This window comes from Streptomyces sp. NPDC096339 (assembly GCF_044762985.1).
Classification (GTDB): Bacteria; Actinomycetota; Actinomycetes; order Streptomycetales; family Streptomycetaceae; genus Streptomyces.
Genome location: NZ_JBIWFI010000008.1, coordinates 1 through 54,147, shown reverse-complemented (window position 1 = coordinate 54,147; position 54,147 = coordinate 1). Strand labels below are relative to the sequence as shown.

Here is a 54,147-nt window from a genome sequence, read left to right as displayed (position 1 = left end):
GCCGGCGAGCCGCACTCCCCGTGCGTGGCGGCCAGGACCAGCGGTACGTAGCGCATCCGCCCGGCCGGGCCGCACGGATCGGCGCCCGCGTCGAGCAGGACCCGGGCGACGGCCGTGTGCCCGTTCATCGCCGCCAGGGCCATCGGCGTCGCCTCGTCGTACGGGCCCGCATCGCGCCCGGGGTCGGCGCCGGCCTCGACGAGCTGCCGCACGACCTCGGCCCACCCCGCGCACACGGCCAGGTCGAGGGCCCTGCGCCCGCCGGGGACCCAGGCGTCGGCCTCGGCTCCCCCGGCGAGGAGGCGTTCCACCATGGCCGCGTCGCCGGCCTCGGCCGCCCGCCCCAGCGCGTTCGCCAGTGGGTTGTACTCCTCCGACCGGCCCTCCGCCGACCACTCCCCCACCACCGGCTCCGGCATCAGTCGTTGGCCGGCACCCGTGCCGTCGACTGGGCGGGGACCCCGGCCTCGGCCGCGGCCGCCGCGGCCGCCTTCTTCATCCGGCTGCGCACCACCAGCGTCACCGCGAGCCCGAACAGCACCGCGAGCGCGAGGGCCGCCCAGGAGAACCGCTTCAGCCACGGCTCGGCGACGATGCCGACCGAGTAGATGACGGCCGTGGTCCCGCCGGCCCAGAGGATCCCGCCGAGGATGTTCGCGATCAGGAACCGCCAGTACGGCATGTGCAGCACGCCCGCCAGCGGCCCGGCGAAGATGCGCAGCAGTGCCACGAACCGCCCGAAGAAGACGGCCCACATGCCCCACTTCTCGAAGGAGCGTTCCGCCACGGCCACGTGCTCGGGCCCGAAGTGCTTGGGGAAGCGCCGGCCCAGTTTCTCCAGCAGCGGCTTGCCGCCGCGGCGTCCGATCGCGTAGCCGATCGAGTCGCCGACGATCGCGCCCGTGGTCGCGCAGACGCCCAGCACCACGGGGTTGATGTCCCCGTGCTGGGAGGCCAGCAGCGCCGAGCTGACCAGGATGATCTCTCCGGGCAGCGGGATGCCGAGGCTCTCCAGCCCGATGACCAGACCCACCAGGAGATAGATGCTGACCGCCGGAATCGTCTCCAGCCATTCCTGGATGTGCACCGGTACGTCCTCCCGTGTCGTCCCCGGCGCGCCCCCTGTGACACGCCGAACGGGCAGCCTATCGGCTCCTCACCACAGCCTTCGCCCTCAGTGGCAGTTCACGGGAGGAACGGCCCGCGAACACCTCACGACGGCCGGAACCGAGTACCCAGGCCCGCCGCTCCGGATCCCAGGACGACAGGGTGCGGGCGTCCACGTCGACGGTGACCCGCTGCTCCGCTCCCGGCGCGAGGGTGAGCCGCCGGTACCCGGCCAGCACGCGCACGGGCTGGTCGAGCTTCAGGTCCGGGGAGGGGCCGACGTACACCTGGGCCACCTCGGTGCCCTTGCGGCGGCCGGTGTTGCGGACGGTGAACTCCACGCGCAGGCCTCCCCGCTCGGGACGGACGGCCAGCTTCTCGTACTGCCAGGTGGTGTACGAGAGCCCGTGCCCGAAGGGGAACAGCGGGGCCACCTGCTGTGCGTCGTACCAGCGGTGGCCGACGTGGACGCCCTCGGTGTACTCCTGCCGGCCGCCGACCCCCGGGTAGCGGACCGGGTCCCCACCGACCGGGGTGGCCCGTTCGTCGGCCGGGAAGGTCTGGGTGAGCCGGCCGCCCGGGTCCACGTCCCCGAAGAGGACGTCGGCGGTGGCGGCGGCGCCCTCCTGGCCCGGGTAGTACATCTGGAGGACGGCCCCGGTGTGCGGGAGCCACGGCATGGTCGTACTGGACGAGGTGTTGAGCACGACGGCGGTGCGCGGGTTCGCGGCGGCGACGGCTTCGATCAGGGCGGCCTGTCCGCCCGGGAGGGCCAGGGAGGTGCGGTCGGTGCCCTCGGTGGCGTCCTCGTAGGCGAACAGGACCACGCTGCGGGCGCCCTTCGCCGCCCGTACCGCCTCGGCGAGATCGGCGGCCCGGGTGGCCTTCGTGGTGTGCCTGAGCCGGAAGCGCCGGCCCTTCGGCCCGCCCGGGGCCGTGACGGCGAGCCGGTGGGTGCCCGCCTTGAGGGCGAGGGTGCGGCGGCGCACGCTCATCCCGTCGGGTGCGGAGCCGAGCAGTCCGCCCGCGAACCGCTCGGCCGCGCCCTGGCGCACCGGGAACAGCTCCTCGCCGTCGAGGCGTACGCCCGGCCGCTGTCCGGTGTAGTGGACGACCAGGGTCCACTCGTCGTCCTCGGCCAGGCGGAACTCGCCCTCGTGGCTCCAGCTCTGCCCGGCCTCCACGCTCCGGTCGTCCAGGTCGGCGGCCGGGGTGAGCAGTTTCGGCGGGAGCGGGCGCCCGTACAGGTCCTCGCCGAGTGCGTGGCGGACGGCGGCGCCGCTGCCGGCGCGCTGCCTGATGGCGGCGAGCGGGGAGGCGGCCCGGTCGGGCACCACGTGCGAGCTGCCGCCGCCACCGACGAAGGGGACCTGGCCGGTGGGGCCGATCACCGCGATGGACCGGGCGGCGGCGCCGGTCAGCGGCAGGGTGCCGTGTTCGTTGCGCAGCAGCACGGCGCCCGCGGTCGCCACCTTGCGGGCCAGCCGGGCCCCGGCGGCGGCGTCGCGGGCGGGCCGGGCCTTGGGGCGGTCGGCGAGCAGCCCGAAGCGGTCCATGGTGGTGAGGATCCGGTGCACGGCGAGGTCCACGAAGGCCTCCGGCACGGAGCCGCCGCGCACGGCCTGCCTCAGCGGGCCGCCGAAGTGGGTGCCGCCCGGCATCTCCATGTCGAGCCCGGCGCCGATGGCGGCGACGGTGCTGCGGGTGGCGTCCCGGTCGGACATCACCCAGCCGTCGAACCCCCAGGTGTCGCGGAGCAGTTCGTCGAGCAGCGGTTTGCTCTCGCCGGCGTGGACCCCGTTGACCTTGTTGTACGCGGCCATCACGGCGCCCGCGCCGGCGGCCACGGCGGCCTCGAAGCCGCGCAGTTCGGTCTCGTGCAGGGTCCGGTCCGCGGCGATCATGTCGATGGTGTCGCGGCCGCGCTCCTGGTTCCCCAGGGCGAAGTGCTTGACGGTGGCGACGAGTCCCTCGTCCTGGATCCCGCGGACCAGCTCGCCGACCAGGTCCGCGGTCAGCCGGGGATCCTCGGCGAGGGTCTCGAAGTTCCGGCCGGCGTAGGGGGTGCGGATGAGGTTGACCATGGGCGCGAGCAGGACGTCCTGGCCGAGTGCCCGGCCCTCCCGGCCGAGGACCCTGCCGTACTCGCGGGCCAGCGCCGGGTCGAAGGCGGAGGCCAGCATCACCGGCGCCGGCAGGGCGGTGGCGGGCTTGGCGACCCGTACGCCGGCGGGGCCGTCGGCCAGGCGCAGCGCGGGGATGCGCAGGCGCGGTACGCCGGGCACGTAGCCGGCCTGGCCCAGTGGGGCGGGGTCCCGGGCGCCGTGCAGCAGGGTGGTCTTCTCTTCGAGGGTGAGCTGCTCCAGCAGGGCGTCGATCCTGGCGGCGGCGCCCTTTCCCGGGGCGGCGGGGGCGGGTGAGGGCGAGGCCCCGCGCGCGCCCGCGCCCGGCGGCACGGTGGCCGCGCAGCCGACCGCCCCGAGTGCGGCGCCGGCCGCGCCCGCCGCTCCGAGCAGCCGCATCGCCGTACGTCTGGACACGGCCTCGCTCATGGGCGCTCCCTGCAGGCTGGGGGCACCCCCGGACGGAGTCTGGGGGAGGGTCGGCGGGAGCGGCCCGCGCCGGACCGCTCCCCCGCCCACTGTGCGCCGGTCGCCGGCGGGGCCGGGCGAGACGCGCCACCGGGGGCGCCGGGTTTCAGCCCTGCGGCGGCGGGGGCAGGCTGTCGACGTCCCGCCGGGCCTCGTCCTGGAGCTGCACCCGGGCCTCGGTGCGGTGCCCGCGCGCGATGTAGTCCCGTACGACGGCCTCCACGGCGTCCTGCGGCGACCCGACCCCGGCGAGGACCATCACCTCCACCACGAGTTCTGCGTCGAGGCTGATGCTGACCTTTGCCACGGGCACTCCCTCCGTCGTCGTGCGAGGGACTCTAGCGGCAGCGGGCGCGCTACGCCGGGGTGTTGGGGCGCAGGGTCCAGACGACGATCATCTCGCCCGTCACGGCCTCGTCCTCGCGCTGGATGGCGATGGTGACGGGGAACTCGGGGCGGCCGCCCGCGTCGAGTTCGGCGACGACCTCCGCGGCGGGGCGGCCGAGGGTGGCGGTGGCGGTGACGACGCCCTTGGCGAGCTTCTTGTAGCCGATCTCGGCCTTCACCGCGAGGGGCACGGCGCGCGAGAGCTGGTCGCCGAAGGCCGCCAGGACGATGGCGCCGCTCGCCGACTCGGCGAGGGTGAACATGGCGCCGGCGTGCGGGCCGCCGACGTGGTTGTGGTAGTCGGGCTGGTCCGGGAGCCGGACGACCGCGCGCTCGGGGGTGGTCTCCAGGAACTGGAGGTTCAGGGTCCGGGCCATCGGCACCGTCGCGGCGAGCAGTTCGCCCACGTTCATCTGATCTGCGCTCATGAAAGGCGATGTTACCCACGAGTAGACACGATTGGCCAGACCCGGCACAGGGGGCGGCCGTGACCCGTGGAGGCCGCTCCCACTATCGTTACCGGCCATGTGGCCAGGACAGCAGCAGCCGCCCGGGGGCGATCAGAACCCTCAAGGCGCACAACAGAACCCGTACGCCCAGCAGCCGGGGCAGCCGAACCCCTATCAGCAGCAGCCCGGTTACGGATATCCGCAGCAGCCGGGGTACCCCCAGCCCCCGACCGTGGTCCCCGGCCAGCAGTGGGGACAGCCCCAGCAGCCCCCGCAGGCCCCCCAGGCGCCGCAGGGCCCGGGCGGCGGCGGGAGCCGCTACCAGACCAAGACCGTGGCGATCGTCGCGGCGGCCGCTGTCATCGTGGCGGCCGCCGCCACCGGAGCGTTCGTCCTCACACGGGACGACAAGAAGACGGACGAGGCCGACAACAAGCCCGTCGCGACCTCCTCCGCACCCGCTTCCAGCGAGCCCGCCCCGGCCGGCAGCAGCGCGAACCCGCGAGCCGACGGCGATGCCAAGCCGGTGATCCCGGGCTGGAAGGTCGTCGTCAACCCGACCCACGGCACCGCCTTCGACGTCCCGCCCGAGTGGAACGTGCTCGGCTCCGGCACCTCCATCGCCTTCGAGGACAAGGCGAAGGCGGACGGCTCCCCCTTCGTCGTGATGTCCGCACCGGCCTTGCTCAAGGAGGACTGGTGCAAGGTCGACTCCAACAAGGACGGCCGCGAGGAGACCACGTCGCTGGCCGGCACCGGCACCAAGGGCGGTCAGGGCGCGAAGGACACCGCTCAGCTCTCGCGCAACGCGGCCGGCAGCTGGGCGTACGCCGCGTACGGGCAGCCGAAGCCCCAGGAGGTCGTCAAGATCTCCGAGTCGAAGGAGTACACCACTCTTTCGGGACTCAAGGGCCACGTGGCCACGGCGACCGTGAGCGGCCTGCCGAAGGCGACCAAGTGCGACTCCGACGGCAAGAGCATCGCCTTCAGCTTCAGGAACGCCAAGGGTGACTTCGCCAGCTGGGTCCTCTACGGCGCCGCCGGCGTACCCGGCGAGGTCTCCCAGGAGACCTACGAGAAGATCCTGAGCTCGGTCCGCCTCAGCGGGAGCTGATCTTCCGTTCCCCGCCCCCGGGCCGACAATCCGTTTGGATTCCCGGCCCGGGGCGGACATAGTCCCGTGGTGAGCCCTTCCCGTACCGCCTCCTCCCGTACGCCCGCACGCCGCCGCCGGCCCGAGTGGGCGGGCCGCAACTACGCGCTGCTGACGAGCGCGGCGGTGGTCACGAACCTCGGCAGTCACGGAGCGCTCATCGCGGCCGCGTACGCGGTGATCGAGGCCGGCGGATCCACCGGGGACGTCGGCCTCGTCGCCGCCGCCCGTACGCTGCCGCTCGTCCTCTTCCTGCTCATCGGCGGCGCGATCGCCGACCGGCTGCCGCGCCACCGCGTGATGGTCGCGGCCAACGCCCTGAACGGCGTCTCGCAGGCCGTCTTCGCCTTCCTCGTCCTCACCGGGGAACCCCGGCTGTGGCAGATGATGCTGCTGACCGCCCTGTGCGGCACGGGCACCGCCTTCTTCAACCCGGCGGCCGAGGGCATGCTGCTGTCCACCGTCTCCGGCGAACACGCCAACCGCGCCTTCGCACTGTTCCGCATGGCGATGAACGGCGCGGGCATCGGTGGCGCGGCCCTCGGCGGGGCGATGATCGCCGCGCTCGGACCGGGCTGGGTCCTGGCGGTCGACGCGGTCGCCTTCGCCATCGCGGGCGCTCTGCGCGCCTTCCTGGACGTCGCGCCCAAGCCGGACCGGGCCCCCGGCGGCGGCATGCTGGCCGATCTGCGCGAGGGCTGGGTGGAGGTCCGCACCCGCCCCTGGCTGTGGAGCATCGTGCTCCAGTTCTCCGTGGTCGTGGCCGTCGTGGGCGCCGCGGAGGCGGTCTACGGTCCCCTGGTCGCCCGGGACCGGCTCGGCGGCCCGGCGCCGTGGGGCCTGGCACTGGCCTTGTTCGGGGTGGGGACCATCGCCGGGGCGGTCCTGATGATGACGTGGAAGCCGCGCAGGCTGCTGCTGACCGGCACCCTGTGCGTGTTCCCGCTGGCGCTGCCGTCGGCCGGGCTGGCCGTACCGCTGCCGGTGTGGGGGCTGTGCGCGGTGATGTTCGTGAGCGGCGCGGCCATCGAGGTGTTCGGCGTGAACTGGATGACGAGCCTGCACCAGGAGATCCCGGAGGAGAAGTTCTCCCGGGTCTCCGCCTACGACTGGTTCGGCTCGGTGTCGATGGTCCCGCTGGCCACCGCGCTCGCGGGCCCGGCCGAATCGGCCTTCGGCCGCACCCAGGCCCTGTGGGGCTGCGCGACCCTGGTCGTCCTGGCCACCGCCCTGGTCCTCCTGATCCCGGACGTCCGCCGGCTGACGCGCCGCCCGGCCCCACCCATCACGTCCCCGCCCCCATCGGCCGAACCCAGCCCGTCCGCGAACGACCCCGCCGCCGCCAACTCCAGCCCCGCCGGCGTTTGATGCGCGGGGGTCCGGGGGCAGCGGCGCGGCAGCCGCCCCCTCACCCCAGGCTGAACGCACCCTCCGGCGGCTGCGGCGAAGCCACCGCCTCCGCATCGGCCACCGGAACCGCCCCGCGCAGCAGGCGGGCCAGCCCGTCCCCGAACTCCACCCTGGCGGGAAACGCGTCGCCCGCGCACAGCCGCGCCACCGGGGCGATCGGAAGCTCCCCGTCCGAGGCCAACAGCACCGCGTTCCCGAACCGCCGCCCCCGCAGCACCGCCGGCTCCGCGATCAGCGCCAGTTCCGCGAAGGCCTCCCCGAAGTTGGCCAGTTGGGCCCGCAGGAAGTCGAACGGCGCCCCGTCCGCCAGGTTCGCCACGTACAGCCCCCCGGGCCTCAGCACCCGCGCCGCCTCCCGCGCGTACTCCACGGAGGTCAGCTGCGCGGGCACCCGCGAGCCGCCGAACACGTCGGCCACCACCACGTCCGCGCTCCGTGCCGGCGCGGCCTCCAGCCAGGCCCGGGCGTCGGCGGCGTGGACCGTGATCCCGGCCCCCTCCGGCAGCGGCAGGTGCTCCGCGACCAGGTCCACCAGGCCCTCGTCGAACTCGACGACCGTCTGCCGGGAGCCCGCCCGGGTGGCCGCCGCGTAGCGCGGCAGGGTCATCGCGCCGCCGCCGAGGTGCAGGAGGTCCAGCCCCTGCCCCGGCACCGCCGCGCAGTCCAGGACGTGCGCGAGGCGACGGACGTACTCGAATTCCAGGTGCAGCGGGTCGTCGAGGTCCACGTACGACTGCGGCGCCCCATCGACGGTCAGCAGCCAGGCCCGCTCCCGGTCCACGTCCGGCATCAGCTTGGCGGTGCCCTGGCCCACTTCCCGGATCACCGGGATCTGTTCGTCGCTCACCCCACCATTGTCGGGCCGGGCTCAGCCCGACCAGACCGCGGCGGCTTCGTCGACGTGCTCCGCGGCCTGCGCCAGCCCGGCCCGGGCCGCCGGGTCCCGACGGGCGGGGTCCAGTACGTTGCGCCCGAAGGTCTTGCGGGCCGCCGCCGACGGGGTGATGACCAGCACCCGAGCACCCGCCTTCCGCAGCCGCCCGGCCTGCGCCGCGGGCGAGGGGACGAGCCCGGAGCCGAGCGCGATCGGCGCGACGATCACCACGCGCGCGTAGCCGGCCGCGAGGTCGGCGTTGGTGGCGGAGCGGACGCCGCCGTCGATGAACCGGCGTCCGCCGACCGTCACCGGCGGCCACACCCCGGGCACGGCGCAGCTCGCCGAGACGGCGTCGACGAGCCCGGCTCCGCTCGCCCGGTCGAAGTCGGCCGGCTCCCCGGTGTGCGCGTCCACTGCGGTGACCACGAACCGCCGCTCGGGCCATTCGTGGGAGACCAGCCGGGCGGCGAGTACCTTGCGCCGCTCGGCCTCCGCCTCCGTGGCGGCGGCCAGGGCCATCGCGCCGATCCGCTGCCGGTAGGCCGTGGAGTCGCGCGAGCGCACCATGGCGAGGGCGAACCGCGCCAGCACGCCCGCCCCGAGCTTCGCGGCCCGCTCCCCGTCGGCGTCGCCGAGCTGGCGCTCGTACAACTCCTGCGCGGAGAGGAGTCCGGAGGTGAGCTGGGCTCCGACCACCGAACCCGCCGAGGTGCCCACGACGAGGTCGGCGGTGGTGAGGTCGACGCCCGCACGGGCGAGCCCGTAGAGGATGCCGCACTCCCATCCGATGCCGGTCAGTCCGCCGCCGCCCAGCACCAGTGCCGTGTCGCCGCCCATCGCCGCCCGTCCCTCCGCTCATGCCTGTGGTGACGGCAGTCTGACGCAGCAGGTCCGCCGTCACCACACAAGGGTCCGGTTCGGCCGGACCCGGTCAGCCGGGCAGGGTCACCCGAGCACGGCCGTCACGGTGCCCGCGCCGACCGTCCGCCCGCCCTCGCGGATCGCGAAGCCGAGCCCGGACTCCAGCGGGACGTCCCGCCCGAGCTCGACGGTCATCGTGACCGTCTCCCCCGGCCGGGCGAGGCCCGCCTCGCCCAGGTCCACGTTCCCCACCACGTCGGCGGTGCGGATGTAGAACTGCGGCCGGTAGCCGGTGGCGACCGGCGTCGTACGGCCTCCCTCGCGCCCGGAGAGCACGTACACCCGCGCGGTGAAGCGGCGCTTCGGCGTCACGCTGCCGGGAGCCGCCACCACGTGCCCGCGGCGCACCCCGTCGCGGTGCACCCCGCGCAGCAGCAGCGCGACGTTGTCGCCGGCCTCGGCGGACTCCATCGGCTTGCCGAAGGTCTCCAGGCCGGTGACCACCGTCTCCACCGGCTCGCCGTCGCCGCCGAGCACGCTCACCCGGTCGCCGGTCCGTACGGTCCCCCGCTCGACGGCGCCGGTCACGACGGTGCCGCGCCCGGTGATCGTCAGCACGTTCTCCACCGGCAGCAGGAACGGCGCCTCCGTGTAGCGCACCGGCGTCGGCACGTACGTGTCCACCGCGTCCAGCAGCGCCTGGATCGCCCCGGTCCAGTGCGGGTCGCCCTCCAGTGCCCCGAGCCCGGAGACCCGTACGACCGGGGTGCCGTCGCCGCCGTAGCCGTGCGCGGTGAGCAGCTCCCGGACCTCCAGCTCGACCAGGTCGGTCAGCTCGGGGTCCCCCGCGTCGGCCTTGTTGAGGGCCACCACGATGTGGTCGACGCCGACCTGTCGGGCCAGGAGCACGTGCTCGGCGGTTTGCGGCATGACCCCGTCGAGGGCGGAGACGACGAGGATCGCCCCGTCGAGCTGGGCGGCGCCCGTCACCATGTTCTTGATGTAGTCGGCGTGCCCGGGCATGTCGACGTGGGCGTAGTGACGGGTGTCGGTCTCGTACTCGACGTGGGTGAGGTTGATGGTGATCCCTCGCCGGGCCTCCTCCGGGGCCCGGTCGATGCGGTCGAAGGGCACGAAGGACGCGCCCCCGCGCTCGGCGAGGACCTTGGTGATGGCGGCGGTGAGGGTGGTCTTGCCGTGGTCGACGTGACCCATGGTGCCGATGTTGAGGTGCGGCTTGGTCCGCACGAAGGCCGTCTTGGCCATGATGTCTTCCCGTGCTCGAAGCTGGAACGGGACCCCTGAACCGAGCCGACCCTCCCCCTGCGGGGTCCGCCGGACGATCCGGGAAGGGTCAGCTTCGTGCGCCGTCGAATGCGGCGAAGGGAAATGCCTCTGCGGGAACGGCAGCCTTCGGCGCGTCCGCGACTGCGGACGGTGCGTTGAGGAAGGCGTACCGGGACATGCCCCAGATCCTGCCGGACGGACTGCCGCCCGTCGAATGAATTAACGGCACGATCTCCGGCGAAGTGCCGTGCGCTCAGAGGTTCTTCAGTGCCTCGCGCACGGACAGCGGTGACAGGGAGCCGCGTTCGGCCTCGACGAAGGCGCGCACCGCGGCGGGATCCGTCTTGGCGTACTCGCGCAGGGCCCAGCCGATCGCCTTGCGCAGGAAGAAGTCGGGGTGCCCGGCCCGGCGGCGGCAGTAGGCGAAGAGCCGTTCGGCGTCGGTGGCGTCCTTGTGGCGGAGCTGGTGCAGGAGGGCGGTGCGGGCGAGCCAGATGTCCTCGTCCCCGATCCACTCGTCCATGACGGCCGCGAGCGACGGGTCGGCGGCGACCAGCGGGCCGACGGTGTGCGCTGCCAGCAGGTCGACGGTGTCCCACCAGGGGACGGTGACGATCAGGTGCCGGACCACGGGCAGGAAGCCGGAGGAGCAGCGGGAGACGTTGCGGCGCAGGTAGTCGACGGCGAAGTAGTGGTACTCGCGCTCCGGGAGGCGCCAGCAGCCGAGGGCGAGCGCCGCGCAGTCGGACTCCGACGGCCCCGGGGTGCCCTTGGTCACCGCTTTCGACAGTTCGCGGCGCAGCGGGGTGGGGATGCCGAGGAAGGGCGCGACGTCCTTCATGTACGCCGTCATGGTCGCGGCCCGCACGGGGTCGGCGGCCTGCGCGTAGGCGCCGGTCAGCCGTTCCAGGAGGGTGTCCGCGAGGGCGCTGCGGGGAACCCTCGGAGGTCGCCGGTCGTTCGACAGCATGAGGCACAGATTACGGCGCGGCGCCCGGGTGGTCGGTTAGTCTCCCGGAATGTCCCTCCTCCTCACGCCGTGGGCCCGGCTGTCGCTGCTCGTCGTGCTGCTCGTGGCGGCCGGCGTGTGCGTGCTGCTGTACGAGCCTCAGCGCCTGCTCTCGGAGGGCTGGCCGCCGGGTCTCCCCGTGGCCACGGGGGTGGCGCTCTTCGCGGCCGCGTACGGGGTGTGCGCGGCGGCCTTCGTCCCGCGTCCCCTGCTGAACCTCGCCGCCGGAGCCGTCTTCGGCACCCAGGCGGGCCTGGTCGCGGCGGTCGCCGGCACGGTCCTCGGCGCGGGCATCGCCTTCGGCCTCGGCCGGGTGCTGGGCCAGGAGGCGCTGCGTCCGCTGCTGCGCGGGCGCTGGCTGCGGACGGCCGACGGCCAGCTCAGCCGGCACGGCTTCCGCTCGATGCTCGCCGTCCGGCTCTTCCCCGGGGTGCCCTTCGCGGTGGCCAACTACTGCGCGGCGGTCTCCCGCTGCGGCTGGACCCCGTTCCTCCTCGCAACGACGCTCGGGGTCGTCCCCAACACCGCGGCGTACGTGATCGCGGGCGCCAGCGCCTCCTCGCCCGGATCGCCCGCCTTCCTCGTCTCGTTCGGCTTCATCGTGGTCTCCGTGGTGGCCGCCGGAGCGGTCGCCTGGCGCAAGCGGCACCGTCTGGCACCGCCCCTGAGCGAGGGTGCGGCGTACGAGCCGGCGCCCCAGCACCCCCCAGTGGTCATGACCGCTCCACACGGGCCCTAGCATCGGGGGCGAACTGCCCGACGATCACAAGGACGAGCGCACCCCGACATGAGCTGGTTCGAATCACTAATCCTCGGTCTCGTCCAGGGGCTTACGGAGTTTCTCCCGATCTCCTCCAGCGCCCACCTGCGGCTGACCGCGGCGTTCGCCGGCTGGCACGACCCGGGAGCGGCCTTCACCGCCATCACGCAGATCGGCACCGAGGCCGCCGTACTGATCTACTTCCGCAAGGACATCGCGCGGATCGTCTCCACCTGGTTCCGCTCGCTCTACACCAAGTCGCTGCGCTCCGAGCAGGACGCCAAGATGGGCTGGCTGGTGATCGTCGGATCGATCCCGATCGGTGTCCTCGGCCTCGCCTTCAAGGACCAGATCGAGGGCCCGTTCCGCGACCTGCGGCTGACCGCCACCACCCTGATCGTGATGGGCATCGTCCTCGGCGTCGCGGACCGGCTGGCCGCGCGTGACGAGGAGGGCGGGCGGCACCGCGCCATCCGCGAGCGCAAGACGCTGCGGGAGCTCGGCGTCAAGGACGGCCTGATCTTCGGCCTCTGCCAGGCGATGGCCCTGATCCCGGGCGTCTCCCGCTCCGGTGCCACGCTCTCCGGCGGTCTGTTCCTGGGCTTCACCCGCGAGGCGGCGGCCCGTTACTCCTTCCTCCTCGCCATCCCGGCCGTGCTGGCCTCCGGTCTCTTCGAGATCAAGGACGTGATCGAGACCCCGGGCCACATCACCTGGGGCCCGACGATCTTCGCCACGGTCATCGCCTTCTTCGTCGGCTACGCGGTCATCGCATGGTTCATGAAGTTCATCTCGAACAAGAGCTTCATGCCCTTCGTGATCTACCGGGTCCTGCTGGGCATCGTCCTGTTCATCCTGGTCTGGGCCGGTGTACTGAGCCCGCACGCCGGCGAGTCCGCCGGATAGTCGTACCGGCAGGGGTGCCGCCGCGCACCCCGCCTCACCGCTTCGCGTGAACCGCAGGCCGCTCGGGAACGTTCCCGGGCGGCCTGCGCGTCGTTGTGCCTGGAGAGGCTCGAAGGCAAGCAGCAGGGGGTGTCCCATGGGTCGAGTGGTGCTGGAGCGGTTCCCGGCCGGAAGTCCGCGGGGGAGCTGGCCCGCGGAGGAGTACGCGGCGCAGCGCCTGCGGGAGGGGGTGCAGGCCGAGGTGGTGATGGACCTGGACAGCGATGCCTTCCTCGTCGTGGTCCGCCAGCGGGAGGCGCATTCCGGTCACTGATCGCCCGTCGCGGAGATCCCGTCGGCGCACGACCCTTGGCCTTGCGGCCCGCCGCCCCCACACTGTCCCGATGACTCAGCGTGTGGACCTCGCGACGGTGATGGACCGGTTGGCGATCGACGAGGTGGTCTCGGGGTACGCGGTGGCCGTCGACGACGGCGACTGGGAGGGGTACCGGGCCCTGTTCGCCCCGGCCGGGCGGGCGGACTACAGCTCGGCGGGCGGGATGGAGGGGCCTGCCGGGGAGGTGGCCGACTGGCTCGCGGAGACGATGAAGCTCTTCCCCGTGCGCCAGCACCTCATCGTGAACCGGCTGATCCGGCTGGAGGACTCGGGCGGTTCGCCCGGCGACAGCGCCGAGGTGCGCGCGGACTTCCTCAATCCGATGCGGCTCGCCGGGGAGGAGTTCGACGGGACGGTGACCGCGCCGAACTTCGTCGCCGCCGGGCGCTACACCTTCGCTCTCGCCCGCACCCACGACGGCTGGCGGCTGACCCGGGTCACCGTGCACGAGAAGTGGCGGCACATCTCCGCCTGACTGCCACACTGGAAGCGGAGGCGCCCCATGATCTCGGCACGGAACGGGTGGTCCCCCCGGTCTCTCCCCCGGTCGTTTCCGCGGTGGTCCTCCGGGTGGCGCGCGGCGGCCGCGGTCGGCGCCGGTGCGCTGCCCGCCCTCGCCTTCCCCGCCCCCGCGCTCTGGTGGTTCGCGTACGTCGCCCTGGTGCCCTGGATGCTGCTGCTGAGGTCGGCCCCCACCGGCCGGCGGGCGGCGCTGGAGGGCTGGTTCGGCGGCGCCGGGTTCATCGTGGCCGTCCACCACTGGCTGCTGCCCAGCCTGCACGTCTTCCTGGTGTTGATCGCGGTGCTGCTGGGCGTCCTGTGGATCCCCTGGGCGCTGCTGGTGCGGGAGTTGTTCGGCGGGCAGCCCGCGGCTGGGCGTGCGGCCGCGGGGCTGGTCCTCGTACCGGCCGGGTGGCTGCTGTCGGAGCTGGTCCGGTCCTGGCAGGGGCTGGGCGGGCCGTGGGGGCTGCTGGGGGCGAGCCAGTGGCAGGTGCCGCCCGCGCTGCGGTTGGCCTCGGTGGGCGGGGTGTGGCTGGTGAGCCTGCTGGTGGTGGCGGTGAACTGCGCGCTGGTGTTGCTGATCGCGGTGCCGGGGGCCCGGATCCCGGCGGTGGCCGGGGTGGCGGGGTGCGCGGTGCTGACGGGGGCGGTGTGGCTGTGGGTGCCGCGGCCCGAGGTGTCGGGCCGGCTGCGCGTGGCCGTCGTACAGCCCGGGCTGGTCCCGGACGGGCCGGACAGCGCCGAGCGGCGGTTCGCGGCCGGGGAGCGGCTCACGCGGACGACGGCCGGGCAGCGGCCGGACCTGGTGGTGTGGGGCGAGAGCAGCGTCGGCGCGGACCTGGCGGCCCGGCCCGACCTGGCCCGGCGGCTCGCGGCCCTCTCGGCGCAGGTCGGGGCTCCGCTGCTGGTCAATGTGGACGCGCGCGGGCAGGACCGGCCCGGCATCTACAAGTCCTCGGTGCTCGTGGGGCCCGAGGGGCCGACGGGCGCCCGCTACGACAAGATGCGGCTGGTCCCCTTCGGGGAGTACGTGCCCGCCCGCTCGCTGCTCGGCTGGGCCACCTCGGTGGGCCGGGCCGCCGGGGAGGACCGGATGCGCGGCCGGGCACCGGTGGTCATGGACCTTCCCGGGGGCGTCCGCGTCGGGCCGCTGGTGTGCTTCGAATCGGCCTTCCCCGACATGAGCCGGCGCCTCACCCTGGACGGGGCGTCCCTGCTCGTCGCCCAGTCGTCGACCTCCACCTTCCAGAACAGCTGGGCCCCGGCGCAGCACGCCTCGCTCGCCGCGCTGCGGGCCGCGGAGGACGGCCGCCCGATGGTGCACGCCACCCTCACCGGCATCAGCGTGGTCCACGGCCCCTCCGGTGAGCGGATCGGCCCGGCGCTGCCCACCTCGGCGAGCACGGCGCGGGTGTACGAGGTCCCGCTGGCCACGGGCACGACCCTGTACGTCCGCTTCGGGGACTGGGCGGTGTACGCGGCCGTCGCGGCGCTCGCGGCGTACTGCGCGGTGCTGGTCGCGCGTGCGTTCAGGAGGCCTGCTCCAGAGCCGAGTTCACCACCCGCTCGCACAGCTCGTGGGTGAGGAGCGCGTCGCGCGCGCTGAGCGTCCTCCCGGTCTCCACGGCCTCCAGGAAGTGGTCCACCACCTGCTCGATGCCGCGCTGGCGGGCGACGGACACCCAGTCCCCGCGGCGCCGGACGGTCGGCTGGCCCTTGTGGTCGATGACCTCCGCGAGGTTGACGACCTGGCGCTTGGTGTCCTGCCCCGACACTTCGAGGATCTCCTCGGTGGAACCGGAGAGCCGGTTCATGATCCCGAGCGCGGTGAACCCGGCGCCGGACATCTGGAGGACCACCTGGGACATCAGCCCCTCGCGCACCACGGCCCTGACGTCGACCCGGTCGGCCTCGCCGGGCAGCAGGAAGCGCAGGGTGTCGACGACGTGGATGAAGTCGTCCAGCACCATCGTGCGCGGGTCCTCGGGCAGCCCGACCCGGTTCTTCTGCATGACGATCAGATCGCGCGCGTGCTCGGCGCACAGGACGTAGCCGGGCGCGTGACGGCGGTTGAAGCCGACGGCCAGGGACACCCCGCGCTCCTCGGCCAGTTCCACGAGCCGTGCCGAATCGGCGAGTTCATAGGCGAGCGGCTTGTCGACGTAGGTCGCGACGCCCGCCTCCAGAAGGCGCTCGACGATCTCGGGGTGCGCGGTGGTCGGCGCGTGCACGAACGCCGCGTCGAGGCCCTCGGCGAGCAGCGCGTCGATGTCGGAGTGCCGGTGCGCGGCCGGGACGTGGTGGATCGCGCCGACCCGCTCCAGGGTCTCGGGGGTGCGCGTCTGCAGGTGCAGTTCGATTCCCGGGCGGGTGGTGAGCACGGGCAGGTACGCCTTCTGCGCGATGTCGCCGAGTCCGATGCAGCCGACCTTCACCGGGCGCCTCCTGGTGTGTTCCTTGTGGGATGCCTGCAGCTTAGGGCCTGCCCCGCGGGCCGGATGGGCCCGGGAGGAGGCGGGCCGGGAGAAGACGGGCCCGGATCCCTGGTGGCGGCGGGCCCGTTCACCGAGGATGTCCCCCATGCCGATCACCTCCGGATCCCATCGCGAAGAGCCCTCCACGACCGCCGACGAGCGGGAGACGCTGGACGGCTGGCTCGACTACCAGCGCTCCACCCTCGCCTGGAAGTGCGAGGGGCTCGACGAGGAGCAGTTGCGCAGTACTCCGCTCGCCCCGTCCGGACTGAGCCTGCTGGGTCTCGTACGGCATCTGGCCGAGGTGGAGCGGTACTGGTTCCGGGAGATCATGCTGGGCGAGGACCTCCCCGAGCTGTACGTCACCGAGGAGGACGCGGACGGCGACTTCCACTTCACCGGCGCGGACACCTGGGCCGAGGCCGAGCGGGTGTGGCGGACGGAGATCGGGCTGGCCCGAAAGGCCGCCGCGGGCCGCTCGCTCGACCTGCGCTCGCGGCCGGAGAGCCACCACCGCGGCGAGGTGTTCAGCCTGCGCTGGGTGTACACCCACATGATCGAGGAGTACGCGCGCCACAACGGCCACGCGGATCTGCTGCGCGAGCACATCGACGGCGCCACGGGCGAGTAGGCGCCTGCCGGCGGACCGGGGTCGGTTGGCCCGTGCCCCGTCACCCGTGCGGGGTGAATATGGCCTCCGGGTTTCCCAACACGGTGCCCGCCCGAGCAGAGTTGCGCGAGTGCATCCAACCCGAACCACGACAACGCTGCTGCTCGGAGTCGCCTGCGCCGTCTCGGCCGTCTCCGGCTGTGTGAAGGTGGGCCCCGCGCCCGTGACCCCGGCCGTCGGCCCCTCCGCGGGTCCGGCGCCGCACCACGAGCCGCGCGGCGGGCCCGGAGCCTCCCCGGTGGTCGTCCAGGCGCCCGCGCTGGAGGCGCTCAAGGCGGCCCCCGGGCCTGCCGCGCCGTCTGCGGCTTCCGCACCCGCCGGCGCCCCGGCGGCTCCGCAGCGGAGCGCCCAGGCGCCGCCGCCGGTCCCGGACATCCCCGAGCCGCGCAAGCCCGCCGAGGCCGCACGGGGGGACGGACACGGGGGCGGCGGGCACCCGGGGCCCGCGCGGTCCGACGCGAAGGCGGAACGGGAGCTGATGCGGGAACTGCCGGTGCGGCCGGCCGACGTGTGCGCGCTCGGCCGCCGGCACGGTCACTGGCGCCCGGACAGCCCGGAGTCCCGCATCTGCGAGGGCGTCCACGGCGGCTGAGGGCCCTGCGAGGAGGACTGGTCCACGGGGACGGTTCGGCGGGGACTGTTCGGTGGGGACTGTTCTACGGGGACTGTTCGGGGAACGGCCGGGGCCCTGCTCCCGGCTCCGCGGCCAGGCGCCGCTCCAGCCGGAGGATGGCGCCCCGTACGCCGTTCCCGTACCCGTCGTCGGGCAGCGCGGCGGCCGCCGCCCGGGCCCGGGCCAGGTGCACCCTGGCCGCCTCGGGCCGCCCGAGCTTCACGTAGTCGTCGGCGAGGCTCAGGTGCAGGGACGGGTAGAACCCCCGGGGCATCAGCGGCCCGTCCCCCAGCGCCTCGGCGGCGGACAGTGCCCTGAGGTCCCAGGCAAGCTCGTCCTCGGGATCGTCCTGGGCGTCGGCCATGTAGTGCGCGAGGGTGCACCGGTGGAGGGAATCGCCCTCGGCCCCGAGCTCGGCCCAGATGTCGCCGAGCCGGTTGCGGGCCTCCTCGCGGTCCCCGGCGTGCAGCAGGATGACCGCTTGGCCGATCCTCGTCATGACGGCGTCCTCCGACGCCTCCTGCTGCTCCGTCACCGCGGCCTCCGGCTCGCTCCGCCAGACCTGCTCCGGTCTGATCATCAAGAAGCTAGCCGGAGGCACCGGCAATGGCGCCGAGGCGCGGTGTGGCGTCAGCCGAGGTCCGGGATCCGCCAGTCGATCGGCTCATGGCCCTGGGCGGCGACGGCCTCGTTGATCTGCGTGAAGGGGCGGGATCCGAAGAACTTCTTCGCCGACAGCGGGGACGGGTGGGCCCCCTTGACGATCACGTGGCGCTCCTCGTCGATCAGCGGGATCTTCTTCTGGGCGTAGGCACCCCACAGCACGAAGACGGCCGGGTCCGGACGGTCCGACACCGCGCGGATCACCGCGTCGGTGAACTTCTCCCAACCCTTGCCCTTGTGCGAATTGGGCTCGGCCTCGCGGACCGTGAGCACCGCGTTGAGGAGCAGGACGCCCTGAGCGGCCCACGGCATGAGGTAACCGTTGTCGGGGACGGGGAGGCCGAGCTCCTCCTTCATCTCCTTGTAGATGTTGCGCAGCGAGGGCGGGGTCTTCACGCCGGGCTGCACGGAGAAGCACAGGCCGTGGCCCTGGCCGGCGCCGTGGTACGGGTCCTGGCCGAGGACCAGCACCTTCACCTGGTCGAAGGGGGTGGCGTCCAGGGCCGCGAGCACCTGCTCACGGGGCGGGTAGACCGGCCCGTTCGCCCGCTCCTTCTCGACGAACTCGGTGAGCTCTTTGAAGTAGGGCTGGTCCAGCTCCCCGCCGAGGACGGGAAGCCAGGACTCGGGCAGCATCTGGGTCACGGCACAACCTCCGGTACAAGTTCTTGCGACTGATCAAGAACCTACCGGGAGCCACTGACAACGCGTCGGCCGCCTCCCGGCGGCCGACGCGTGCGGCCTCGCTACCAGCTGGTCTTGCGGTAGAACTCCCACATCTGCATGACGGTCTGCGGGTCCAGGGCCCGCTCGGCGCCCGCGATGTCCTCGCGCGCGGCGACGTACAGCTTGCCCTGCCACAGGGGCAGCAGCCGGACGTCGTCGGCGAAGACCTGCTGCGCGAGTTCGAACTCGCGGACTCCGGCGGAGCGGTCGCCCTCGCGGCGGGACTTGGGCAGGAGTTCGTTCAGGATCTGGGCGGGCTCGTACGGGGTACCGACCGCGTTCTCCTTGCCGACGAACGGCGCGATGAAGTTGTCCGGGTCCGGGAAGTCGGGGAACCAGCCACGACCGAAGACGGGGTACTCCTGGTTCTTGTAGCCCGCCTGGAAGGCCTTCCAGGGCGCGCTGCGCAGGGTGACCCTGAAGAGCTGGCTCTCGTCCAGCTGGCGCTTGAGCTCGGTGAACTCGTCGGCGGTGGAGGAGCCGTAGCGGTCGGTGGTGTACCAGAAGGTCAGATCGACGGCCTGGGTGATCCCGGCGTCCCTGAGGATCTTCCTGGCCTTGTTCACGTCCGGCTGGCCGAACTTGTCGTAGAAGGGCGTCTTGTGGCCCACGACCCCCTTGGGGACCATCGAGTACAGCGGCTCGGCGGTGCCCTGGTAGACCTTGCCGACGAGCGCGCCGCGGTCGATCACCTGGGCGATGGCCTGGCGGACCGGGAGCTTGGCGATCGACGGGTCCTTGGGGTTGAAGACGAGGTAGCGGATCTCGGCGCCGACGTTCTCGACGACTCCCACGCCCTGCCCGTGCGAGGCGGGGCTCTGGAGGTCCAGGATCTCCGGGGCCGACAGGCCTCGGTAGATCACGTCGATCTCCTTCTCCTTGAGGGCGGAGATCATCTTCGGGGAGTCGGCGAAGTAGCGGATGGTCACGCCGGAGTTCTTGCGGTTGGCGAAGCCGTTGTAGTTCTCGTTGCCGTTGAGGACGGCCTCGCCGCCCTCCTTGTACGAGTCGAGCACGTACGGGCCGGAGCCGACGACCTTGCCGTCGTTGCGGACCTTGTCCGCGGGGTACTCCTTGGGCGCGACCAGCGACGCGGCGGGCGAGCCGAGGACGAACGGGAACGTGGCGTCCGAGGTGTTCAGGTGGAAGACGACCGTCAGCGGGTCCGGGGTCTCGATCTTGTCGAGCGTGCCGAAGAGGTCCTTGGGGCCGACGTCGGACGCGATGGTCCTGATCCGGTCCAGGGAGTACTTGACCGCCTTGGAGTCGAGCGGCTCGCCGTTGGAGAACTTCAGGCCCTTGCGCAGGGTGCACCGGTACGCCTGGTTGGCCGCGTCCGTGAACTCGCAGCCCTGGGCGGCGTCCGGCTGGGGCTTCGTGGAGCCCGTCGGGAAGGCCACCAGGGTCTGGTAGACGTTCCGGTAGAGCTCCCAGGAGCCGTCCCACGCCGCGGCGGGATCGAGGGTGCTGGGGGCGCTGGTAGTGCCGACGACGATGCGCTTGGCGTCGTCGCCCTTGTCGTCCGAGAGCAGGCCGCATCCGGCGAGCAGGGATATGGACGCAAGGGCCGCAGTGATCTGCAGACATCTGGTCCGGATGAACACGTGCACGCTCCTCGATCAGCCAGGGGTGCGGCAGACCCTACCGCAGTGCCCCACGATTCCAATGGACAGGTTTCGTGGGGCACATGACCGGTTCCGTGCGTATTCGTGACACATTCACCTCCCTTAAGGAAGGCCATGTGTCCGATTATCGATCAATGCACTCCGGCATTCAGGAACATTCCTCCATCCACGACGAGAGTTTGTCCCGTGATCCATTCCGCTTGTGCAGATGTAAGAAAGGCCGCGGCCCCTCCGATGTCCTCCGGAACCCCGAGCCGGCCCAGCGGATAGGCGGCCGCGGCCTCCTGCTCGCGGCCTTCGTAGAGCGCCTGCGCGAACTTGGTCTTGACCACGGCCGGCGCGATCGCGTTGACCCGGACCCCGGGGGCCATCTCGTGGGCGAGCTGGAGGGTCAGGTTGATCATCGCCGCCTTGCTCATCCCGTACGCCCCGATGAAGGGCGAGGCCGAGACGCCGGCGATGGAGGCGATGTTCACGATCGCCCCGCCGTTGTCCTTCTGCCAGGCGTGCCAGGTCCGCTGGGCGAAACCGAGCGCCGAGATCACGTTGGTCTCGAAGACCTTGCGCGCGACCCCGAGGTCCAGGTCCGCGATCGGGCCGAAGACCGGATTGGTGCCGGCGTTGTTGATCAGGAAGTCGACCCGGCCGAACGCCTCCATCGTCCGCTCGACGGCGAGGGCCTGGTGCTCCTCGTCGTGCGCCTTGCCCGCGACCCCGATGACCCGGTCGGCGCCGAGCCGCTCGACGGCCTCCTTGAGCGCGTCCTCGTTGCGCCCGGTGATGCACAGCCGGTCCCCGCGGGCCACCAGCGCCTCGGCGACGCCGTAGCCGATGCCCCGGCTCGCCCCGGTGATCAGCGCGACCTTGCCGCTGTCCGTTCCTTCGTACGTCATGTCGTACGCCCCTGCCTCTCGTCGACCGGTCAGTTGAGCGGGCCGCCGGCCACGTACAGGACCTGGCCGGAGACGAAGCCGGCCGCCTCGCCCGTGAAGAAGGCGATGGCGTTGGCGATGTCGTCGGGGGTGCCGACGCGCTGGACGGGGATCTGGGTGGCGGCCGCGGCCTTGAAGTCCTCGAAGCCCATGCCGACGCGGGCGGCGGTCTGCGCGGTCATCTCGGTGGCGATGAACCCGGGGGCGACGGCGTTGGCGGTGACGCCGAACTTGCCGAGCTCGATGGCCAGGGTCTTGGTGAAGCCCTGCAGACCCGCCTTGGCGGCGGAGTAGTTGGCCTGGCCGCGGTTGCCGAGGGCCGAGCTGCTGGAGAGGTTGACGATCCGGCCGAACTTCGCCTCGACCATGTACTTCTGACAGGCCTTCGACATCAGGAACGCGCCACGCAGGTGCACGTTCATGACGGTGTCCCAGTCGGACTCGCCCATCTTGAACAGCAGGTTGTCGCGCAGCACACCCGCGTTGTTGACCAGGACGGTCGGAGCGCCGAGCGTGCTCGCGACGCGCTCGACGGCCGCCTCCACCTGCGCGCCGTCCGAGACGTCGCAGCCGACGGCGAGGGCCGTGCCGCCGGCCGCCGTGATGGCCTCGACGGTGTCCTTGCAGGCGGCCTCGTCGAGGTCGAGTACGGCGACCGACCGACCCTCGGCGGCCAGGCGTACGGCGGTGGCGGCGCCGATGCCCCGGGCCGCCCCGGTCACGATCGCGACGCGCTGCTCGGTGGTGGACATGCTGGATCTCCTCGCCCTTGAGAGACGGCCGCCCAGAGGTGAGCAACCGCTTAGTAGCTTCAGCTGAGGAGACGCTAGGAGCCGCAGCGCCGCGCTGTCAACGGGAGCCCGCCGAGGGCGCGGGACCGCGTCCGACGCCGCCCCGGGCGCCACTCGACCCCGGGGAACTTCCGGCCCGCAGGGGACCGATCCAACCCCGAAGGTGACCGATCCGGCCCGGCCGGGGACAAATCCAGCCCGGCCGGCGTTCGAGGCGCGGGGGTTCGGGGGCGGAGCCCCCGCAACAGCGCCGCACCCGAAGGCCGGCGGGCCCTCCCCGGAGGGGTCAGCGCACCAGCAGGTCCAGCAGCCGCTCCACCTCCGCGGCCGGGTCGGCCGTGAGCCCCGTGTGAACGGGCCCGGGCTGCACGACGGTGCTCCGCGGCGCGATCAGCCACCGGAACCGCCGCCCGGCATCGTCACCGGCCGCCTGCCCCGCCGCGGTGCCCCCCGCGCACACCCCCTCCACGCCGCGCAGCGCGGCCCGCACCCCGGCCACATCGGCCCCGGGGTCCAGCGCGAGCAGCTTCGCCTCGTCGAGGTGGGTGCGCGCGGCGACGTACCCGTGCGCCCGGCAGTAGACGATCACGCCGGCGTTGAAGCACTCGCCCCTTTCCATCCGGGGCACCACACGCACCAGCGCGTACTCGAACACGTCCCGCTTGGTCACTCGTCGCCGCTCTTCTTCTTGGTCTTGTGGGGCCATTCCGCCAGGTGGTCGGTGAGCCAGCCCGGCGGCTTCCGCGGGGCCTTCACCTCGGCCTCCATCGAGATCCTCTCGTGGATCGTGGCCGCGCGCGGCAGCAGTGCCTCCACGTAGGCGCGCCGCAGCTCGTCCGTGGAGCCGAAGCCGGGCTCGTCGACCAGCCATTCGTCGGGGACGTCGGCCGCGACCTCGGTGAGCAGCTCCTCGGTGACCAGCGGCGCGAGCGCTGCCGCGGCGCTCGCGATGTCCGGGCCCACGGGGGCGAGGACGTGGTCGGAGGCGTTGTAGGGCTTGGCGGCCGCGGCCGCGGCGGTGGGCCAGTTGTGCTGCCAGATCATGGTGGCGCCGTGGTCGATGAGCCACAGGTCCCCGTGCCAGACCAGCATGTTGGGGTTGCGCCAGGACCGGTCGACGTTGTTGATCAGGGCGTCGAACCAGACCACGCGCCCCGCCTCGACCGGGTCCACCTCGTACGCGAGCGGGTCGAAGCCGATCGATCCGGGCAGGTAGTCCATGCCGAGGTTGAGTCCCCCGCTGGCCTTGAGCAGCTCCTGGACCTCCTGGTCGGGCTCGGCGAGCCCGATGACGGGGTCGAGCTGCATCTGCACCAGCCTCGGGACCCGCAGGCCCAGCCGCTGGGCGAGGCGCCCGCAGATGACCTCGGCGACCAGGGTCTTGCGGCCCTGGCCCGCGCCGGTGAACTTCATGACGTACGTGCCGAGGTCATCGGCCTCGACGATTCCTGGGAGCGAACCGCCCTCGCGCAGCGGCGTGACGTAACGGGTCGCGATCACTTCGGACAGCATCCGCCCAGGTTACGGGGGTCAGCTCGACGGAGCCCACTGCATAAGCAACGCTTCGGTCGTGGTGATGGCCGCGACCAGCCCGAGGGAGTTGCGGATCACCTCGGCCGTGCAGGAGGCGGGCACCCCGGCGATGGCGTCGGACGGGACGACCACCTGGTAGCCGAGGTTCACGGCGTCGAAGACGGTGTTGGGGATCGCGATGTTGGAGGAGACCCCGGTGACGACGAGGGTACGGACGCCGAGGTTGCGCAGCAGCGCGTCGAGGTCGGTTCCGGCCATCGGGGAGAGCCCGTGGAGCCTGCGGACCACCAGGTCCTGTTCGGCCACGGTGATGGGGGCGGCGACCTCCACGGCCGCGCTTCCCGTCAACTGGCGGACGGGGAGCTTCCCGGCCGCCCGGAACAGCCTCGCGTTGGTGTTCGCCCCGCGCCCGTCCGGCCGCCGCTCCGCCACCGCGTGCAGCACCTGTACGCCGGCCCGGCGCGCGGCGTCGGTCAGCGCCGCCACCCGATCCAGCATCCCGGAGTCCCGCGCCTCCTTGGCGAGTTCGGGCAGCGCGCTCTCCTCGCCGACCACCCCGTTCTGGCATTCGACGGTGAGCAGTGCGGTGGTGGCGGGATCGAGTTCCTGCATGGCTCCCCCTGGCGTGACGGCCCGACAGCCCGCATGATTCCTGACACATAGTCAGATGTGAAGGGGTGCGGGACGGATGGACGAGGCACGCTCGGCGACGGCACAGCGGCGGGGTCGCCGCATCATGATGAGCGACACGGAGGTGGACGCCTTCCTGCGCGAGCAGCGCACCTGTCGGGTGGCCACGGTCTCCCCGGACGGCCGCCCGCACGTGGGCGCCCTGTGGTTCGCCTGGGATGGCACCTCCCTGTGGCTGTACTCGATCACGCGCAGCCGGCGCTGGTCCGACCTGCGCAAGGACCCGCGGATCTCGGTGGTCGTGGACTCGGGCGAGGCGTACGACGAACTGCGCGGCGTGGAACTGTCCGGCACCGCCGTCTTCGTGGGCGAGGCCCCGCGCACCGGCGAGCCCTGCCCGGAGCTGGCGGAGGCCGAGCGGATCTTTCCGGCCAAGAACTTCGGCCTCGACGAGATGCCGCACGACGGCCGGCACGCCTGGATCCGCCTCACCCCGGAGTCGGTCGTCTCCTGGGACTTCCGCAAGCTGTAGGGGGCGCTACCCGATTCCGGCGGCCGCCTCCCGCAGGGCCTCCACGGCGGCCCGGATGGAGGGCCGCCGGTCGGCGTCCGCGCGCCAGACCGCGTACACGTGACGGCGTACGGTGTCGCAGACCGGCAGCAGCCGGACCCCGGGCGGCACCGGGCCGCGGCCCAGCTTGGGCGCCACGCACACGCCGAGCCCGGCCTCCACGAAGGCGAGCTGGGTGTGGTGCTCCTCGGCGATGTGCGCGATGCGCGGCTCGATCCCCGTACCGCGCAGGGTGAAGACGAGCCACTCGTGGCAGAACTGGCCCTCGTTCCAGGAGATCCAGTCGTCCTCGCCGAATTCGGCCAGGGAGATCCGGTCCCGGCCGGCCAGCCGGTGGCCCGCCGGGACGGCGATGTCGACGGAGTCGTCGAGCAGGTGGGCCCTGGTCAGCTCGGCGGGGACGGGCATGCGCTTGTTGTGCCAGTCGATGGCGAGGGCGAGGTCGAGGTCCCCGCGCACGACCGCCGCCATGCTCTCTTCCGGCTCCTGCTCGCGCACCCGGACCCGCAGCTCCGGATGGTCCGCGCGCAGGGCGGACAGCACCTGCGGCAGCAGCCCGCGCATGGCGGTCGGGAAGGCGCCGATCCGCAGCTCGCCCACCGCGCAGCCCCGCTGGGCCTCGACGTCGGCCTGGGCGAGTTCCACCTGGGAGATGATCCGTGCCGCGTGGTCGGCGAGCAGTCGCCCGGCGTCGGTGAGGCGGACCCCGCGGCCGTTCTTGGCGAGCAGCGGCTGGCCGATCTCGCGCTCCAGCTTGGCCATCTGCTGGGAGACGGCGGAGGTGGTGACGTGGAGCCCGTCGGCCGCGCCGCTGACCGAGCCGTGGCGGGCGAGGGCGTCGAGGGTGCGCAGGCGCTCCAGGTTCAACATGTAAGCGATGCTACGCCGTCACCCCCACGAAGTCTCGCTTGTCCTACGAAGTTGAGACGCGCACAGTAGGTGCCATGAGCGCACCCACAGCCCCGCGGCCCGACCTCCCGACCACCTCCCCCTCCGTCGCCGCCACCGCCACCGCCCCCGCTGCCGCCGCCGTCCGCCGGGTCCGACTCCTCGACTGGCGGGTCCGCTTCGCGATCCTCTCGGTCATCTGGGGCTTCAGCTTCCTCCTGATCAAGGTGGGCACGGAGGCCTACGCGCCCTTCCAGGTGGCGCTGGGCCGGGTCCTGTTCGGCGCGCTCGCCCTCCTCGCGGTCCTGCTGGTACGCCGCGAGCCGCTCCCCCGGGGGCTGCGCACCTGGGGTCACCTCTCCGTGGCGGCGCTCCTGCTCAACACGGCCCCCTTCTCGCTCTTCGCGTACGCGGAGCTGAACATCCCGTCGAGCCTGGCCGGCATCTGCAATGCCACCTCCCCGCTGTGGGGCATGGCGCTGTCGCTGGTCGCGCTGTCCGAGGACCGCCCGACGCGGCGCCGCTTCGCGGGGCTGGGGCTGGGCTTCCTGGGCGTCCTCACGGTCCTCGGAGCCTGGCAGGGCTTCTCGGGGGTCGACGCCAAGGGCACCGCGTTCGCCCTGCTCGCGTCGCTCTGCTACCCCATCGGCTGGATCTACGTCCGCCGCACCCTGGCCGGGACCCCGGGCTCACCGGTGGCACTGACCGGAGGCCAATTGATGCTCTCCACCCTCCAGCTCGCCCTGGTCAGCACCCTGTTCACCACCGCCCCGGCGTCCTTCCCGCTCTGGCCGACCCTCTCGGTGATCGCCCTGGGCGCCCTCGGGACGGGCATGGCCCTGCAGATGCAGTACGGACTGGTGACGGAGATCGGCCCGACCACCGCGCAGATGGTCACGTACTTCATCCCGGTCGTGGCCACGACGGCGGGCGTCCTGGTCCTCGGCGAACAGCTCCATTGGAACACCCCGGTCGGTGCCGCGATCATCCTGGCGGGCGCCGCGCTCACCCAGGCCCGTCCCGGCCGCCGCCGCCCCGCCTGACCCCTGATAACGTCCGGGCGATCATCACACCGCCTGGGGGGGCACCTCTTGAGCTTGGCCACCGTCCTTCTGTCCGCCGGACCCATCGCCCTCGTCGGCGGCGGCTGGGTCATGTTGAACATCCGCGGATCGGCCGCATCACTGGCCCGCAGGTCGGAGGCCAACGCCGAACTTCGCAGGCACTCCCAGGGCAACCTGGGCCCGGCGCCGCAAGTCGTTACGGCCGGGGTCTGGCGCTACCTGGCGGCATTCTTGGCCCTGGCCGGAGTGGTCTCCACCCTGGGTGGCCTCCTCGAACTCCAATGACCCCGTTGGCCCTGGGCCCGGCCCGGCGCGCCACGGCCAACCGGGCTCACGGCTCGTCCGCCCCCGGCCACGCCGGCGGTCCGACGCGCGGAAGCCGGGGCGGAGCCCCAGGGCGAGGCGGGGCGGAGACCATGGCCAGAGATCAGACCGAGCGACCGCCTCCCGACGGCCGGACCGCCGCGGCGACGGCGTCGGCCAGGGCCGGGATCTCGGCCGGCACGAGCGCCGAGACCGTCAGGCGGATGCCCGGGCCCGACTCCACCCGGTACCGGGACCCCGGCGCCACCGCCCAACCCGCGGCCAGCAGCCCCGCCACCACCGCCGTCTCGCCGACCCCGGGCAGCGGCACCCACACGTTCAGTCCGCTCCGCCCGTGTGCCCGCACCCCCCGCTCCCGCAGCGCCGCGATCACCGCGTCCCGCCGCTCGTCGTAGGCCCGGGACACCGCCGCGCGGTCCACCGCCCCCGAGGTCCACAGGTCCACCACCGCGTACTGGAGGAGCCGGCTCACCCACCCCGGGCCCAGCCGCTGCCTCCCGCGCACCCGGTCCAGCGTCACCGCGTCACCCGTGAGCACCGCCAGCCGCAGGTCCGGCCCGTACGCCTTCGCCGCGGACCGCGTCAGCGCCCAGTGCCGGGTCACTCCGCCCAGGGAGTGGAGCGGCAGGTCCACGATCCCGTGGCCGTGGTCGTCGTCGATCGTCAGCACCTGCGGGTGGCCCGCCAGCAGGGCCCGCAGCTCCGCCGCCCGCTCCGCGCTCAGCACCGCCCCGGTGGGGTTCTGCGCCCGCGGGGTGACCACCAGGGCCCGCGCCCCGGCCGCCAGCGCCCGCGCCACAGCGTCCACCTCGGGGCCGTCGTCGTCGACGGCGACCGGCAGCACCCGCAGCCCGAGGGCGGCGACCAGGTCCATCACGCTCCCCCAGCCCGGATCCTCGACCGCCACCGCGTCCCCCGGCCGCAGATGCGCGGCCAGGACCCGTTCGATCCCGTCCAGCGCGCCCGAGGTCACCGCCACCGGCCCCACTGGAACCCCGTCCGCGTCGAAGTCCGCCCGGGCCAGCCGATCGAGCTCCGGCAGCAGCGGATCGTCCCCGTAGAGGGTCGGTGCCTGCGCGTACCGCCGGGCGGCGAAGGCCAGGGCCCCGTCCAGAGCGGGGAGCAGCGACACGTCCGGGTTGCCCGAGCCGAGGTCCCGTACGCCGGCCGGCACCGCCATCGGGGCCGCGTCGCGGGGCGCGCTCGACGGGCGGGCCCGTACGCGGCTGCCGCGCCGCCCGTCGGTCTCGATGACCCCGCGCTCGCGCAGCGTGCGGTACGCGGCCGCGACCGTGTTCGGGTTCACGCCCAGCTCACCCGCCAGCTCCCGCATCGGCGGCAACAGCGCTCCGGGCGCGAGCGCGCCCGATCCCACGCCCGCTTCGACGCTGGCCGCGATATCCGATGCGCGGCGCCCTTCGATCCGATAATCTCCTAGCACAAAGCCAATTATGCACTAGTACAAGGAGTGCGCACGATGACCGCGACCCCCGCGACGGAGACGGCGTACGAGCCCACCGACCGCACCGTGCCCACCCGCTCCCGCGACCGGGCGCGCTACGACCGCGAGACGGTGCACTCGATACTCGACCAGGCCTACGTCTGCCACCTGGGATTCGTCCGCGACGGCGCCCCCGTGGTCCTGCCCACGCTCTTCGCCCGCGTCGGCGAGGTCCTCTACGTGCACGGTTCCACCGGCTCCCGCCCGCTGCTCGCGGCCGGCAAGGCTGACCCGGGCCTCGCCGTCTGCGTGACCGTGACCCACGTCGACGGCCTGGTACTGGCCCGCTCGGCCTTCCACCACTCGCTCAACTACCGCTCGATGGTGGCCCACGGCACCGCCTACCAGGTCACTGACGAGGCCGAGCGCCGGCTCGCCTTGGACGCCCTCGTCGACCACGTCGTACCGGGCCGCTCCGCCGACTCCCGGCCCGCGAACGCCAAGGAGCTCGCCGCGACGGCGGTGATCCGCCTGGATCTGGACGAGGTGTCCGCGAAGCTGCGCACCGGCGGACCGAACGACGACGCCGAGGACCTGGACCTGCCGTACTGGACGGGCGTGGTCCCCGTCGCACCGGCGTACGGAGCCCCCGTGCCCGCCGCGGACCTGGCCCCCGGCATCGCCGTCCCGGACTACATCACGGCACTCTGAGGACGCTCCCGCACGGCGTCGGGCCCGGCCGCCACCGGCGCGGGCCCGGCCGACGGACGGCGCGCTTCCGCCGCGATCAGCGCTCCCACCGCCGTCAGCAGCAGTACGGTCCCCAGCACCACGGCGCCGGTCAGCCGCTCCCCGAGCACCAGGACGGCGATAACCGCCGCGCTCACCGGCTCGATCAGCATGATCACGGACACGGTCGCGGCCCGTACCGCGGCGGCGCCGGTGAAGTAGAGCACGTACGCGAGCGCGGTCGGCACGAGGGCGACGTACACCAGCAGCCAGAGCACCCGCCCCGGTTCGGCGGTGTGCGGCAGCAGCCCCTCCGCCCAGGCGAGCGGCAGCAGGGCGACCGCCCCCACCGCGACCGACCAGGCGGTGGTGACCAGGGGGTCCCCGCTCGCCCCGCGCTGCCCGAGCAGGCGGGCCCGCAGGGTCATGGCCGCGTACCCGGCGGCGGACAGCAGCGCCCAGCCGACGCCGAGGGGCCGCACCTCGCCGCCCCCGCTGCCCAGCACGAGGACGACCAGCCCGGCCAGCGCCCCGCAGACCGCGGCCAGGCCGCCGCGGCCGAGCCGCTCGCCCATCCAGTACCGGGCCCCGAGGGCGATGAGCACGGGCCCGGCGCCGAGGGTGACGACGGTGCCGACCGCGAGTCCGGTCTCGCGCACGGCGGCGAAGTAGGCGGCCTGGAAGAGGGTGAACAGCAGCCCGGTCCCGATCAGGGAGGCCTTCGACGGCCGCGCCCGCCCGTCGTCCGCCCGGCGGCGCCCGCGCAGGGCGAGCACCGCGAGCAGCACCACGAGCCCGCCCGCGCACCGCCAGAAGGACAGGGCGAGCGGGCCGAGGTCACTGGCCAGGAAGAGGAGGGATGCGGCCGCACCGGCGGTGCCCCAGGCGGCTCCGGCGATGACGAGGTACAGCAGACTGCGCCCGGCGGCGGGCGATTGGTTCGACACGTGGTTCTCCGCGCATGCGTGAAGGATGAGGAAGGCAGGTCATCGCTTCGCGGGCAGCGCGCATCGGCCCGGGAACCCCCGGGCACTCGGTTCGTGAAGGTGCCGCCCGCGCCTAGGCGGCGGGAGGCGGAAGCACGGTCGAAGGCATGCGCGTAACCCTAGGCCTTCGCGGTCTCGCGGTCCAGGAACACCGCGTCGGCCGGCTCCTCCGGCGGGGCCGGCCGCGAGGACTGCGCGATGAACGCACCGCCCAGCACCAGCCCGCCGCCGACGATCTGCCAGGTGGAGAGGTGCTCGCCGAGCAGGATCCACGCCAGCACGGTGGCGACGACGGCCTCCAGGAAGGCCACGACGCCCGCGATCTGCGGCGAGAGCTTGCGCACGGAGACGACGCCGGTCAGGTACGCGAAGACGGTCGCGATCAGTACCACCCAGCCGAGCAGTACCCCGGCGGGCACCATGACGTCGCCCAGGGCCGCCTCCCCGCCCAGCACCTGCCAGTCGATCTCCCACGGGCGGGCGATCACGGTCATGACGAGGGCGCCCACGACCAGGCCGTGCGCGGTGACGCCGAGCGGGTCCGGGGCGTCGTCCCCGTCGGAACCCTGGTCGGCGAAGATGAAGTAGGAGGCCTGGCACAGGGCCGCGCAGAGGCCGAAGACCACGCCGAGCAGGTCGAGCCGCAGCCCGGCCCAGATCTCGACCACGCAGGCCAGCCCCACGACGGCCACGGCCGCACCGGCGGCGGCGCCCCGCGTCACGGGCTTGCGCTGGACGAAGCGGATGTAGCCGAGCAGCAGCGCCGGGCCCAGGTATTCCAGGAGCAGGGCCACGCCGACGGGAATCCGGGACAGCGAGGCGAAGTAGAAGGCCTGTACGCCCGCGACGGCGACCAGCCCGAAGCCCGCGAGCAGCGCGGGCTTGCGCCGCACGAGACCGCGGTGGCGCCAGGCCAGCGGGGACAGCACGAGCGCTGCCCCGGCCACCCTGAGCCAGACCATCTGGAGGGGGTCCAGACCCGCCTCGATCAGCGGCTTCGCCGCCACTCCGGAACCACCGAACGCAACCGCCGAGACGAGGGCGAGGCCCAGTCCGGCGTTCTTCCCTGACGCTTGCATCGGGCCATCATGACAGGGCCGGTCAGGACCGTCACGGCCATGACACCTGTTGAGACGTACACGACACCCCGACCGCCACTCCCGACGCCCGCCCCGCCGATTTCTGACAGGTCGTCAGTATTGAATGTTCCGCCCGCCGGGGCTACGTTCCGCCGCACGTACCCGACGAGAAGGGGTGGTCGCATGGCTGAAGTCACCGCGGAATCACGCATCGAGGCGTCCGCCGCGAGGGTCTGGTCCCAGCTGACGGACTGGGACGCGTACGGCCAGTGGAGCATGACCCACACGAACTTCCCGAAGGGCGGACCCGAGACCCTCGCGGTCGGCTCCACCTTCGCCGAGAACATGAAGATGATGGGCTTCCCGGCCGAGGTCGTCTGGACCGTCTCCGAGCTGGAGGACGAGCGCGTCTTCGCCATCACCGGCAAGGGCCCGATGGGCGTGGCGGTGCTCACCCGCTACACGCTGACCCCGGACGGCGGGGCCACCACCGTCCGCATCGACGGCGAGTTCACGGGCGCCGCGGTCTCCCTGATGGCGGGCAAGCTCAAGGACTCGGCGACCGCCGCGCTGAACGAATCCCTGCGCAAGCTGGCCGGTCTGGTCGTCTGACCTCCACGCAACGACGGAGCGCCCCGCGAGAGGACTCGCGGGGCGCTCGGTCGTTCGGGGCCAAGGGCCCGAGGTCAGGGACCAGGGGCCAGGGGCCCGAGGCCAGGGGCCCGAGGCCAGGGGCCAGGCCGGATCAGTGCTCGTCGGCCAGGATCAGGTAGAGCTTCTTGCGGGCGTCGTTGATGACGGCGAGGGCCTTCTCCCGCTGTTCGGGCGAGCCGGTCTTGAAGACCTGCCCGAAGGCCTCCATCAGGCCGACTCCGGCCGTCCGGATCTCCTGCATCGCCTCGAAGTCGAAGCCCCGCCCGGCATCCGCCCAAGGGGCGTCGGGCCCGGACTCGGCCTCGGCGCGACCGGCGTCGGTGAGCGTGAACAGCTTCTTGCCGCCCTCGCTCTCACTGACGATCAGGCCCTCGTCCTCCAGCAGCTGGAGGGTCGGGTAGACCGAGCCGGGGCTGGGCTTCCACGCCCCGCCGCTGCGCTCGCCGATCTCCTGGATCATCTCGTAGCCGTGCATCGGCCGGTCGGCGAGCAGCGCCAGGATCGAGGCGCGTACGTCACCGCGCCGAGCCCTGCCGCGCGGTCCGCCCCGACCACCGCGCCCGCCGAAGGGTCCGCCGCCGAAGGGAGGCCCGAACGGGCCGAAGGCGGCGCGCAGCCCCCTGAACTCCTCCCGACGATCGGGCCCGCAGTGGCCATGACCCCGTCCGTGCTCGTGTCCGTGACCGTGGCCGTGTTCGTGCTGTCCGCGTGAACGCATGACTGCGCTCCTTCCGTCACTTCGTAGTGGTTCGTCTCGGTTCATCGGTTTTCCGATGTCTCCACTATCGATGACCGATCGCGATGCGTCAACGATATATCGGAAACTTCTTCGCCGAAGAGGTGTAGGGTCCACGTCAATTGAACGCGTTCAATTGACGTGGAGGGGGCTCTCACCATGGCGAACCACATGGACACCACCGGACGGCAGCGCACCGACAGCTGGAGCGGAATCGCCCCGGGCGCCGAGACCGTGGCAGGGACCGTGCTGCTCTGCTCGGCGCTCTACGCGCAAATCACCTCATTCGTGGGAGAGCCCTACGGCCGGGGCTACGGCGGCGGCATCGCCGTGCTCTTCTGGCTCTTCGTCATGTGCGTCCCAGGTCCGTTCATCGCGGTCGGGCTGGGTTTCCTGCACAGCCTGCTCTTCACCACGCCGGCGATGGTGGCTTCGAACCTCGCGGGTCTGCGCACCCGCATCTCCGCGCCCTACTGGGCAGTGCCGGCCGTCATCGTGCTCGCGGCCGGGTACGCCGCACCGCTCTCGCTGCTCGCCGACACCTCGTACGCCGCCACGTTCTGCTGGATCGCGGCCACCGGGGCGCCGCCCGTGGCGGTGGCGGTGTTCGCGCGGATGCGGCAGGTGCCGAGGAGGAAGGTCCGGCTCTGGGCAGTGGCGCCGTCCGTGGTCGCGGTGATCGCCACCTTCTGCATCGGAGCCGCTGCGCCGGCGTACCGGGCGCCCGTCCTCGAGCGCGCCGACTACATCGGCGAATGGGCCGGCGACCACGTCCGCCTGGAACTCGGCCCCGAGGGCGAGGCGGTGGTGCACCAGCTGCCGGTGCACGACGGGTTCGACGTCGTGAGCCACTGTTCGGGCAACGGGACGTGGGAATCCGGAGAGGCGACGTACGGCGAGCGGGCGGGCATATCCCTGACCATCCCCGGCTGCGAGCGCGCGGAGCGGGTCTGGCTGGTGGCCGGGACAGCCGAGCACCCGGAACTGTTCGTACTCATGGGTGACCCGGACGACGGGGAGATGGCCGTCGTACGCAAGCAGGCCGGGTAGGGGTCTCCGGCGGATCCCGCCCGTCAAGCCCGCGTCGTCCGGCGCCTCGGGGTCTCACCGGGCCCGCAGGGCCGGGGCAGCGCCGCGAGGCGCGGAGACCGGTGCCGGGCGGCACGCCGGGAAGGATCCGCGAGCGCCTGCCGGGGCGGACCCGCGCGACACCAGGCCAGTCACCCCGCATTGGCCTTTGTCGGTGATCAAGGATCCGTCCTACCGTCTGGGCATGCGCATCCGAATCGTCGACGCCTTCACCGACCGTCCCTTCCACGGGAACCCCGCTGGAGTCCTGATCCTCGACGGCGGGTTCCCGCCGGACGCCTGGCTCCAGCAGGTCGCCTCCGAGATGAACCTCTCCGAGACCGCCTTCGCCCACCCCCTGCCGCCGGGTGGCGACGCCGACTGGGCGCTGCGCTGGTTCACCCCGGCCGCCGAGGTCGACATGTGCGGGCACGCCACGCTCGCCACGGCACACGTACTGGCCACGAACGGGCTCGCCAAGGGGCTGATCCGCTTCACCGCGCGCTGCGGCGTCCTCACCGCCGAGACCGCCGAGGACGGCACCATCACCCTGGACTTCCCGACGTCCTCCCTGACCCCCGTCCCGGCGCCGACCGCCGTCGACCACGCGCTCGGGGGCGCGCCGATCCTCTCCGTGCACGACACCGCCTCGCACATCGGGGACCTGCTGATCGAGCTCGCCGACGAGCAGACCGTGCGCGAGCTGGAGCCGGACCACGCCGCCCTGCGGGCCTTCGCCAAGCGCGGGGTGATCGTCACCGCGCCCGCCGAGGACCCCTCCCGCGGGTACGACTTCGTCTCGCGGGGCTTCTTCCCCGCCTTCGGGATCGACGAGGACCCGGTCACGGGCAGCGCGCACACCGCGCTCGCCCCGTTCTGGGCACAGCGCCTGGGCCGGGACGAGCTGACCGGCCTCCAGGGCGGTGCCCGCCAGGGGCTGGTCAAGGTCACGCTGGCGGGTGAGCGCACGCTGCTGACCGGGCACGCGGTCACCGTCCTCGACGGGGAGCTCCTCACGGCCCCGCCCACGGAGCCCGGGGCCGAACGCGCGGAGTGACGACGGGGCACTGACCCGGGCCGGCCCTTCCCGGCCCGGTCAGCCCTTCGAGCGCGACTTCGCCTTCGCCTTCGCCTCCGCCTTCGCGCGAGCTGCTCTGCGCCGCTCGTCCTCGTGCTCCGTCCAGGCGGCCGAGTCGATCCGCTTGCGGTAGACCTGTGCCGGCTCCGCCGCGCCCAGGTGCACCGTCCACACCCACAGGGCGGCCGACACGGCGAAGAAGACGCCCGCGACCCCCAGGTAGGCGGCGATTTCGTCGGACTCGGCGGCCCCCTCCTGGTGGGCGAAGCCCGGTACTCCGGTGACGAGCGCGTTCACGTACCACGCGAGCGCCCCGTTGAACAGGATGAGCGAGATCCAGTAGACGACCCGCATGTTCTTCGCCGGGCCGCTCAGCTCCCCCAGCAGCAGGAGCCGCCGCAGCGAGACCGGCCCCGTCCGGTGGCGGCCCCCCGTGTTCTCCTTGGCCCGCCGCACCGACGCGTAGCACTCGTCCAGCCACTGCCCCGGCTCCGGGTCCGGTGCCGGCGAGTCGGTCGGCGCCAGCTCCTTGGCCTGGATCCAGCCGTTGAGGAACTGGATCTCCAGCTGGGCCTTCTCCAGTCGCCTGCGGTAGTGGTGGTCGCTGGTGCGCGCCTCGCGGCGGTCGCGGATGAGGAGGCTGATCCCGCCCACCAGGCCGGTGACCACCGGCACGAAGAACGGTGCGAACGGCACCAGGGAGTCCATGACAGCCACCGCGCGCGCCTCCTCGCTCCCCCTTCAGCCTCGCACTGCCTCCGCGCCCGCCACCGCCCGGCGGGGCCGATCGGGTGGCCGCGTGGCCGCGCCCCGGCTCAGGGCGTCGGCAGCCATCCCACCTTGCCCGCGAGGAGCGCGTACCCGCCGAAGGCCACGATGTCGAGCAGCGCGTGAGCGACGACGAGCGGCCCCACCCGCCCCCAGCGGCGATAGGCGAGCACGAAGACGACGCCCATCACCATGTTGCCGATGAAGCCGCCGATGCCCTGGTAGAGGTGGTACGAACCGCGCAGCACCGAACTGGCGAGCAGCGCGGCCATCGGCGACCAGCCCAGCTGGCCGAGTCTGCGCAGCAGGTAGGCCAGCACGATGACCTCCTCCACCACGGCGTTCTGCACCGCGGAGAGGATCAGCACGGGGAACTTCCACCACACGTCGGGCAGCGCCTCCGGCACCACCGTGAGGTTGGCCCCGCTCGCCCGCGCGGCCAGGTAGAAGGCGAGCCCCGCGCTGCCGATCCCGGCCGCGACGAGCGCGCCCCGGCCCAGGTCCCACCAGGGCCGGGTGCGGTCGAAGCCGAGCACCCGCAACCCGGGCGCCCCCTCGCGCGTCAGGAAGTGGGCGACGAGCAGTACGGGGACCAGTGCGGTCGCGATCCCGAAGAGCTGCCAGGCCAGGTCCAGCCAGGGCCGGCCCGGGGCGTGCGAGGCGTTGAGCGTGGCGGCCTGGTCCTTGAGCCCGCCCGGTTTGGTGAGCGAGCCGATGAAGCTGATCAGCGAGGAGAAGGCGCTCGCCCCCAGGGACAGCGCGAGGACGAGCAGCGTCTCCGTCCGCAGCAGGCCGCGCCGCCCCTCCCCGCGCAGTTCCACGTCCACCGGTTCCGGCTCCACCCGCACGCCCGACTCCTGTCCCTGCCACCCAGCCACCCTGTCCCGACCACCCCATACTGCCTCCTCGGCGGCGGAACGGGATCACGGAACCCGGGGGCGGGCGGCCGGTCAGGCCGGGTCCGCACCCCCCAACCCCACGGGCCAGGTGTGCACGGGATCGCCCTTGTGCATCAGCTCGCTGTAGCGCCGGGTGGTCGCGGCCAGCGCCTCGTCCCGCTCCAGCCCGGCCGCGAGGGCCTGGTGGTAGGTGTCCACCTGCCAGGTCGCCCCGTTCACCCTCCGTCGGCAGCGCTCCTCGATGATGCCGAGGTAGTGGTCGCGGTCCGCGGGTTCGATGCCCCAGGCGTCCAGCCCGGCCGCCGCCATCGGCAGCAGTTCGTCCAGCACCAGCCGCACCGCCGGTACGCTCACCAGTCCCCCGGCCCGGCCCCGGCGCGGCCACCGCACGCGCGCCTCGATCCCGTACCGGCAGGCCGCGTCGAAGTTGGCCTCCGCCTCGGCGAAGGGCAGCCTGGTCCACACCGGGCGCGGCTCGTCCGCGAGGGTGCGTACGAGCCCGTAGTAGAAGGCGGCGTTGGCGACGACGTCGGCGACGGTGGGCCCGGCCGGCAGCACCCGGTTCTCCACCCTCAGGTGCGGCGCCCCGTCGGCGACCCCGTACACGGGCCGGTTCCAGCGGTAGACCGTGCCGTTGTGCAGGACGAGTTCCTGCAGCCGGGGCACCCCGCCCTCGTCCAGCACCCGCAGCGGCTCCTCCTCGTCGCAGATCGGCAGCAGGGAGGGGAAGTAGCGGACGTTCTCGGCGAAGAGCTCGTACGCGGAGTCCACCCACCGCTCCCCGAACCAGGTGCGCGGGCGCACCCCCTGCGCCTGGAGCTCGACCGGCCGGGTGTCGGTGGCCTGCGTGAACAGCGGCGGCCGCGACTCCCGCCACAGCTCGCGCCCGAACAGGAAGGGCGAGTTCGCGCCGACGGCTATCTGGACGGCCGCCACCGCCTGCGCGGCGTTCCACACGTCCGAGAAGCGGGCCGGCGTGACCTGGAGGTGCAGTTGTACGGAGGTGCAGGCGGCTTCCGGCACGATCGACCCGGAGGTCCAGGTCAGCCGCTCGACACCCTCGATGTCGAGAGTGAAGTCCTCGCCGCGCATCATCAGGATCTGCTCGTTCAGCAGCGAGTACCGGTCCACCGCCGACAGGTTGGCGGCGACCAGGTCGCCGCGCGAGATCGTCGGCAGAATTCCGATCATCACCACCCCGGCGTCGATCTCCACGGCCTGCCGGTGGGCGTAGCCCAGCCCCGCGCTGAGTTCCTCGGCGAGCCGGTCGAATACGCGACCGCCGAGCCTGTGCGGGAGGACGTTCACCTCCAGGTTGAACATTCCCAGTTCGGTCTGGAAATCCGTACTCGCAATCCGCTCCAGCACCTCCGCATTCACCATTCTCGGCAGCCCGTCGGCACCGGCGAGATTCAACTCGATCTCCAGTCCCATCATGTTCTTCGGGCGATCGAACCTCCCCTCCGCCAGAAGTCGCTCCAGTCCCTCCAGACACTCGTGGAGCTTCCTTCGATACCTCTGCCGATCGGACAGGTCGAATCCGCCCGCCACGACCTTCTCCCCCATCGAAGCGTCCCTCCTCGACTGGGCCTGGCCCTGGGCACCCAGGCGCGCGTTACGGTCGATGATGCCCCGACAGCGTGATCCATAACGCCCGGGGGGCGTGCACTGCGCGGAGCGCGCGCCGGTTTGGCCGAAGGGCGCTCCGGCACATTCACCTGGCAAGCCGACTCGTGCAAATTCCGCCTCGCCTTTGCCCGTTCTGGATAACCGACGCTTTTCAGCCGGGCCCCCGTCCGGTAACCTCCGAGGTCAGCGCGACATGTTCGCGCCCATCCGGCATGAATGCCATGTCAGCGGGACCGGTAAGCGCCTTGTCGGCAATAGGCGGGACAGCTAGCCGAAACACTGCGTGAACACATGTCGTATAAACTCCGCAAACGAGGCAGAGAGTTGGCGCGCGGCCATTGCCCCTCAGCCCCCCTCTGGCCCCAGAATGCGACAGCGCCGTCCGCACCTCCCCCTTCCACAGGTCTCCCAAGTGAGAGGCGACCCACCATGCCGCTGCACGTCCCTCCGGCTCCCGCGTCCGCCCTGCGCAGTGTCCTCGCGGCTCTCGGTTCCCCCACCGCGGTCAACGAGGCGCACACTCCCGCCCTGCGCGCACTCCAAGGGCCGGTGACCGCCGAACTCCCCCTCCCGGTCCACGTCCTCGACCGGCTGGGCATGTCCAATCTGGCGGCCGGCGGCAGGCCGCCGCGCACCCGGCTCACCGGCTGGCGGTTCCTCATCCGCAGCGGCGACCGGTTCGTCGCCGCGGCCGATACGCGTCTGACGCCGGACGGCTGGACCTTCTCCCACTTCTTCGAGGGCCCGTACGTCGCGGCCACCGAACGCGCCCTGCGCCAGGCGGAGTCGCTCGGCAAGGGGTACCAGCCTCGGCTGCTGTCCGTACCGGAGCTGTACATGCTGACGCTGTGGCTGCACGGGGCGGTCGGCGCCGATCCCTCCGCCGGCCTGCCCGCGGGCGAGGACCTGCTGGTGCCCCTGGCTCCGGCCCCGCCCGGCATCGCCGCGTACCGGCCGCATCCGGTCTCCGAGCTGCTGCCCGTGATGACCCACCGGCTCACCCCCGCGACCCCGCCGATCCCGCCCTCCCTGGCCGCTCCGGCCGCCTGACCCGATTGGCCCATTCGGGTTAGTCCGCCCGGGCCACCGCCGAACCATCCGAAATGACAGGGGAGTTGGCCTGAACCGCCCGCACGAGTGATGCGTCATCAATCTGTGAGGACAGCCGGCGGGAAATCCCTGCGAAGCGGCTGTCCTGGGGGAAGACTGAGGACACGCTCCCCGCGGGTGCGGGGATGATCCAGGGGGACGGCCATGAATCACGCATCGAGCCGTAGCACACAGACCACGTCGCAGCGAAAGAACGCATCCATGTGCCAGCACCAGCCAGCCTGCCCGTCAGCCGAATCCGCCGACCGGGAGGCGGCCCGCCCGGTGGCCAACCACCCGGAGCAGGGCTGGAGCCTGCTGTGCAACGGCGTCCTGCTCTTCGAGGACACCGGCGAACTGCTTCCGGACGGCCAGATCATCGCCCCGCACCGGCCGCTCGCGGTGGCATAGGACGGATCGGGAACGACGAAGGGGCCGGCCCGGGAGAACCTCCCGGACCGGCCCCTTCGTCATCGGTCAGTTGTCGTACTCGTCCAGCGGCGGGCAGGAGCACACCAGGTTCCGGTCACCGAACGCACCGTCGATGCGGCGCACCGGCGGCCAGTACTTCTCGGCGGCCGTGACCCCGCCCGGGAACACGGCCTCGTCACGGGTGTACGGGTGGTTCCACTCGCCGCCCAGCGCCGCGGCGGTGTGCGGGGCGTTGGCCAGCGGGTTGTCGTCGACCGGCCACTCGCCGCCCGCGACCCGCTCGATCTCGCCGCGGATGGCGATCATCGCGTCGCAGAAGCGGTCGATCTCGGCGAGGTCCTCGGACTCCGTCGGCTCGATCATCAGCGTGCCGGCGACCGGGAACGACATGGTCGGCGCGTGGAAGCCGTAGTCGATCAGGCGCTTGGCGATGTCGTCGACGCTGACGCCCGTCTCCTTCGACAGCGGACGCAGGTCGATGATGCACTCGTGCGCGACCAGGTCACCCGGGCCCGTGTAGAGCACCGGGTAGTGCGGCTCCAGGCGCTTGGCGATGTAGTTGGCGCCGAGCACCGCGACCTGGGTGGCGCGCTTGAGGCCCTCGCCGCCCATGAGGCGCACGTACGACCAGGAGATCGGCAGGATGCCGGCGGAGCCCCACGGCGCGGCCGAGATCGGGCCGACGCCGGTCTCCGGACCGGCGGTCGGCTGGAGCGGGTGGTTGGGCAGGTACGGGGCCAGGTGCGCCCGGACACCGACCGGACCGACGCCCGGACCGCCGCCGCCGTGCGGGATGCAGAAGGTCTTGTGCAGGTTCAGGTGCGAGACGTCGCCGCCGAAGTGACCCGGCTTGGCCAGACCCACCAGGGCGTTGAGGTTCGCGCCGTCCACGTAGACCTGGCCGCCGGCCTCGTGCACCTGGGCGCAGATGTCGGCGACGTGCTCCTCGAACACGCCGTGCGTGGACGGGTAGGTGATCATCAGCACGGAGAGCTCGTCGCGGTACTGCTCGATCTTGGCGCGCAGGTCGTCCGCGTCCACCTCGCCGTCGTCGGCGGTCTTGACGACGACGACCTTCATGCCGGCCATCACGGCGCTGGCGGCGTTGGTGCCGTGCGCGGAGGACGGGATGAGGCAGACGGTGCGCTGCTCGTCGCCGTTCGCACGGTGGTAGGCGCGTACGGCCAGCAGACCGGCGAGCTCACCCTGCGAACCGGCGTTCGGCTGGATGGAGACCTTGTCGTAGCCGGTGACCTCGGAGAGACGTTCCTCCAGCTCGTTGATGAGCGTGAGGTAGCCCTCGGCCTGCTCCACCGGGGCGAAGGGGTGCAGCTGGCCGAATTCGGGCCAGGTCACCGGCTCCATCTCGGTGGTCGCGTTGAGCTTCATCGTGCAGGAGCCCAGCGGGATCATGCCGCGGTCGAGCGCGTAGTCCTTGTCCGAGAGCTTGCGCAGGTAGCGCAGCATCGCGGTCTCGGAGCGGTGCTGGTGGAAGACCGGGTGCGTCAGGTAGGCGTCCGAGCGCAGCAGGCCCTCGGGGAGGGTGTCCGCCGAGGTCTCGTCCAGCGCCTCGATGTCGGCGCTGACACCGAAGGCGGCCCAGACGGCCTCGATGTCGGCGCGCAGGGTGGTCTCGTCGCAGGCGATGGAGACGTGGTCCGCGTCGGCCTGGTGCAGGTTGACCCCGCCCTCGCGGGCGGCGGCCACGACCTCGGCGGCGCGGCCCGGGACGCGGGCGGTGATCGTGTCGAAGTACGCGCCGTGCACGATCTCCACGCCGCCGGCCGTCAGACCCGCGGCGAGCAGGGTCGCGTAGCGGTGGGTGCGGCGGGCGATCGTCCGCAGGCCGTCCGGGCCGTGGTAGACCGCGTACATGGCGGCCATGACGGCGAGCAGCACCTGCGCGGTACAGATGTTGCTGGTGGCCTTCTCGCGGCGGATGTGCTGCTCGCGGGTCTGCAGCGCCAGACGGTACGCCTTGTTGCCGTCCGCGTCCACGGAGACGCCGACGAGGCGGCCCGGCAGGGAGCGGGCGTGCTTGGCCTGGACGGCCATGTAGCCGGCGTGCGGTCCGCCGAAGCCCATCGGGACGCCGAAGCGCTGCGTGGTGCCGACGGCGATGTCCGCGCCCAGCTCGCCCGGGGAGGTCAGCAGCGTCAGGGCGAGCAGGTCGGCCGAGACGGTGACGATCGCACCGAGCTCGTGCGCCTGGTCGATGACCGGCTTGATCTCCCGCACGGCGCCGGAGGCACCCGGGTACTGGAGCAGCACGCCGAAGACGCCGCGCTCGGCGATCTCGGCGGGGATGCCGTCGCTCAGGTCGGCGACGACCACCTCGACACCGGTCGGCTCGGCGCGGGTCTCGATCACCGCGATGGTCTGCGGCAGGGCGTCGGCGTCGATCAGGAAGACGCCGCCCTTGACCTTGCCCACGCGGCGGGCCAGCGACATGGCCTCGGCGGCCGCGGTGCCCTCGTCGAGCAGCGAGGCACCCGAGGTCGGCAGGCCGGTGAGGTCCGCGACGAGGGTCTGGAAGTTCAGGAGCGCCTCGAGGCGGCCCTGCGAGATCTCCGGCTGGTACGGCGTGTACGCCGTGTACCAGGCCGGGTTCTCCATGACGTTGCGGAGGATCACCGGAGGCGTGAAGGTCCCGTAGTAACCGAGACCGATCATCGACGACAGGACCTGGTTGCGGTCGGCGAGCGAACGCAGCTCGGCCAGCACCTCGGCCTCGGTCCGCGCCTCGGGCAGGTTCAGCGCCTCGGCGGTCTTGATCACATCCGGTACCGCGGCGGCGGTCAGTTCGTCCAGCGAGCCGTAACCCACCTGAGCGAGCATCTTCGCCTGCGCCTCGGCGTCCGGACCGATGTGGCGCTGCTCGAAGGGGATGCCTCGCTCCAGCTGGGAGAGCGGAATGCGGTTGGCGGTCATGTACGGAGGCCTCCTGGTCGTACGACCTGCGAGGGGCACCACGGCGCGGGCACCCGGACGGCCTCCCCCTCTGTCATCTCAACCTGAGAGTTTCACCGGTCGCTAGAGGGTCGCTCGAGCCACCGGCTTTCACCGTCGGTGAGGAGGGGAACCGGCACTGCGCGCCCGGCACCCACCCCTGCTTTCCAGAGTGGCCTCGTCCGTGCGGTACGTATGCCTGAGAGATTCCGGGGAGGATTTGCTCCTTCGGCGCCTCCGTCGTTCTCACTCGGAGGACTCTCCCGCACAGGGTCGACAGCCGGCACCCAGCCTACCAGCGAGGATCCGGACCCTCCCCGAGTGGCCTCTTCTTGGGATATGCACTTCTGTAGTCATTACGGAGGAGTTGCGACCATTTGGAGGGACCGTGCAGACCGACATCGATCCGCGCAGCCTGATCGGCCGCAAGGCGTTCGACCGCAATGGCACCAAGATCGGCACCGTGGACGAGGTCTACCTCGACGATGCCACGGGCGTCCCGGAATGGGCCGCCGTCCGTACGGGCCTGTTCAGCCGGGACGCGTTCGTTCCGCTGGAGCCGAGCGAGCTGGTGGACGACGCCCTGCGGGTGCCCTTCGACCGCTCCCTGATCAAGGACGCCCCCGACTTCGGCGTCGGCCGCCACCTCTCCCCCGAACAGGAGCTCCAGCTCTACCACCACTACGGCCTGGACGTGACGCTCCCCACGGACTTCCAACGCGACTTCGGCCACCTGGCGGGCGACGACGACTGAACCGGACCCAGCCTCGCCGCGCACCCACCCGGCCCCGCGGCGTGCCGGTGTGCTCCGCGCGGCCGGGTCGGGCGCGCGGCGGGGCGGCCCGTGCTCCCGCGCCGGCGGGGTCGGGTGTGCGGTGGGGCGCCCCCGCAGGGCGTCGAACGCGGCCACGTCGTACTTGTCCGCTGCCCCTGCACGTTCGACGCCCGACGAGGTGCCCCGGCGCGCGCCCGGCCCCGACGGCCGTTAGGCGCGGCCCGGACCGGGGTGCCGCTGCGCGGAGCCGTCCCCTACCCGCCCTTCCACCGTTCCCCGGGGCTCCGCCCGGACCCTCCCCCAGCTACCGCTGGGAGGTACCCCCGGCCTCAAACGCCGGACGGGCTGTAAAGCCCCCAGGGTTCCGCCCGGACCCGTCCTGGGGCTCCGGCCCCAGACCCCGCGCCTCAAACGCCGGCGAGGCTGAAAGGGCCGTCACCCGCCCGCGGTACCCGCATTCGCGGCCCCCACCAGCGGCAGTGGGTCGGACGGCTCCAGCTCCGGATCGTCCACCCGGAAGGTCCGGACCCGCCCCGGCTCCGATCCCGGCTGCTCGAACCGCACCGTCACCCGCCCCACCCCGCTGCCCTGCACCCACCCCGGCCCGTACACCGAATGGAGTACGTCGACCCCGGCCATCCACCGACGCTCCGCAGCGGGCTCGGGCTCCGCCCCCGGCGCCGCGGACCACGGGTCCAAGGACGCCTCGGGCCCGGCGGCCGGTGCGGCCTCGTCCGGCGGCTCGGCGGCCCCCTCGGCCCCCTCCGCCTCCTCGGCACGGCCCACCGCCGCCTGCGCGAAGAGGTCCTCCTGCGTGTAGTCCGCCAGCCCCGTCACGCCCACCCCCAGCAGCCGCACCCCGCCCGTGGTGTCCACGCCCTCCAGGAGCCGCGCGGCGGCCTCGCGCACCACTGCGGGGTCGTCCGTGGGGCCCCGCAGCGTCTCGGAGCGCGTCAGCGTCGAGAAGTCGTACCGCCGCACCTTCAGCACGATCGTGCGCCCGGAGTGCCCCGATTCGCGCAGCCTCCGCACGCACCGGTCCGCCAGCCTCTGCACCTCGCCCCGGATCCGGACCCGGTCGTGCAGGTCCACGTCGAAGGTGTCCTCGACCGAGACCGACTTCGCGTCCCTCTCGGCGACCACCGGCCGGTCGTCCAGCCCCAGCGCCATCCGGTACAGGCCCACGCCGTGCGCGCGCCCGACCATCCGGACCAGCTCGTCCTCCCCGGCCTCCGCCAGCTCCCCCACGGTGGTGATCCCGGCCCGCCGCAGGTGCTCCCCGGTGGCCGGTCCGACGCCCGGCAGGGTCCGCACCGACATCGGCGCGAGGAGCTCCCGTTCCGTCCCCGGCTCGATCAGCAGCAGCCCGTTCGGCTTGGCCTCCTCGGACGCCACCTTGGCCAGCATCTTCGACCCGGCCAGCCCCACCGACCCGCTGAGCCCCGTAACGCCCCGGATGTCCGCCCGCAGCCGCTCCCCCGTCGCCAGGGCGCTCGCCGAGTCGAAGGCGACCCCGCCCGCCTCCAGGTCCACGAAGGCCTCGTCGAGGCTCAGCGGCTCCACCAGTGGCGACAGTGCCCGCAGAAGCGCCATCACCTGGTCGCTGACCTCGCGGTAGAGGCTGAAGCGCGGGATGAGGTAGGCACCGTTCGGGCAGAGCCGCCTCGCCTGCGCGGTCGGCATCGCGGAGTGCACCCCGAACCGCCTGGCTTCGTACGAGGCGGTCGCGACGACCCCCCGCGGACCGAGGCCGCCGACGATGACGGCCTTGCCCCGCAGGCTCGGCTTCGACGCCTGCTCCACCGAGGCGTAGAAGGCGTCCATGTCCAGATGGAGGATGGTCGGCGCGGCTCTCACAGCCCCGATGCTGCCCTACGCCTCTGACATTTCCATGCCGGATTTCCGGGGGCCGCCCCCGCGCTCAGACGGCGCGGTTGCGGCGCGCCGCGAGCTCGTCCGCCGGGTTGTGCCCGACCAGGGTCTCGCCGGTGTCCACGCGCTCCCCGTGCAGCTGCGACAGCGCGCTCTCGACGTCGCGCCACACGACGCCCACGGCGATGCCGAAGACGCCCTGTCCGCCCTGGAGCAGGCTCACGACCTGGTCCGGGGAGGTGCACTCGTACACGGTGGCGCCGTCGCTCATCAGCGTCATGCGCTCCAGGTCGCGGAACCCGCGGTCCCGCAGGTGCTGCACGGCCGTGCGGATGTTCTGCAGCGCCACCCCGGTGTCCAGGAAGCGCTTGACGATCTTGAGGACCACCACGTCCCGGAAGCTGTAGAGACGCTGGGTGCCCGACCCGTACGCGGGCCGCACGCTCGGCTCCACGAGCCCGGTGCGCGCCCAGTAGTCGAGCTGCCGATAGGTGATGCCGGCCGCGGCGCACGCCGTCGGCCCCCGGTATCCGATCTGCGCGGGCGTCTGGTCGCCGCCCACCTGTCCGACCGGCGTCGAATCCGGCTGACGGCGCGCGGAACCGACCGCACTGCCGTGCAGCGGGTACGGTCCCCCGTCACTCCGCGCGGGGGTGCCCCCGGTCGTACCGTCGCCCGTGATCCTCACGCCGACCCTCCGTCCTTGACCTGCCACCTTGAAGGTAGGCAGTCACCAGGGGTGCGTCAACGATCGCCACACTCGGCACGCCGAGTGATAATCACCCTGAGAGTGGTTTCCCGTATCCCCTTGCGGGGAAAGGCTACTCGAATGGGCTGAAAGTTCCCGGCGGTCCGGGCCGATGGGCGGCCCGGACGGCGCTCACTGCGGGCCGGTACCGAAGTCCTCGGGCGAGATCTGGTCGAGGAACTCGCGGAACTTCTCCACCTCGTCCTCCTGCTCGTCCGGAATGGCGATTCCGGCGTCGTCGAGGACGCCGTCACTGCCGTAGATCGGCGTCCCCGTCCGCAGGGCCAGCGCTATGGCGTCGGAGGGCCTCGCGCTCACCTCGACCCCGCTGGCGAAGACGAGCTCCGCGTAGAAGACGCCCTCCCGCAGATCCGTGATCCGGACCTCGGAGAGCTCCTCGCCGATCGCTTCCAGCACGTCCTTGAACAGGTCGTGCGTCAGCGGCCGCGCAGGGGCCATGCCCTGCTGCGCGAAGGCGATCGCGGTCGCCTCCCCTGGTCCGATCCAGATGGGGAGGTACCGGTCGCCTCCCACTTCACGCAGGAGCACGATCGGTTGGTTGGAGGGCATTTCCACCCGGACACCCACAACGTCGAGCTCGTTCACACAGCAACCCTAGGACCTGCTCGGCAGGTTTGGGTAGTCGGGGCCCCACTCGGGCCGTCCGGCTCACCTCAGACGGACCCCGAGAGCCGTCTGTACGAGGGCCTCGTGGAGCCTTACGGACAGCCCCGCGAGTTCCTTCATCGTGGCTTCGGCGTGCGCCCTGGTCTGCGGATTGCGGTGGCGGCGCAGCGGTGCCACGACCTGCTCCACCAGACCCGCCTCGCGGTCCGCGGCGGCCTTCATGGCGCGCAGGTGTCTCGGCTCCAGTCCGAAGCGCCCCAGATCGGCCACGAGCCGGGCCACCGTGACGGCCTCGGCGTCGAATCCGCCGCCCGGAGCCTCCGCGAGCAGCCCGTACGACTCCCATTCGACCAGCTGCACCTCGTCCACCTCAGCGGCCGCCAGCAGCTCCGCACGGCCCACCCGGGCCACCGTGGGCCTCTCCCGGCCCACCTCGCCGTAGAGGGCCACGGGGCTGCCGGGATCGACCGTGCCGTCCGAGTCCGTGTGTGCCGTGGGCGCCGGGATGCGGATCTGCTCGCCTCGGGCGAGCGCGTCGAGCTGCTCGCGGATGACCTTCAGCGGGAGGTAGTGATCACGCTGCAACCGCAGGATGTGCGCGAGGCGCTCCACGTCCTCGGTGCTGAACTTGCGGTACCCCGAAGGCGTGCGCCGGGGCTCGACGAGCCCTTCCGCCTCCAGGAAACGGATCTTCGAGATCGTGACTTCGGGGAACTCGTCACGCAGCGTGGTGAGCACGGTGCCGATGCTCACCAGCCGCCCGGCGGCGCCGGCGGTGCCGTTGTTGGAGGCACCGCCGGTCGGGGTACGCAGCATGAGACCTTCCCAGATCGGGTCAGACGCCCCGCAGGCTCGCGTAGAAGACCAGCCGGTACTTGCCGATCTGCACCTCGTCGCCGTTGTGCAGGGCGACGGAGTCGATCGGTTCCCGGTTCACGTACGTGCCGTTGAGGCTGCCGACGTCGGAGACGGTGAATCCGCCGTCCTGGCCCCTGCGGAAGTCGACATGGCGCCGGGAGACGGTGACGTCGTCCAGGAAGATGTCGCTCTGCGGGTGCCGGCCCGCCGTGGTCAGTTCGCCGTCCAGCAGGAAGCGGCTACCGGAGTTGGGACCGCGCCGCACGATGAGCAGGGCGGAACCGGGCGGCAGTGCCTCCACCGCGGCCTGGGCCTCGGGGGACAGCGAGGACGACACGTGCGTCTGTCCCGACACCTCGGCCTCGTAGGCCTCGAGGCCCGAGATCGAGATGGTGGACGTGGTCTCCGAGGCGCGCTCCGGCGTCAGACCCGCCCGCAGCGGCGCCCCGCAGTTGGAGCAGAACCGACTGGCCGCATCGCTGCGGTGTCCGCACCTGCTGCAAATCTGCTCGGCCGACATGGACGGCTCCTCGCGCCGCGGCTGCCCCGCGGAGGCATTGGTGGCGTACGGGTCGGAGGCAAACCCTCCACCCGTAGTTGAGGTTGATGGTTCACCGAAACCTATGCGTCCGGTACCAGCAGGGTCAACAGTCGACGCGCCGGAAGCGCCCGAATTGTCACCCGCGCCGGCCACCTCGTCGCGGAAGAGCGGCCGGTCGCCCTGCCCTTCCACGTCACCCTGCCCGGCACGGTGACGTGCCGAGCCGCTCTCTTCGCGGTTCTTCTTGCCGAACAACTTCTCAAACAACTTCACGGGCGATTCCCCTTGACCGAAACAGACCCGCCCGTGGGGCAGGACGAACTCCGAATGCAGACACCTGCCGACCCGGACATTCTCACAACGTCCGTAACCACCAGACAGTTTCCACCACACACCGCGACTTCGGTGCGTCGACCCCCCGCAGGCATCAGCCCGCGTGAGCCGGCCCACTCTCCGCTCCGCATCATCACGATGACGACCGAGCGTAGTCAGGCTGCTTCGCAGCCCGCAAGGCATCCACGACGATCTTCGCCGACCGTGTGACGGCGACGGTGGCCTGCTCCTTCTCCAGCGTCTGGACGACACCGCCGGGGATGTTGAGCGCGGGCTCCAGATCCTGGGCCTTGCCGATCACCCTGAACTCGTAAGGCTGTGTGATCTTCTTACCGTCGATCGCGACCCCACCGTCCTCATCGGAGAAGTACGAGCCTGCCACGATGCGCACGCCGTTGATCTGGATCGCCTCGGCCCCGGCCGCCCGCAGCTCCTGGAGCGCGTCCAGCAGTTGGTCGGACCGCACCTTGCCCGTGGGATCTGTGATCTTCAACGTGATGCCCGGCCCCTGCGCTGCCACCGTACCGGCCAGGATGCCGAGTTGGCGCTCCTTCTCCACGGTCTGCTTGCGCGCCTCCTCGGCCTGGTTGGAGCTGCTCTCCAGCTCCTTGCGCTGCGCCTCCAGGCGCTGCTTCTCGTCCTCGAGGCGCTTGGTCCGCCCGTCGAGCTCGTCGAGGATCCGTACGAGGTCCTCCTGGCGGGCTCCGCGCAGCGCGCTGGACTCGCTGTTCGACCGCACCTGGATGGCCAGCCCCAGGCCCAGCACGAACAGCAGCAGGGCGACGATCAGTTGGGCACGGCTCACCCGCGGCGGCCACAGCCCGGCCGCCAGCCGCTGCCGGCCCGTCTGTTCGGCGGGCTCCGGCACGTCCTTGGCCGGCTCCGGCACGTCCTTCCGCGGCTCCGGGGTGTTCTCCGGCGGCTGCTGCGCGGCCCCCGGCTGCTCGGGGGTGTCGTCCGTACTCATCGGCCTCACGCCCGGAACACGTGCCGACGGATGGCCGCGGCGTTGGAGAAGATGCGGATGCCGAGGACGACGACGACACCCGTGGAAAGCTGCGATCCGACGCCGAGCTTGTCGCCGAGGAAGACGATCAGGGCGGCCACGACCACGTTCGACAGGAACGACACCACGAAGACCTTGTCCACGAAGATGCCGTCCAGCATCGCGCGCAAGCCGCCGAACACGGCGTCCAGCGCCGCCACCACGGCGATCGGCAGATAAGGCTCCACCACGGCCGGCACTTCGGGCCGGACCAGAAGTCCGGCCACCACTCCGACCAAGAGGCCCAGTACCGCGATCACGATGCACCCTTCTGCTGCTCTGCTGCTGTAGCTGTACGTACGGTCACGCTCGGCGCGGCCGGCAGCCGCACCTCGTCCGCCGCGGACAGGGTGTAGCGGATCCCGTAGCTCTCCTGCAGCACGTGCAGGTACTGGCCGTCCGCCGAATCCTGGAAGGCCGTGCCGAGCCGCTTCTTGTCCCCCACCGCCAGCACTTCGTAGGGCGGCACCAGCGGCCTGTTGTCGACCAGTATCGCGTCACCCGCGGCCCTGATCGCCGAGAGCGCCGTCAGCCGCTGCCCGTTGATGGAGACGGCCTCCGCCCCGGACTGCCACAGCCCGTTGACGATCTTCTGCATGTCGCGGTCGCGCACCCGGCCGGTGTCCGAGAACCCGGCGCTCTCGCGCGGTCCGCCGCCGCCCCCGTCGGAGGCGCCCTTGGCGTCGTCGACGACCAGCTTGATCCCGGGGCCCCGCACTTCCGTGGCACCCGACAGCAGCGCCACGAGATCGCCCTGTCCCCCGCCGGGCTGCTTGAGCGCCGCACGCTGGCGGTCCGCGACATCGGTCCGGAGCCGCTCGATGTCCCGCTCCAGGCCGTCCGCGCGGTTGTCCGCGCGCTCCACGCGGTCGATCAGCTCCTGACGCTCCTTGGCCAGCACCGGCGCGGACACCTGCGCCTGGGCGGCGCCGAGCGTGACGACCAGCGCCGCGAGCACGAGTCCGGCGGCGAGCCCCAGCTTGGCCTTGAGGGTGCGGGGCAGACCCGACGTGCCCTCCGCCTCACGGCGGGCCGACGCCTCCGCGTAGCCCTCGTCGAGGCTGTGGTCCATCACGTGCGTCAGCAGCGACATGGAAGCGTCCGGGCGCGGAGGCACCGGGAACGCCGAACTCCGATTGTGGGGCGGCTGCGACATGCCGCACATCGTCGCATGTCGGCGCCGTACACACCGAATGCGCCCGTCCGGCGGTACGGGCGAGGGCCTTCCCCCCGCCCGTACCTCCGGACTTCGATCCTCCGTGGATCAGTGCCCGGCGCTCAGTGCCCGGCCCCGTCCACCACGCCCGCCCACTCGTCGAGCAGCGCCTGCGCCGAGGCGTCGTCGGGACCTTCGGCCCACAGGTGCGTGACCGCCTCCGCCGGGTCGGGCAGGACCAGGACCCACCGCCCGTCGGCCTCGACCACCCGCACCCCGTCGGTGGTGTCCACCTGCCGGTCTCCGGCCGCTTCCACGACCCGCCGCATCACGAGCCCCTTCACCGCCCACGGGGTCGGCACGTCCCGCTTGAGGACGTGGGCGCGCGGGATCCGGGCGTCGATCTGGCTCAGCGTGAGCTGCGTCCTCGCCACCAGCCCGAGCAGCTGGACGAAGGCGGCCGAGCCGTCGAAGACACTGCTGAACTCGGGAACGATGAACCCTCCGCGGCCGTCTCCACCGAAGATGGTGTTCTCGGCCCGGCCCACCCGGGTCAGGTCGTCGGGTGAGGTCGTCGTCCACTCCACCTGGGTGCCGTGGTAGGCCGCGACCTGCTCGGCGACGCGCGTCGTGGTCACCGGCAGCGCGACCTTGCCGCTGCGCTTCTCCGCGGCCACCAGGTCGAGCAGTACCAGCAGCGCCCGGTCGTCCTCGATGATCCGCCCGCGCTCGTCCACCAGGGAGATCCGCTCGCCGACCGGGTCGAACCGCACTCCGAAGGCAGCCCGCGCCGAGGCCACGATCTCCCCGAGCCGCACCAGCCCGGCCCGGCGGGACTCCGCGGTCTCCGTCGGCCTGGACTCGTCGAGCCCCGGATTGATCGTGAGGGCGTCGACCCCGAGACGCCCGAGCAGGCTGGGCAGGACGAGACCGGCGCTGCCGTTCGAGGCGTCCACGACCACCTTGAGCCCGGCGTCACCGATCCCGGTGGTGTCCACCTGTCTCAGCAGCGATCCGGTGTACGAGTCGAAGACGCTCGACGGGAAGTGCAGGTCGCCGATCTCTCCGGGGAAGGCGCGCCGGTACTCCTGGCGTGCGTAGACCCGGTCGAGCTTGCGCTGCTGCGCCTGCGAGAGGTCCGCCCCCCGCTCGTCCAGGAACATGATGTCCACGGAGTCCGGCACACCGGGCGAGGTCCTCAGCATGATCCCGCCGGCGCTGCCCCGCGCGGTCTGCTGCCGGGCGACCGGCAGCGGGACGTTCTCCAGGTCACGCACCTCGATGGCGCTGGCCTGGAGCGCCGAGATCACCGCGCGCTTCAGCGCCCGGGCGCCTCGGGAGTGGTCTCGGGCGGTGGTGACGATCGCCCCCTTCTTGAGGGTGGTCGCGTAGGCACCGGCGAGCCGGACCACCACCTCGGGGGTGATTTCCACGTTCAGGATGCCGGAGACGCCGCGTGCGCCGAACAGGTGCGCCTGGCCGCGGGACTCCCAGATCACCGAGGTGTTGACGAAGGCACCCGCCTCGATCGTCTTGAAGGGGTACACGCGCACGTTCCCCTGGACGATCGATTCCTCGCCGACGAGACACTCGTCGCCGATGACGGCCCCGTCCTCGATCCTCGCGGAGCGCATGATGTCGGTGTTCTTGCCGATCACGCAGCCGCGGAGGTTGCTGTGGGGCCCGATGTACACGTTGTCGTGGACGACGGCCTTGTGCAGGAAGGCCCCGCTCTTGACGACGACGTTCGACCCGACGACGGTGTGCTCGCGGATCTCCACACCGGCTTCGACCTTCGCGTAGTCCCCGATGTACAGCGGCCCGCGCAGCACCGCGTCCGGGCTCACCTCGGCCCCTTCGGCGATCCACACGCCCGGCGAGATCTCGAAGCCGTCCATCTCGACCTGGACCTTGCCCTCGAGCACGTCGGCCTGCGCCTTGACGTAGCTCTCGTGCGTGCCCACGTCCTCCCAGTAGCCCTCGGCCACGTAGCCGAAGATCGGCCGGCCTTCCTTCATCAGCTGTGGGAAGACGTCCCCGGACCAGTCGACCGAGACGTCCGGGTCGACGTAGTTGAAGACTTCCGGCTCCATCACGTAGATGCCGGTGTTCACGGTGTCGGAGAACACCTGGCCCCAGGTCGGCTTCTCCAGGAACCGTTCGACCTTGCCCTCCTCGTCCACGATCGTGATGCCGAATTCCAGCGGGTTCGGCACCCGGGTCAGGCACACCGTGACGAGTGCGCCCTTCTCCTTGTGGAAGCGGATCAGGTCGGTGAGGTCGAAGTCGGTCAGCGCGTCGCCGGAAATGACGAGGAACGCGTCGTCCTTCAGGGCCTCTTCGGCATTCTTGACGCTGCCGGCGGTGCCGAGTGGCTTCTCCTCGTTGGCATAGGTGAGCTCCATACCGAGCTCTTCGCCGTCCCCGAAGTAATTCTTGACGAGCGACGCCAGGAACTGCACGGTGACCACGGTCTCACTGAGCCCATGCCGCTTGAGGAGCCTGAGCACATGCTCCATGATCGGCCGGTTCGCCACCGGCAGGAGCGGCTTGGGCATGCTCGAGGTCATGGGGCGAAGACGTGTGCCTTCACCACCGGCCATCACGACGGCCTTCATGTCGGAAGAATCCTCCTTGAGAGACGACGGTCGTGCCGACCTCACCCGTCTCGGACGGTGACTCCCCGACTCCACCGTGGCTTCCGGTCGGGCGGGCTCAATCGGCGGTGGCGTCCGCCTTCACGAGACGGCGGACTTGAACCACGTACAGGATTCCTGCCCACCAGTAGAGCGTTGTACCCCATCCCGCGAACGCCCATCCGAAAACTGACCCCATCCAGGCCAACCAACCCGTCCCGTCACTGAGCAGCAACAAGGGGAACGCGTACATCAGGTTGAAGGTGGCGGCCTTCCCGAGGAAGTTGACCTGCGGCGGCGGATAGCCGTGTCGGCGCAGGATCCACACGTTGACCAGCAGCATCAGATCGCGGGCGAGCAACGCCACGGTCAGCCACAGGGGAAGAATCTCGCGATAGGTCAGACCGAAGAGCGTCGACAGGATGTACAGCCGGTCGGCGGCGGGATCCAGCAGCCGGCCGAGGTTGCTGATCTGATTCCAGCGCCGTGCGAGCTTCCCGTCGAGGTAGTCACTGATCCCGCTGAGCATGAGTACGGCCAGGGCCCACCCGTCGTACTCGGCGAGGATCAGCCACAGGAACACGGGCACGCCGGCCAGGCGAGCCATGCTCAGGATGTTCGGAATGGTGAAAATTCGGTCGGTCTGAACCCGAGTCTCCTGGACCTCCACCCGGGGGCCTCCACTGTGACGGTAGAAAGGTTGAACGATGCCCCTTGACCCTACAGGAGTCCGCACAGGCACCCGGAACGCAGAAAAGCCCCGCACCGAACCCTGAAGGGCTGGTGCGGGGCTTTCCCACAATGATTGTTCGGCGGCGTCCTACTCTCCCACAGGGTCCCC

At 72.1% G+C, this 54,147-nt stretch carries 56 protein-coding genes and 1 riboswitch (1 of these 57 only partly in view); of the genes, 19 read left to right on the top strand and 37 right to left on the bottom strand.

The window, feature by feature from the left end:
• The 5 genes from ACIQ5Y_RS13785 to ACIQ5Y_RS13765 form a co-directional block, all read right to left on the bottom strand.
• Nucleotides 1-419: the 5' portion of an ankyrin repeat domain-containing protein gene (locus ACIQ5Y_RS13785; protein ID WP_403879339.1), read on the bottom strand. The gene continues 259 nt to the left of window position 1, outside the view; the window shows 419 of its 678 coding nt (coding positions 1-419); it begins with the start codon at nucleotides 417-419; the stop codon falls past the left edge of the window.
• Complete coding sequence (locus tag ACIQ5Y_RS13780; RefSeq protein WP_403879337.1) at nucleotides 419-1,087, bottom strand: DedA family protein; 669 nt, start codon at nucleotides 1,085-1,087, stop codon at nucleotides 419-421. Before ACIQ5Y_RS13780 ends, ACIQ5Y_RS13785 begins: the two co-directional genes overlap by 1 nt.
• Before the next feature lie 58 nt (nucleotides 1,088-1,145).
• Entirely contained in the window at nucleotides 1,146-3,659 is a 2,514-nt protein-coding gene (locus tag ACIQ5Y_RS13775) for a beta-glucosidase (protein WP_403879335.1), read from the bottom strand.
• A gap of 145 nt (nucleotides 3,660-3,804) precedes the next feature.
• Nucleotides 3,805-4,005 carry a DUF2191 domain-containing protein gene (locus ACIQ5Y_RS13770; RefSeq protein WP_403879333.1) on the bottom strand — a complete coding sequence of 67 codons (201 nt, stop codon included), beginning with the start codon at nucleotides 4,003-4,005 and terminating at the stop codon, nucleotides 3,805-3,807.
• Nucleotides 4,006-4,054: 49 nt separating this feature from the next.
• Entirely contained in the window at nucleotides 4,055-4,513 is a 459-nt protein-coding gene (locus ACIQ5Y_RS13765; protein ID WP_403879331.1) for a DUF4442 domain-containing protein, read from the bottom strand.
• A gap of 97 nt (nucleotides 4,514-4,610) precedes the next feature.
• On the opposite strand from ACIQ5Y_RS13765, the gene ACIQ5Y_RS13760 reads away from it, so the two are divergent.
• Together ACIQ5Y_RS13760 and ACIQ5Y_RS13755 are read left to right on the top strand one after the other, a co-directional pair.
• Nucleotides 4,611-5,648, top strand: a complete 1,038-nt coding sequence (locus ACIQ5Y_RS13760) for a hypothetical protein (RefSeq protein ID WP_403879329.1) — start codon at nucleotides 4,611-4,613, stop codon at nucleotides 5,646-5,648.
• 69 nt (nucleotides 5,649-5,717) lie between these two features.
• Nucleotides 5,718-7,055, top strand: coding sequence for an MFS transporter (locus tag ACIQ5Y_RS13755; RefSeq protein ID WP_403879327.1), 1,338 nt, complete (start codon nucleotides 5,718-5,720; stop codon nucleotides 7,053-7,055).
• A gap of 40 nt (nucleotides 7,056-7,095) precedes the next feature.
• Here the strand turns inward: ACIQ5Y_RS13755 and ACIQ5Y_RS13750 are convergent, their stop codons facing one another.
• From ACIQ5Y_RS13750 to ACIQ5Y_RS13735, 4 genes are all read right to left on the bottom strand, one after another.
• Nucleotides 7,096-7,887, bottom strand: coding sequence for a spermidine synthase (locus tag ACIQ5Y_RS13750; RefSeq protein ID WP_403879629.1), 792 nt, complete (start codon nucleotides 7,885-7,887; stop codon nucleotides 7,096-7,098).
• Nucleotides 7,888-7,965: 78 nt separating this feature from the next.
• The gene (locus ACIQ5Y_RS13745; protein WP_403879325.1) at nucleotides 7,966-8,811 is read right to left on the bottom strand and encodes a patatin-like phospholipase family protein; all 846 of its coding nucleotides are present in this window, start codon (nucleotides 8,809-8,811) and stop codon (nucleotides 7,966-7,968) included.
• A 108-nt stretch (nucleotides 8,812-8,919) separates the two neighbouring features.
• Nucleotides 8,920-10,101, bottom strand: coding sequence for an elongation factor Tu (gene tuf / locus ACIQ5Y_RS13740; protein WP_403879323.1), 1,182 nt, complete (start codon nucleotides 10,099-10,101; stop codon nucleotides 8,920-8,922).
• 274 nt (nucleotides 10,102-10,375) lie between these two features.
• Entirely contained in the window at nucleotides 10,376-11,092 is a 717-nt protein-coding gene (locus ACIQ5Y_RS13735; protein WP_403879321.1) for a DNA alkylation repair protein, read from the bottom strand.
• Nucleotides 11,093-11,141: 49 nt separating this feature from the next.
• Here ACIQ5Y_RS13735 and ACIQ5Y_RS13730 point away from each other — a divergent pair, with 49 nt between their 5' ends.
• From ACIQ5Y_RS13730 to lnt, 5 genes are all read left to right on the top strand, one after another.
• On the top strand, nucleotides 11,142-11,870 hold the full coding sequence (locus ACIQ5Y_RS13730; RefSeq protein ID WP_403879319.1) for a TVP38/TMEM64 family protein: 729 nt from the start codon (nucleotides 11,142-11,144) through the stop codon (nucleotides 11,868-11,870).
• Between the two features lie 48 nt (nucleotides 11,871-11,918).
• Entirely contained in the window at nucleotides 11,919-12,797 is an 879-nt protein-coding gene (locus ACIQ5Y_RS13725; protein ID WP_403879317.1) for an undecaprenyl-diphosphate phosphatase, read from the top strand.
• A 136-nt stretch (nucleotides 12,798-12,933) separates the two neighbouring features.
• Complete coding sequence (locus ACIQ5Y_RS13720) at nucleotides 12,934-13,110, top strand: hypothetical protein (protein WP_384581886.1); 177 nt, start codon at nucleotides 12,934-12,936, stop codon at nucleotides 13,108-13,110.
• Nucleotides 13,111-13,180: 70 nt separating this feature from the next.
• Nucleotides 13,181-13,648 carry a nuclear transport factor 2 family protein gene (locus ACIQ5Y_RS13715; protein ID WP_403879315.1) on the top strand — a complete coding sequence of 156 codons (468 nt, stop codon included), beginning with the start codon at nucleotides 13,181-13,183 and terminating at the stop codon, nucleotides 13,646-13,648.
• A gap of 27 nt (nucleotides 13,649-13,675) precedes the next feature.
• Complete coding sequence (gene lnt, locus ACIQ5Y_RS13710; RefSeq protein WP_403879313.1) at nucleotides 13,676-15,259, top strand: apolipoprotein N-acyltransferase; 1,584 nt, start codon at nucleotides 13,676-13,678, stop codon at nucleotides 15,257-15,259.
• On the opposite strand, the gene ACIQ5Y_RS13705 is transcribed toward lnt, so the two are convergent.
• Nucleotides 15,204-16,109, bottom strand: a complete 906-nt coding sequence (locus ACIQ5Y_RS13705; RefSeq protein WP_403879627.1) for a Gfo/Idh/MocA family protein — start codon at nucleotides 16,107-16,109, stop codon at nucleotides 15,204-15,206. The two genes, lnt and ACIQ5Y_RS13705, sit on opposite strands and share 56 nt — an antisense overlap.
• Nucleotides 16,110-16,254: 145 nt before the next feature.
• Between ACIQ5Y_RS13705 and ACIQ5Y_RS13700 the strand changes: the two genes are divergently transcribed.
• A complete protein-coding gene (locus ACIQ5Y_RS13700) occupies nucleotides 16,255-16,779 on the top strand; it encodes a DinB family protein (protein ID WP_403879311.1) in 525 nt (174 codons plus the stop codon).
• Nucleotides 16,780-16,888: 109 nt separating this feature from the next.
• The gene (locus ACIQ5Y_RS13695; RefSeq protein ID WP_403879309.1) at nucleotides 16,889-17,410 is read left to right on the top strand and encodes a hypothetical protein; all 522 of its coding nucleotides are present in this window, start codon (nucleotides 16,889-16,891) and stop codon (nucleotides 17,408-17,410) included.
• A gap of 64 nt (nucleotides 17,411-17,474) precedes the next feature.
• Here the strand turns inward: ACIQ5Y_RS13695 and ACIQ5Y_RS13690 are convergent, their stop codons facing one another.
• The 8 genes from ACIQ5Y_RS13690 to ACIQ5Y_RS13655 all read right to left on the bottom strand — a co-directional run bounded on the left by ACIQ5Y_RS13690 (nucleotide 17,475) and on the right by ACIQ5Y_RS13655 (nucleotide 24,313).
• Complete coding sequence (locus ACIQ5Y_RS13690) at nucleotides 17,475-18,011, bottom strand: hypothetical protein (protein WP_403879307.1); 537 nt, start codon at nucleotides 18,009-18,011, stop codon at nucleotides 17,475-17,477.
• Between the two features lie 50 nt (nucleotides 18,012-18,061).
• On the bottom strand, nucleotides 18,062-18,730 hold the full coding sequence (locus ACIQ5Y_RS13685; RefSeq protein ID WP_403879625.1) for a uracil-DNA glycosylase: 669 nt from the start codon (nucleotides 18,728-18,730) through the stop codon (nucleotides 18,062-18,064).
• Nucleotides 18,731-18,840: 110 nt separating this feature from the next.
• Nucleotides 18,841-20,424 (bottom strand): ABC transporter substrate-binding protein, encoded by a 1,584-nt coding sequence (locus tag ACIQ5Y_RS13680; RefSeq protein WP_403879305.1) that lies wholly within the window; start codon nucleotides 20,422-20,424, stop codon nucleotides 18,841-18,843.
• Nucleotides 20,425-20,576: 152 nt separating this feature from the next.
• The gene (locus ACIQ5Y_RS13675) at nucleotides 20,577-21,338 is read right to left on the bottom strand and encodes an SDR family oxidoreductase (RefSeq protein WP_403879303.1); all 762 of its coding nucleotides are present in this window, start codon (nucleotides 21,336-21,338) and stop codon (nucleotides 20,577-20,579) included.
• A 29-nt stretch (nucleotides 21,339-21,367) separates the two neighbouring features.
• A complete protein-coding gene (fabG, locus tag ACIQ5Y_RS13670; protein WP_403879301.1) occupies nucleotides 21,368-22,129 on the bottom strand; it encodes a 3-oxoacyl-ACP reductase FabG in 762 nt (253 codons plus the stop codon).
• Between the two features lie 325 nt (nucleotides 22,130-22,454).
• Complete coding sequence (locus ACIQ5Y_RS13665; protein WP_384581904.1) at nucleotides 22,455-22,838, bottom strand: DUF3037 domain-containing protein; 384 nt, start codon at nucleotides 22,836-22,838, stop codon at nucleotides 22,455-22,457.
• Nucleotides 22,835-23,680: a HipA family kinase gene (locus tag ACIQ5Y_RS13660; RefSeq protein ID WP_403879299.1), complete on the bottom strand. Its 846-nt coding sequence runs from the start codon at nucleotides 23,678-23,680 to the stop codon at nucleotides 22,835-22,837. Before ACIQ5Y_RS13660 ends, ACIQ5Y_RS13665 begins: the two co-directional genes overlap by 4 nt.
• A gap of 18 nt (nucleotides 23,681-23,698) precedes the next feature.
• Nucleotides 23,699-24,313 (bottom strand): cysteine hydrolase, encoded by a 615-nt coding sequence (locus ACIQ5Y_RS13655; RefSeq protein WP_403879297.1) that lies wholly within the window; start codon nucleotides 24,311-24,313, stop codon nucleotides 23,699-23,701.
• A 76-nt stretch (nucleotides 24,314-24,389) separates the two neighbouring features.
• Here ACIQ5Y_RS13655 and ACIQ5Y_RS13650 point away from each other — a divergent pair, with 76 nt between their 5' ends.
• The gene (locus tag ACIQ5Y_RS13650) at nucleotides 24,390-24,863 is read left to right on the top strand and encodes a pyridoxamine 5'-phosphate oxidase family protein (protein WP_403879296.1); all 474 of its coding nucleotides are present in this window, start codon (nucleotides 24,390-24,392) and stop codon (nucleotides 24,861-24,863) included.
• Nucleotides 24,864-24,869: 6 nt separating this feature from the next.
• Here ACIQ5Y_RS13650 and ACIQ5Y_RS13645 read toward each other — a convergent pair whose 3' ends face one another.
• A complete protein-coding gene (locus tag ACIQ5Y_RS13645; protein WP_403879294.1) occupies nucleotides 24,870-25,772 on the bottom strand; it encodes a LysR substrate-binding domain-containing protein in 903 nt (300 codons plus the stop codon).
• 74 nt (nucleotides 25,773-25,846) lie between these two features.
• Between ACIQ5Y_RS13645 and ACIQ5Y_RS13640 the strand changes: the two genes are divergently transcribed.
• Both ACIQ5Y_RS13640 and ACIQ5Y_RS13635 read left to right on the top strand, forming a co-directional pair.
• Nucleotides 25,847-26,833: a DMT family transporter gene (locus ACIQ5Y_RS13640; RefSeq protein ID WP_403879292.1), complete on the top strand. Its 987-nt coding sequence runs from the start codon at nucleotides 25,847-25,849 to the stop codon at nucleotides 26,831-26,833.
• A 54-nt stretch (nucleotides 26,834-26,887) separates the two neighbouring features.
• Nucleotides 26,888-27,139, top strand: coding sequence for a hypothetical protein (locus ACIQ5Y_RS13635; protein ID WP_403879290.1), 252 nt, complete (start codon nucleotides 26,888-26,890; stop codon nucleotides 27,137-27,139).
• Nucleotides 27,140-27,281: 142 nt separating this feature from the next.
• On the opposite strand, the gene ACIQ5Y_RS13630 is transcribed toward ACIQ5Y_RS13635, so the two are convergent.
• Nucleotides 27,282-28,619: an aminotransferase class I/II-fold pyridoxal phosphate-dependent enzyme gene (locus ACIQ5Y_RS13630; protein ID WP_403879288.1), complete on the bottom strand. Its 1,338-nt coding sequence runs from the start codon at nucleotides 28,617-28,619 to the stop codon at nucleotides 27,282-27,284.
• Nucleotides 28,620-28,655: 36 nt separating this feature from the next.
• Between ACIQ5Y_RS13630 and ACIQ5Y_RS13625 the strand changes: the two genes are divergently transcribed.
• Nucleotides 28,656-29,330, top strand: coding sequence for a pyridoxamine 5'-phosphate oxidase family protein (locus tag ACIQ5Y_RS13625; protein ID WP_403879286.1), 675 nt, complete (start codon nucleotides 28,656-28,658; stop codon nucleotides 29,328-29,330).
• Here ACIQ5Y_RS13625 and ACIQ5Y_RS13620 read toward each other — a convergent pair.
• Nucleotides 29,312-30,295 carry a DMT family transporter gene (locus ACIQ5Y_RS13620; RefSeq protein ID WP_403879284.1) on the bottom strand — a complete coding sequence of 328 codons (984 nt, stop codon included), beginning with the start codon at nucleotides 30,293-30,295 and terminating at the stop codon, nucleotides 29,312-29,314. The genes ACIQ5Y_RS13625 and ACIQ5Y_RS13620 overlap by 19 nt on opposite strands.
• 158 nt (nucleotides 30,296-30,453) lie before the next feature.
• Entirely contained in the window at nucleotides 30,454-31,413 is a 960-nt protein-coding gene (locus ACIQ5Y_RS13615; protein WP_403879282.1) for an EamA family transporter, read from the bottom strand.
• A 183-nt stretch (nucleotides 31,414-31,596) separates the two neighbouring features.
• Here ACIQ5Y_RS13615 and ACIQ5Y_RS13610 point away from each other — a divergent pair, with 183 nt between their 5' ends.
• A complete protein-coding gene (locus ACIQ5Y_RS13610; RefSeq protein ID WP_403879280.1) occupies nucleotides 31,597-32,025 on the top strand; it encodes an SRPBCC family protein in 429 nt (142 codons plus the stop codon).
• Between the two features lie 133 nt (nucleotides 32,026-32,158).
• On the opposite strand, the gene ACIQ5Y_RS13605 is transcribed toward ACIQ5Y_RS13610, so the two are convergent.
• Nucleotides 32,159-32,785 carry a PadR family transcriptional regulator gene (locus ACIQ5Y_RS13605; RefSeq protein ID WP_403879278.1) on the bottom strand — a complete coding sequence of 209 codons (627 nt, stop codon included), beginning with the start codon at nucleotides 32,783-32,785 and terminating at the stop codon, nucleotides 32,159-32,161.
• A gap of 177 nt (nucleotides 32,786-32,962) precedes the next feature.
• Here ACIQ5Y_RS13605 and ACIQ5Y_RS13600 point away from each other — a divergent pair, with 177 nt between their 5' ends.
• A complete protein-coding gene (locus tag ACIQ5Y_RS13600) occupies nucleotides 32,963-33,853 on the top strand; it encodes a hypothetical protein (RefSeq protein WP_403879276.1) in 891 nt (296 codons plus the stop codon).
• A gap of 223 nt (nucleotides 33,854-34,076) precedes the next feature.
• Nucleotides 34,077-34,928: a PhzF family phenazine biosynthesis protein gene (locus ACIQ5Y_RS13595; RefSeq protein ID WP_403879274.1), complete on the top strand. Its 852-nt coding sequence runs from the start codon at nucleotides 34,077-34,079 to the stop codon at nucleotides 34,926-34,928.
• Between the two features lie 39 nt (nucleotides 34,929-34,967).
• Here ACIQ5Y_RS13595 and ACIQ5Y_RS13590 read toward each other — a convergent pair whose 3' ends face one another.
• From ACIQ5Y_RS13590 to ACIQ5Y_RS13580, 3 genes are all read right to left on the bottom strand, one after another.
• Nucleotides 34,968-35,666, bottom strand: a complete 699-nt coding sequence (locus ACIQ5Y_RS13590; RefSeq protein WP_403879272.1) for a hypothetical protein — start codon at nucleotides 35,664-35,666, stop codon at nucleotides 34,968-34,970.
• A gap of 98 nt (nucleotides 35,667-35,764) precedes the next feature.
• Nucleotides 35,765-36,565, bottom strand: coding sequence for a CPBP family intramembrane glutamic endopeptidase (locus ACIQ5Y_RS13585; protein ID WP_403879270.1), 801 nt, complete (start codon nucleotides 36,563-36,565; stop codon nucleotides 35,765-35,767).
• A gap of 102 nt (nucleotides 36,566-36,667) precedes the next feature.
• Entirely contained in the window at nucleotides 36,668-38,182 is a 1,515-nt protein-coding gene (locus ACIQ5Y_RS13580) for a glutamate-cysteine ligase family protein (protein ID WP_403879268.1), read from the bottom strand.
• Between the two features lie 492 nt (nucleotides 38,183-38,674).
• Between ACIQ5Y_RS13580 and ACIQ5Y_RS13575 the strand changes: the two genes are divergently transcribed.
• Together ACIQ5Y_RS13575 and ACIQ5Y_RS13570 are read left to right on the top strand one after the other, a co-directional pair.
• Nucleotides 38,675-39,295: a hypothetical protein gene (locus ACIQ5Y_RS13575; RefSeq protein ID WP_403879266.1), complete on the top strand. Its 621-nt coding sequence runs from the start codon at nucleotides 38,675-38,677 to the stop codon at nucleotides 39,293-39,295.
• A gap of 261 nt (nucleotides 39,296-39,556) precedes the next feature.
• Nucleotides 39,557-39,745 carry a DUF5999 family protein gene (locus ACIQ5Y_RS13570; protein WP_329388107.1) on the top strand — a complete coding sequence of 63 codons (189 nt, stop codon included), beginning with the start codon at nucleotides 39,557-39,559 and terminating at the stop codon, nucleotides 39,743-39,745.
• Between the two features lie 66 nt (nucleotides 39,746-39,811).
• Here the strand turns inward: ACIQ5Y_RS13570 and gcvP are convergent, their stop codons facing one another.
• Nucleotides 39,812-42,697, bottom strand: a complete 2,886-nt coding sequence (gene gcvP, locus ACIQ5Y_RS13565; RefSeq protein WP_403879264.1) for an aminomethyl-transferring glycine dehydrogenase — start codon at nucleotides 42,695-42,697, stop codon at nucleotides 39,812-39,814.
• Nucleotides 42,698-42,892: 195 nt separating this feature from the next.
• Nucleotides 42,893-42,991, bottom strand: a riboswitch (glycine riboswitch).
• A gap of 112 nt (nucleotides 42,992-43,103) precedes the next feature.
• Here gcvP and ACIQ5Y_RS13560 point away from each other — a divergent pair.
• Nucleotides 43,104-43,469 carry a PRC-barrel domain-containing protein gene (locus ACIQ5Y_RS13560; RefSeq protein WP_403879262.1) on the top strand — a complete coding sequence of 122 codons (366 nt, stop codon included), beginning with the start codon at nucleotides 43,104-43,106 and terminating at the stop codon, nucleotides 43,467-43,469.
• 456 nt (nucleotides 43,470-43,925) lie between these two features.
• Here ACIQ5Y_RS13560 and ACIQ5Y_RS13555 read toward each other — a convergent pair whose 3' ends face one another.
• The 10 genes from ACIQ5Y_RS13555 to ACIQ5Y_RS13510 form a co-directional block, all read right to left on the bottom strand.
• Complete coding sequence (locus ACIQ5Y_RS13555; RefSeq protein ID WP_403879260.1) at nucleotides 43,926-45,347, bottom strand: DNA polymerase IV; 1,422 nt, start codon at nucleotides 45,345-45,347, stop codon at nucleotides 43,926-43,928.
• A gap of 64 nt (nucleotides 45,348-45,411) precedes the next feature.
• Nucleotides 45,412-46,050 carry a MerR family transcriptional regulator gene (locus ACIQ5Y_RS13550; RefSeq protein ID WP_403879258.1) on the bottom strand — a complete coding sequence of 213 codons (639 nt, stop codon included), beginning with the start codon at nucleotides 46,048-46,050 and terminating at the stop codon, nucleotides 45,412-45,414.
• 192 nt (nucleotides 46,051-46,242) lie between these two features.
• Nucleotides 46,243-46,716 (bottom strand): bifunctional nuclease family protein, encoded by a 474-nt coding sequence (locus tag ACIQ5Y_RS13545; RefSeq protein WP_384592450.1) that lies wholly within the window; start codon nucleotides 46,714-46,716, stop codon nucleotides 46,243-46,245.
• A gap of 63 nt (nucleotides 46,717-46,779) precedes the next feature.
• On the bottom strand, nucleotides 46,780-47,553 hold the full coding sequence (locus tag ACIQ5Y_RS13540; protein WP_403879256.1) for a MerR family transcriptional regulator: 774 nt from the start codon (nucleotides 47,551-47,553) through the stop codon (nucleotides 46,780-46,782).
• 19 nt (nucleotides 47,554-47,572) lie between these two features.
• Nucleotides 47,573-48,529 (bottom strand): FHA domain-containing protein, encoded by a 957-nt coding sequence (locus ACIQ5Y_RS13535; RefSeq protein ID WP_403879254.1) that lies wholly within the window; start codon nucleotides 48,527-48,529, stop codon nucleotides 47,573-47,575.
• 73 nt (nucleotides 48,530-48,602) lie between these two features.
• Nucleotides 48,603-49,436, bottom strand: coding sequence for a DUF881 domain-containing protein (locus ACIQ5Y_RS13530; RefSeq protein WP_403879252.1), 834 nt, complete (start codon nucleotides 49,434-49,436; stop codon nucleotides 48,603-48,605).
• A gap of 5 nt (nucleotides 49,437-49,441) precedes the next feature.
• The gene (locus tag ACIQ5Y_RS13525) at nucleotides 49,442-49,774 is read right to left on the bottom strand and encodes a small basic family protein (RefSeq protein ID WP_373040019.1); all 333 of its coding nucleotides are present in this window, start codon (nucleotides 49,772-49,774) and stop codon (nucleotides 49,442-49,444) included.
• The gene (locus ACIQ5Y_RS13520; RefSeq protein WP_403879249.1) at nucleotides 49,771-50,679 is read right to left on the bottom strand and encodes a DUF881 domain-containing protein; all 909 of its coding nucleotides are present in this window, start codon (nucleotides 50,677-50,679) and stop codon (nucleotides 49,771-49,773) included. The genes ACIQ5Y_RS13525 and ACIQ5Y_RS13520 overlap by 4 nt, the downstream gene beginning before the upstream one ends.
• 113 nt (nucleotides 50,680-50,792) lie before the next feature.
• Complete coding sequence (locus tag ACIQ5Y_RS13515; RefSeq protein WP_403879247.1) at nucleotides 50,793-53,288, bottom strand: sugar phosphate nucleotidyltransferase; 2,496 nt, start codon at nucleotides 53,286-53,288, stop codon at nucleotides 50,793-50,795.
• Between the two features lie 97 nt (nucleotides 53,289-53,385).
• Nucleotides 53,386-53,976 carry a CDP-alcohol phosphatidyltransferase family protein gene (locus ACIQ5Y_RS13510; RefSeq protein ID WP_403879245.1) on the bottom strand — a complete coding sequence of 197 codons (591 nt, stop codon included), beginning with the start codon at nucleotides 53,974-53,976 and terminating at the stop codon, nucleotides 53,386-53,388.
• Nucleotides 53,977-54,147: the final 171 nt, after the last annotated feature.

Coding starts and splice junctions, on each gene's coding strand:
- ACIQ5Y_RS13600 (WP_403879276.1), top strand. CDS start 32,963: ATGGCGAACCACATGGACACCACCGGACGGCAGCGCACCGACAGCTGG.
- ACIQ5Y_RS13720 (WP_384581886.1), top strand. CDS start 12,934: ATGGGTCGAGTGGTGCTGGAGCGGTTCCCGGCCGGAAGTCCGCGGGGG.
- ACIQ5Y_RS13650 (WP_403879296.1), top strand. CDS start 24,390: ATGGACGAGGCACGCTCGGCGACGGCACAGCGGCGGGGTCGCCGCATC.
- ACIQ5Y_RS13520 (WP_403879249.1), bottom strand. CDS start 50,679: ATGTGCGGCATGTCGCAGCCGCCCCACAATCGGAGTTCGGCGTTCCCG.
- ACIQ5Y_RS13530 (WP_403879252.1), bottom strand. CDS start 49,436: ATGAGTACGGACGACACCCCCGAGCAGCCGGGGGCCGCGCAGCAGCCG.
- ACIQ5Y_RS13690 (WP_403879307.1), bottom strand. CDS start 18,011: ATGATCAGACCGGAGCAGGTCTGGCGGAGCGAGCCGGAGGCCGCGGTG.
- ACIQ5Y_RS13595 (WP_403879274.1), top strand. CDS start 34,077: ATGCGCATCCGAATCGTCGACGCCTTCACCGACCGTCCCTTCCACGGG.
- ACIQ5Y_RS13760 (WP_403879329.1), top strand. CDS start 4,611: ATGTGGCCAGGACAGCAGCAGCCGCCCGGGGGCGATCAGAACCCTCAA.
- ACIQ5Y_RS13575 (WP_403879266.1), top strand. CDS start 38,675: ATGCCGCTGCACGTCCCTCCGGCTCCCGCGTCCGCCCTGCGCAGTGTC.
- ACIQ5Y_RS13725 (WP_403879317.1), top strand. CDS start 11,919: ATGAGCTGGTTCGAATCACTAATCCTCGGTCTCGTCCAGGGGCTTACG.
- ACIQ5Y_RS13645 (WP_403879294.1), bottom strand. CDS start 25,772: ATGTTGAACCTGGAGCGCCTGCGCACCCTCGACGCCCTCGCCCGCCAC.
- ACIQ5Y_RS13675 (WP_403879303.1), bottom strand. CDS start 21,338: ATGACGTACGAAGGAACGGACAGCGGCAAGGTCGCGCTGATCACCGGG.
- ACIQ5Y_RS13775 (WP_403879335.1), bottom strand. CDS start 3,659: ATGAGCGAGGCCGTGTCCAGACGTACGGCGATGCGGCTGCTCGGAGCG.
- tuf (WP_403879323.1), bottom strand. CDS start 10,101: ATGGCCAAGACGGCCTTCGTGCGGACCAAGCCGCACCTCAACATCGGC.
- ACIQ5Y_RS13715 (WP_403879315.1), top strand. CDS start 13,181: ATGACTCAGCGTGTGGACCTCGCGACGGTGATGGACCGGTTGGCGATC.
- ACIQ5Y_RS13605 (WP_403879278.1), bottom strand. CDS start 32,785: ATGCGTTCACGCGGACAGCACGAACACGGCCACGGTCACGGACACGAG.
- ACIQ5Y_RS13700 (WP_403879311.1), top strand. CDS start 16,255: ATGCCGATCACCTCCGGATCCCATCGCGAAGAGCCCTCCACGACCGCC.
- ACIQ5Y_RS13570 (WP_329388107.1), top strand. CDS start 39,557: ATGTGCCAGCACCAGCCAGCCTGCCCGTCAGCCGAATCCGCCGACCGG.
- ACIQ5Y_RS13580 (WP_403879268.1), bottom strand. CDS start 38,182: ATGGGGGAGAAGGTCGTGGCGGGCGGATTCGACCTGTCCGATCGGCAG.
- fabG (WP_403879301.1), bottom strand. CDS start 22,129: ATGTCCACCACCGAGCAGCGCGTCGCGATCGTGACCGGGGCGGCCCGG.
- ACIQ5Y_RS13660 (WP_403879299.1), bottom strand. CDS start 23,680: ATGCTGTCCGAAGTGATCGCGACCCGTTACGTCACGCCGCTGCGCGAG.
- ACIQ5Y_RS13765 (WP_403879331.1), bottom strand. CDS start 4,513: ATGAGCGCAGATCAGATGAACGTGGGCGAACTGCTCGCCGCGACGGTG.
- ACIQ5Y_RS13615 (WP_403879282.1), bottom strand. CDS start 31,413: ATGCAAGCGTCAGGGAAGAACGCCGGACTGGGCCTCGCCCTCGTCTCG.
- ACIQ5Y_RS13655 (WP_403879297.1), bottom strand. CDS start 24,313: ATGCAGGAACTCGATCCCGCCACCACCGCACTGCTCACCGTCGAATGC.
- ACIQ5Y_RS13735 (WP_403879321.1), bottom strand. CDS start 11,092: ATGCTGTCGAACGACCGGCGACCTCCGAGGGTTCCCCGCAGCGCCCTC.
- ACIQ5Y_RS13750 (WP_403879629.1), bottom strand. CDS start 7,887: ATGCCGGACGTGGACCGGGAGCGGGCCTGGCTGCTGACCGTCGATGGG.
- ACIQ5Y_RS13685 (WP_403879625.1), bottom strand. CDS start 18,730: ATGCTGCCCGAGTCCTGGCTTCCCGTCCTCGGCGGGGAGCTGGACCAG.
- ACIQ5Y_RS13730 (WP_403879319.1), top strand. CDS start 11,142: ATGTCCCTCCTCCTCACGCCGTGGGCCCGGCTGTCGCTGCTCGTCGTG.
- ACIQ5Y_RS13610 (WP_403879280.1), top strand. CDS start 31,597: ATGGCTGAAGTCACCGCGGAATCACGCATCGAGGCGTCCGCCGCGAGG.
- gcvP (WP_403879264.1), bottom strand. CDS start 42,697: ATGACCGCCAACCGCATTCCGCTCTCCCAGCTGGAGCGAGGCATCCCC.
- ACIQ5Y_RS13745 (WP_403879325.1), bottom strand. CDS start 8,811: ATGGGCGGCGACACGGCACTGGTGCTGGGCGGCGGCGGACTGACCGGC.
- ACIQ5Y_RS13640 (WP_403879292.1), top strand. CDS start 25,847: ATGAGCGCACCCACAGCCCCGCGGCCCGACCTCCCGACCACCTCCCCC.
- ACIQ5Y_RS13540 (WP_403879256.1), bottom strand. CDS start 47,553: ATGCTGCGTACCCCGACCGGCGGTGCCTCCAACAACGGCACCGCCGGC.
- lnt (WP_403879313.1), top strand. CDS start 13,676: ATGATCTCGGCACGGAACGGGTGGTCCCCCCGGTCTCTCCCCCGGTCG.
- ACIQ5Y_RS13625 (WP_403879286.1), top strand. CDS start 28,656: ATGACCGCGACCCCCGCGACGGAGACGGCGTACGAGCCCACCGACCGC.
- ACIQ5Y_RS13515 (WP_403879247.1), bottom strand. CDS start 53,288: ATGAAGGCCGTCGTGATGGCCGGTGGTGAAGGCACACGTCTTCGCCCC.